The 56,215-nt window shown below is 45.5% G+C and carries 35 protein-coding genes (1 of these 35 running past the window's edge); 23 read left to right on the top strand and 12 right to left on the bottom strand.

Translation table 11 applies throughout. From position 1 onward, the window contains the following. Positions 1-452: 452 nt before the first annotated feature. Complete coding sequence (locus DVG78_RS21775; protein WP_114463146.1) at positions 453-1,298, bottom strand: MBL fold metallo-hydrolase; 846 nt, start codon at positions 1,296-1,298, stop codon at positions 453-455. Positions 1,299-1,571: 273 nt separating this feature from the next. On the opposite strand from DVG78_RS21775, the gene DVG78_RS21770 reads away from it, so the two are divergent. Both DVG78_RS21770 and DVG78_RS21765 read left to right on the top strand, forming a co-directional pair. After that, positions 1,572-1,910 carry a potassium transporter KefB gene (locus tag DVG78_RS21770; RefSeq protein ID WP_114463145.1) on the top strand — a complete coding sequence of 113 codons (339 nt, stop codon included), beginning with the start codon at positions 1,572-1,574 and terminating at the stop codon, positions 1,908-1,910. Positions 1,911-1,968: 58 nt separating this feature from the next. Continuing rightward, entirely contained in the window at positions 1,969-3,213 is a 1,245-nt protein-coding gene (locus tag DVG78_RS21765) for a hypothetical protein (RefSeq protein WP_114463144.1), read from the top strand. A 102-nt stretch (positions 3,214-3,315) separates the two neighbouring features. On the opposite strand, the gene DVG78_RS21760 is transcribed toward DVG78_RS21765, so the two are convergent. From DVG78_RS21760 to DVG78_RS21745, 4 genes are all read right to left on the bottom strand, one after another. Beyond that, on the bottom strand, positions 3,316-5,373 hold the full coding sequence (locus DVG78_RS21760; RefSeq protein ID WP_114463143.1) for a BatA domain-containing protein: 2,058 nt from the start codon (positions 5,371-5,373) through the stop codon (positions 3,316-3,318). Positions 5,374-5,597: 224 nt separating this feature from the next. Further along, the gene (locus DVG78_RS21755; RefSeq protein WP_114463154.1) at positions 5,598-6,533 is read right to left on the bottom strand and encodes a sugar phosphate isomerase/epimerase family protein; all 936 of its coding nucleotides are present in this window, start codon (positions 6,531-6,533) and stop codon (positions 5,598-5,600) included. Positions 6,534-6,766: 233 nt separating this feature from the next. Beyond that, on the bottom strand, positions 6,767-7,273 hold the full coding sequence (locus DVG78_RS21750) for a DUF2911 domain-containing protein (protein WP_114463142.1): 507 nt from the start codon (positions 7,271-7,273) through the stop codon (positions 6,767-6,769). A gap of 99 nt (positions 7,274-7,372) precedes the next feature. Next, entirely contained in the window at positions 7,373-8,104 is a 732-nt protein-coding gene (locus tag DVG78_RS21745; RefSeq protein WP_114463141.1) for a hypothetical protein, read from the bottom strand. A 375-nt stretch (positions 8,105-8,479) separates the two neighbouring features. On the opposite strand from DVG78_RS21745, the gene DVG78_RS21740 reads away from it, so the two are divergent. From DVG78_RS21740 to DVG78_RS21695, 10 genes are all read left to right on the top strand, one after another. After that, positions 8,480-9,088 carry an RNA polymerase sigma factor gene (locus tag DVG78_RS21740; protein WP_114463140.1) on the top strand — a complete coding sequence of 203 codons (609 nt, stop codon included), beginning with the start codon at positions 8,480-8,482 and terminating at the stop codon, positions 9,086-9,088. Positions 9,089-9,277: 189 nt separating this feature from the next. Further along, positions 9,278-10,381 carry a FecR family protein gene (locus DVG78_RS21735; RefSeq protein ID WP_114463139.1) on the top strand — a complete coding sequence of 368 codons (1,104 nt, stop codon included), beginning with the start codon at positions 9,278-9,280 and terminating at the stop codon, positions 10,379-10,381. 245 nt (positions 10,382-10,626) lie between these two features. Further along, positions 10,627-14,175, top strand: a complete 3,549-nt coding sequence (locus tag DVG78_RS21730; RefSeq protein WP_158550072.1) for a TonB-dependent receptor — start codon at positions 10,627-10,629, stop codon at positions 14,173-14,175. A 126-nt stretch (positions 14,176-14,301) separates the two neighbouring features. Beyond that, positions 14,302-15,951, top strand: a complete 1,650-nt coding sequence (locus DVG78_RS21725) for a RagB/SusD family nutrient uptake outer membrane protein (protein WP_229598290.1) — start codon at positions 14,302-14,304, stop codon at positions 15,949-15,951. 76 nt (positions 15,952-16,027) lie between these two features. Beyond that, entirely contained in the window at positions 16,028-17,212 is a 1,185-nt protein-coding gene (locus DVG78_RS21720) for a glycoside hydrolase family 88 protein (RefSeq protein ID WP_114463136.1), read from the top strand. Further along, positions 17,209-18,240 (top strand): LacI family DNA-binding transcriptional regulator, encoded by a 1,032-nt coding sequence (locus DVG78_RS21715; protein ID WP_114463135.1) that lies wholly within the window; start codon positions 17,209-17,211, stop codon positions 18,238-18,240. Before DVG78_RS21720 ends, DVG78_RS21715 begins: the two co-directional genes overlap by 4 nt. A 47-nt stretch (positions 18,241-18,287) precedes the next feature. Next, positions 18,288-20,186: a glycoside hydrolase family 97 protein gene (locus tag DVG78_RS21710; protein WP_114463134.1), complete on the top strand. Its 1,899-nt coding sequence runs from the start codon at positions 18,288-18,290 to the stop codon at positions 20,184-20,186. A gap of 45 nt (positions 20,187-20,231) precedes the next feature. Continuing rightward, positions 20,232-21,104: an ROK family protein gene (locus DVG78_RS21705; RefSeq protein WP_114463133.1), complete on the top strand. Its 873-nt coding sequence runs from the start codon at positions 20,232-20,234 to the stop codon at positions 21,102-21,104. Positions 21,105-21,198: 94 nt separating this feature from the next. After that, a complete protein-coding gene (locus tag DVG78_RS21700; protein WP_114463132.1) occupies positions 21,199-23,538 on the top strand; it encodes a heparinase II/III domain-containing protein in 2,340 nt (779 codons plus the stop codon). A 292-nt stretch (positions 23,539-23,830) separates the two neighbouring features. Next, positions 23,831-25,435: a hypothetical protein gene (locus DVG78_RS21695; protein ID WP_114463131.1), complete on the top strand. Its 1,605-nt coding sequence runs from the start codon at positions 23,831-23,833 to the stop codon at positions 25,433-25,435. A 14-nt stretch (positions 25,436-25,449) separates the two neighbouring features. On the opposite strand, the gene DVG78_RS21690 is transcribed toward DVG78_RS21695, so the two are convergent. Beyond that, positions 25,450-26,964, bottom strand: a complete 1,515-nt coding sequence (locus DVG78_RS21690) for a glycoside hydrolase (protein WP_114463153.1) — start codon at positions 26,962-26,964, stop codon at positions 25,450-25,452. 81 nt (positions 26,965-27,045) lie between these two features. Further along, complete coding sequence (locus DVG78_RS21685) at positions 27,046-29,481, bottom strand: TonB-dependent receptor (protein WP_114463130.1); 2,436 nt, start codon at positions 29,479-29,481, stop codon at positions 27,046-27,048. A 120-nt stretch (positions 29,482-29,601) separates the two neighbouring features. Here DVG78_RS21685 and DVG78_RS21680 point away from each other — a divergent pair, with 120 nt between their 5' ends. The 6 genes from DVG78_RS21680 (at position 29,602) to DVG78_RS21655 (ending at position 41,457) form a co-directional block, all read left to right on the top strand. Then, a complete protein-coding gene (locus tag DVG78_RS21680; protein ID WP_147277141.1) occupies positions 29,602-30,771 on the top strand; it encodes a sensor histidine kinase in 1,170 nt (389 codons plus the stop codon). 135 nt (positions 30,772-30,906) lie between these two features. Further along, a complete protein-coding gene (locus DVG78_RS21675) occupies positions 30,907-31,611 on the top strand; it encodes a LytR/AlgR family response regulator transcription factor (protein ID WP_114463128.1) in 705 nt (234 codons plus the stop codon). A 172-nt stretch (positions 31,612-31,783) separates the two neighbouring features. After that, entirely contained in the window at positions 31,784-35,209 is a 3,426-nt protein-coding gene (locus tag DVG78_RS21670; RefSeq protein ID WP_114463127.1) for a transglutaminase family protein, read from the top strand. Positions 35,210-35,258: 49 nt separating this feature from the next. Next, complete coding sequence (locus DVG78_RS21665; protein WP_114463126.1) at positions 35,259-37,826, top strand: circularly permuted type 2 ATP-grasp protein; 2,568 nt, start codon at positions 35,259-35,261, stop codon at positions 37,824-37,826. Beyond that, positions 37,816-38,694 carry a transglutaminase family protein gene (locus DVG78_RS21660; protein ID WP_114463125.1) on the top strand — a complete coding sequence of 293 codons (879 nt, stop codon included), beginning with the start codon at positions 37,816-37,818 and terminating at the stop codon, positions 38,692-38,694. The genes DVG78_RS21665 and DVG78_RS21660 overlap by 11 nt, the downstream gene beginning before the upstream one ends. A gap of 165 nt (positions 38,695-38,859) precedes the next feature. Beyond that, entirely contained in the window at positions 38,860-41,457 is a 2,598-nt protein-coding gene (locus DVG78_RS21655; protein ID WP_114463124.1) for a penicillin-binding protein 1A, read from the top strand. 38 nt (positions 41,458-41,495) lie between these two features. On the opposite strand, the gene DVG78_RS21650 is transcribed toward DVG78_RS21655, so the two are convergent. Together DVG78_RS21650 and DVG78_RS21645 are read right to left on the bottom strand one after the other, a co-directional pair. Continuing rightward, positions 41,496-42,347 carry a helix-turn-helix domain-containing protein gene (locus DVG78_RS21650; protein WP_114463123.1) on the bottom strand — a complete coding sequence of 284 codons (852 nt, stop codon included), beginning with the start codon at positions 42,345-42,347 and terminating at the stop codon, positions 41,496-41,498. 161 nt (positions 42,348-42,508) lie between these two features. Then, a complete protein-coding gene (locus DVG78_RS21645; protein WP_114463122.1) occupies positions 42,509-42,880 on the bottom strand; it encodes a GxxExxY protein in 372 nt (123 codons plus the stop codon). A gap of 217 nt (positions 42,881-43,097) precedes the next feature. Here DVG78_RS21645 and DVG78_RS21640 point away from each other — a divergent pair, with 217 nt between their 5' ends. After that, positions 43,098-44,078, top strand: a complete 981-nt coding sequence (locus tag DVG78_RS21640) for a phytanoyl-CoA dioxygenase family protein (protein ID WP_114463121.1) — start codon at positions 43,098-43,100, stop codon at positions 44,076-44,078. A gap of 64 nt (positions 44,079-44,142) precedes the next feature. Here the strand turns inward: DVG78_RS21640 and DVG78_RS21635 are convergent, their stop codons facing one another. The 3 genes from DVG78_RS21635 to DVG78_RS21625 all read right to left on the bottom strand — a co-directional run bounded on the left by DVG78_RS21635 (position 44,143) and on the right by DVG78_RS21625 (position 48,756). After that, positions 44,143-46,611: a TonB-dependent receptor plug domain-containing protein gene (locus DVG78_RS21635; protein ID WP_114463120.1), complete on the bottom strand. Its 2,469-nt coding sequence runs from the start codon at positions 46,609-46,611 to the stop codon at positions 44,143-44,145. 63 nt (positions 46,612-46,674) lie between these two features. Beyond that, positions 46,675-47,922, bottom strand: a complete 1,248-nt coding sequence (gene pepT, locus DVG78_RS21630; RefSeq protein WP_114463119.1) for a peptidase T — start codon at positions 47,920-47,922, stop codon at positions 46,675-46,677. A 114-nt stretch (positions 47,923-48,036) separates the two neighbouring features. Beyond that, positions 48,037-48,756: an NUDIX hydrolase gene (locus DVG78_RS21625; protein ID WP_114463118.1), complete on the bottom strand. Its 720-nt coding sequence runs from the start codon at positions 48,754-48,756 to the stop codon at positions 48,037-48,039. A gap of 164 nt (positions 48,757-48,920) precedes the next feature. Between DVG78_RS21625 and DVG78_RS21620 the strand changes: the two genes are divergently transcribed. The 4 genes from DVG78_RS21620 to DVG78_RS21605 form a co-directional block, all read left to right on the top strand. Then, positions 48,921-52,670 carry a ThuA domain-containing protein gene (locus tag DVG78_RS21620; RefSeq protein ID WP_114463117.1) on the top strand — a complete coding sequence of 1,250 codons (3,750 nt, stop codon included), beginning with the start codon at positions 48,921-48,923 and terminating at the stop codon, positions 52,668-52,670. Positions 52,671-52,746: 76 nt separating this feature from the next. After that, positions 52,747-53,742, top strand: a complete 996-nt coding sequence (locus tag DVG78_RS21615) for a sugar phosphate isomerase/epimerase family protein (RefSeq protein ID WP_114463116.1) — start codon at positions 52,747-52,749, stop codon at positions 53,740-53,742. Between the two features lie 42 nt (positions 53,743-53,784). Beyond that, positions 53,785-55,200, top strand: a complete 1,416-nt coding sequence (gene tilS / locus DVG78_RS21610) for a tRNA lysidine(34) synthetase TilS (protein WP_114463115.1) — start codon at positions 53,785-53,787, stop codon at positions 55,198-55,200. A gap of 140 nt (positions 55,201-55,340) precedes the next feature. Next, positions 55,341-56,215 carry the 5' end (the start) of an OmpA family protein gene (locus tag DVG78_RS21605; protein WP_114463114.1) on the top strand. Its footprint extends 1,453 nt past the window's final position, so 875 of the gene's 2,328 nt are visible here — the first part of the coding sequence; its start codon is at positions 55,341-55,343; its stop codon lies beyond the right edge, outside the window.

The following is a 56,215-nucleotide window of genomic DNA, read 5'->3' as shown; positions in this document are numbered from 1 at the left end:
CTGACTATCAATTTGTTAAAAAGGACAAAAGCAAAGAATATGGCTGCTCAGATTGATCAATTCGCCGATAATTTTAACGCGTTAATGCTATTTATGACACAACAAAGAGTTTTATGAGAAAGCCCTGTACCTTTTTTACAAAAAAATCTATGGAGACACAGACCAAGGTTAAGAAAGGTATCCCAAAGGGTGGCTGAAAGGTATATATTCAGAACAAATAAAAGTTTAAATTTTATAAATAAAGGAAAACTTATCGAATGATGTACAATAGAAATTTAAAGAGGGTATTAAATCAACAACCAAATTTGCGATTTTAATTGATATGAAATCTTTTTTTCCTGACAATGTCAAACAATTTCGGTTTCACTCCCGCAGTCGCTCGCGTCCCGCGAGTGACGACTATTTTCAGGCCTCTGACCACATATAAAAAGCCCCCCCTTCGCCAATCCAAACTATTCAACCCTCACCCCTTCCCCAATATTCAAGACTCGATGCGGCGTGCCGTATAATTGTGCTTGTTTTATAAACTCCTGCGGGTCTTCGGTGTTGAACGTAAACAGATCATAATGGTGCGGAATAACGAGTTTTGCGCCAATTTCCACGCCCAAACGCGCGGCTTCTTCGGCCGAAAGATTTCCCGCCACGCGCCGTTCGGGCTTATTACCGTTGATGGGTAAAAAAGCCACATCAACCGCAAAAGGCTTCAATACGTCTACGATGCCATCGTACCAGAGCGTGTCGCCCGAGTGATACACCCGATAACCACCAAACTCGGCCACAAATCCCATGAATTTGCAACGACCTTCGGCGTCGCGCTCCAAGGCGTTGTGTGCTGCTGGAACGCCGTAGATTTTAAATCCACCCACGACGACGCTTTCGCCGTCATTCAATCCAATTGGCCAATCCACCGCGCACTTCAGACGCTCGCCTACAAACGCGCGATTTGCTTCAGGAATCACGAATTGAAGATCAGGATTAGCGGCAAACAGTGGGATGAGCGTCTCGGCATCCAAATGGTCGGTGTGGTTGTGCGAAGAAGTCACTACATCAATCATGGTAAGCAACGCAGGGTCAATGGCCCGTTCACTCATGCGCGTGTGGGGTTTATCGGTTGCGGCGTATTTTACCGACAAGGCATCCGACAAATAAGGGTCAAAAAGCAAGTGTTTGTTTTGCCACTGAATCAGAAATCCGCTTTGGCCCAACCACCAAATTCGGAAGCCTTCGGTATTTTGGCGGTGCTGCTGAATATTGTGAAGAAGAACTTCGTCTTTTTGGAAAGCGGCAATCAGGGACATAGGCTCAACGGAATTTGGTTATTTTTAATAAACGGGTTAGGCAGGCAACTTTACTGTTTTTTGGCTAAAAATATCTCTTTCAACTTAAATTAGGCGAAATCCAGCTCTCGACTAGCCGCCTCAACCTATGTTTAATAGTAGCCTTGCCAATAAAAAAAAACGGTCATTCATTTGGATATTATTTTTATAAATCATTTACTTTGCATTACAAAGTACTTTTATCCATACAGCACTACTTTGCATCCAAAATACACTACCAAAAAACCATTTACCATGACCAAGAGAAACCTCCTAACAACGCCGCCCATCCATCCCGCATCTTTGGTGAAACCCATGTTGCTGGGTGCAGGGATTGCCCTCACCCTAATTACCATCTATCTGCTTGGAGTCAGCGAGCCTAACCCAGCATGGGGAAAGCTATGGATGCTTAGACCACTGATTATCGTTCCGTTGGCGGGTGCCATGGGGGGAGCTTTTTTCTTCTTCATGGATTATCAGCGTCAGCGGGGCAATTGGTCAAAGCTATTGACATACCTATTGAGCCTGATTGGATTCCTCTTTGTGCTGTGGATTGGGGTTGTGTTAGGATTGGACGGCACATTGTGGGATTAGGCCACTTTCACGCATTTGAATGAATGATTTTGACCAAAAATTTTAAAAATATATACTCATGAAAGCCGAAATACTGACCCATTTGAACGACCCTGGGCAACTCGAAAAGTTGTACCGAACCAATAAGGTGAATTTTAAGCGAGCGTTTAGTGCCTTATATCCAGAACTTAAAGGCAACTCACTCGCTGATTTCTGGAATGAAAGACTGAATTACGAAACTGACGAGATTAACTGGGGTACTCGCGGAGAATTACAGTTTGTGATAATTGCGGCGCTGGTTGCAGGTCTTATCGCTAAGCTACCCGCATTTTTATCCATTGACGAAGAGTTTTTCTTTTCCAGAAACGTCGGTTTTGTCATTTTTCCTGCGCTGTCGGCGTACTTTGCTTGGAAGAATAAATTATCAACCCCTAAAATCGCTTTTATCGTTGGCACCACCCTCGTGGGTTTGATTTTTATCAACTCCCTTCCCAATGTTAAGCAAAGCGATACATTGGTGTTATCATGTATTCATTTACTATTATTTCTTTGGTCAATATTAAGTTTTGCTTTTGTGGGTGAGGCACGCAATAACGATGAGAAACGTCTTAGCTATTTAAAATACAACGGCGATTTGGTAGTAATGACCACCCTCATCCTAATCTCAGGCGGCATCATGACCGCTATTACCATTGGCCTTTTCCAGCTGATTGGCATCAATATTGAAAAGTTTTATTTTGAAAATGTTGTTTTCTTCGGGCTACCCACTGCCCCAATTATTGGCACCTACCTTACCCAGACCAATCCCCAATTGGTAGGAAAAGTTTCGCCCGTAATTGCTAAAATTTTCAGTCCCTTGGTCTTGGTGATGCTGGTCATTTATCTGGTTGCAATGGTTTATTCGGGCAAAGACCCTTATAACGACCGGGAGTTTTTATTGATTTTCAATGCGTTATTAATTGGCGTGATGGCCATCATTTTCTTTTCAGTTGCCGAAACCTCGACGGCCACCAAAAGTAAGGCAGAAATTCTGGTGCTTTTTCTGTTATCCGTGGTAACTATCATTGTGAATGGCATTGCACTATCGGCCATCCTGTTCAGGATTTCAGAATGGGGAATCACACCAAATAGGGCTGCAGTTTTGGGTAGTAATGTGCTGATACTCATCAATCTGTTGCTGGTTACTGCGCAGCTCTACAAGGTATTTTCGAAGAAAGCCAACCTCAACGAAGTTGGCAAAACCATGGCGTTTTATCTGCCAATTTATGTCTTATGGACGATTATTGTGACCTTTATCTTTCCGTTAATCTTCGGTTTTAAATAAAGGAATGAGGTGCATATTTGAATTTATTTCTCACCCTTACACTTTGGTTATCAAAGGGTAAGGGTGAAATTTTAATACGTAGATGAAATTAGACTGAAACCTCTACTTTACAAACCGAATCACCAGAATTTCCAGCAATAAGAAGAGCAGCGCGGCCCAAAGGAAATAACTCCAAAGGCTGACACCGAGGTTTTGTTTTTGAAATTCTTTCACAAAATCGCCATCGCCTACATTGTCAAAAACCTGCACATTGGGCTGATTGGCAAACAGTTTGCGTAGTTCGGCGGGGGTATAATAATCCAACTGTGATTCCAAATTATCGTGATTAAAAGCCAACAGTTGAACCGTTTGGCCGTCTTTCTGAAGTTCATAATAGCCCGCATCCAAATCCTGATTGGCATTCAATTGGTTGCTTTTGGGTAACTCCAACGTCAATTGATTACCATTGAGTCGTTGAACGGGAATTAACTCAATTTTGTCCTTTTTGAGTTTAAAAACGGTGTTTTGGGATGATTCAGGCACCGTAAGCAAGACGGTATTTTCGTCGAAAGAATAGGCGGTACGCTGCTCACGTACGCTCTGCGCCGCAATCTTGTACATCACTGGCACAAACAAGGCATTTTGGGCAAAACTCCCAAATGACTCCGACAAAGGGTTGGCCATCACGTAGACTTTACCGCGCTGAATGGCCGACTGGCTCAAAAATACGTCACCACTGCGTAAGGAAAGCAATTTTGCCCCGCCGGGTTGCCACTGCCAAACGGGCTTTGAAACGGGCAATTCGAGATTTTCTTGCCGAACCGATTGTTCAAAAACATCACTAAAAAAAGGGCTTCCCCTTTCAGGATTGGCCAAAGGGATGGCTTCGTCGGAAGGCCGTTCCTGCAATCCACCCACACCCAACGACGACAAAAACCCGCCGTACGAAACTATATCGGGGTTGGAAGGCGGAATCACCAATACGCTTCCGCCGCGCTTGGCAAAATTTTCAATTTCGCTGCGCATCGCACCTTCAACGCGCTCTACACTTTCCAGAATCACCAAATCAGACTGTTTCAAAAGGCCAATATCGGCGTTGTTGGCGCTGACAGTCCGCAGGGTAAACAAACTATCGTTGGCAAATACCTTCTCTACCGAACGGGCGGGATTAGGCTGGCCTGCCACGTGGAGGACCCGAATGAGCGGCGAGGCATTGAGCACAAAAAAGTATTCGTTGTCAAACGTAATCGGCAAATCGTCGAAGGTAACCCGACCACGTTTAAAGCCTTTTCCCCGAACGTTGAAGTTAAAAGCCGTGGTAGCGGCTCCTTTAGGAGCTAAATTGACAGGAGCAGTGGACACCTGAACATCGTCTAAATACAGCTTTACGACCAGATTCTGCACGTCGTCATTGCCTGCATTGCTCACGCGCACATACAGCACATTGTTCTGAAACTCCCGCACAAAAGGCGTATTGAGCCATACCGAATCAACATACACATTTTGGGAGGCAGTCGTTTGTACAGGTATGATATACAGCCGATTAAGCGAGTCTACCTTAAGATTTGACAGGTCGCCAGCGGTGCTTTTTTGAAAATCAGAGAACCAGAACAACTGATTTTTTCCGCTACCCGCGTACCGCCCCAATAAATTGGCCTGACGTTTGTAAATGCTCGCAAAATTGCGCGGAGTATGGGCCAATTTCAGGGTCGTCAAGCGGTCTTTGATGCGGTCGGTGGTCGTCAATTGCTGCTCTTCGGGGCTGAAATCATTGGTAATCAGTTGCAGGCGCGTTGCGTTACGAAAAAGCGTCAGCAATTGGTCTAATTTTCCCGTGGCTATGTCCAGATACCGCTGATTATTGTCCTCATTTTGCATCGAAAACGAATTGTCGATGTAGGCACTAGTTACGCTTTGAGCGTTGGTTCCCGCTTTGTTTTTGCTGGGCAAATAAGGCTGGGCAAACGCAAAAACCAAGGCGGAGATGGCCAAAACCCGGGTGGCCAGTATGAGGTATTGTTTCAGGCGTCGAAACGAACTCGTTTCCATTTCGACGTTTTTCAAAAGCGAGACATTGGAGAAAAAAACGCGCCGAGTGCGGCGGAAGTTGAACAAATGGATGGCAATGGGAATGCCTACCGCCAACAAACTCCATAAAAAGGTCGGAAAAAGAAACTGCATTCGGGTTTTGGGTATTATCGGTGTTATATAGTCACGGCATGACTTAAAATTAGCAGCCGGAGCATACGTTAATTTTAAATATATAACTAACGCAAATATCGTGCAAAACGTTTGTGCTCTAAACGCCAATCCGTATTATCTTCCAAATTACGATTATTTTTGGGATAAAAAAGTATAAACCGTGGCGTCGGCTTTGAGAACCCGACGCCACGGCGCAAAAAATCCTAAATCCCCGCAATGACTTTATTGATTTTATCCAATCCCGTTTTAGCCACGACGAGTGCGTCCTGTGCATAGTATGTTTTGTTGAAAACCTCCAACGAAAGCACAATCGGACGCTCTGGATTTTTGATTGTTTTTAGGATTTGGGCAATGGGCGCCACACCATCGCCCGGATAAATGCGGTCGGCATCGACGATGGTCTCACGGGGCAACGAAGCGGGGTAATCGTTGATGTGGAAAATTTCAACGCCTGGTTTTCCCACCAATTTCAGCGTGTCAAGGCTGGAACCGCCTTTGTATAAATGGTACACATCCAATAACAAACGCGCCGACGGGTGGCCACTTTCGGTCGCTACGTACATCACTTCGCTCAATTTGTTCAGGTTTTTCGAAAAGCCCCACAGTTCCAAGTGCGGAATCACCTTGGTTTGGTCGCTGATTTCGAGAATAGCGCGGTAGCGCTCGGCGGCTTTTTGTAAATCTATTTTGGACGATTGTGGCGTTTGAGCACCTACGGAGGGCGTGGCTACGCGCATACAGCCCACTTCCGCCAACAGTTCCATTTCTGTTTTAAGTTGGGCGAGGCCTTTGGCGCGGGCAGCTTCGTCATCCACAATCCAAGGGGCAAAACCAATGGCATTTTCAATGGTTATGCCCAAATCTCCCGCTATTTTTCGGGCCTGAGCGGGTGTATTTCCTTCTTTTATAAAGTTTTGGAGGGTATCCATCCAGATTTCTACCGAACGGAAACCTGCCTTTGAGGCCGTTTCCAATTCTTTGACAAATCCCAATTTTTGCCCCCGAATTGTACTCATATTGAGGCAAGGAATGAACGCAGGTTTTTTTGCAACGGCGGCGGTGGCAGTCTCAGGCAATAGACCCGCTCCAGCGGTGGAAGCCAGAACGGCAAGGGTTTGACGACGGTTTAGGACAGACATAAGGGTTAACAAAATAAGAGGTTTGGTAGGAAAAGGCTTTTTAAGTCGAAATTTAACAGTCCGTCGGGCGTTTTTGTCGTTGTTTCTCAAAAATCCTTTTCGCTTCAAATCAGAAAGGGGCACCGGCTACATGAATGTTGTCACTCGGTTTGATAAATTATTGTTTATTTTTCCTTCCCATAAAAAAAGCCCGACCCTAGGGTCAGGCTTTACAAAATATTTTTAGCAGGTCACTAAAATTTCAGCGGCACCGAGAAGCTCGACGTATCCCACATGAAAATCAAGGCGTTGTCTTTTACTTCAAAATTCAGTTTTTCCACGGGTTCTTTCAAAGCAATGGTTGGCACGGTGATGCGCAACACATCTTTATCTTGCTTATAGTTATAGGCTCCCCATTGTTTTGGCTCACTGTTGAGGATGACAACCCATTCTTTTTCCCCAGGAATTGAAAACAATCCGTAGTCACCCGCTTTTACGGGTTTGCCACCAAATTGTCCATCTTTTTTAAAGGTAATCACGGTTGCTTCGTTGGCACCGGTACGCCATACTTTGCCGTATTTTTCAAGGCTTTGGCTACCTTCAGCCCCAAAAATAACCCGACCGCGCTTGGAAGGCTGTCCAAAGACCACTTTCACGTCTTTACCATCTACCGTAATGAGCGGGCTTTTAGGGGGATTTTGACTACAGGCAAAATTAAGCGCAATAAGCGAAAGGAATAAGGCAAAAATTGAATTTCTCATGTTTGTTTGTTATTTGTTTAATGAACTTACAATGAAACGTTTTTAGGTTTGAAAAGTTGTAAACTAGCGAAAAAAACACATTTTTTTCAGGATATTTTCTTACAAAGAATCGTAATATCTAAATAAGGAGACCAAGTTAATTTCTTTGGAAAGATTGAGCCCTTCTGTTTTTGCGTAGTTTTTTACGTCATTGGATTTTGAGCCAAACAGTTTAAAAAGTCGATTTTTAGAAGGAATTTCCCGCAGTCTATCCCCTTCTTTCAAGTAATATTTCACCGTTTTCAAAAACTCACCATCGTATTCATCGCCCCCCTCGGCTTCGTAGCCCGTTCGCTGACTTGAGTTACTAAAAATCAACGAACACCCATATTCTTTCCAAATCTGACTCCCTCCTTCGTAAATAACCTCGTAATATTGATTTTTGTACTGTCTAAACGTATGGCCTTCCATCGTAAAAGAGACGGGTTTCATGACAGTGGCTTCCATATTGGGGTTGTTGGATAAATAAATCTCCTCTTTCTGAATATTATAGGCCATCACAAACTCCCATTCCATTCCAGTGCCCGTTTGGACTTTACCACGGTACCAACCATTCTTAAAAAAAGGTGTGCCTTTGTAGGTTTTGATAAAATCCTGATTACTGGTGTTAATCAAATCTTGCCTTTTGTAATGCGCAACAAAAACGGTATCTCCTTTTTTATTGACCTCAATGGTGTTGCCAGAATCGACAATTTTTGACTCTTGCACAAAGTAGTTATACGGTTTGTTTTCCTGTGCTTTCGTCCAAAAACACAGGAAAAACAGCGACGCGACGTAGAGTGTCTTTTCCATTTGTTGAAATAAAAAATGAATTTATTGTACCGAAAACAAGATGTTTTATAACAAAAAATCAATTATCAGTACCAATAATGGGCGGAGAAAGCAAGCGCAATACCCTTAAAGTGCGGAAATAAGATTGAATCTACAAAATTTACCCTCTCCTTAATTCCTTCATCCTCAGCATTTAATTATCAGGCTTTTATTGGCAACAACGGAATAACACAAAGTTATACCAGAAAGTTAAAATTTATCCTTCATGAGTGCAGTAATTTTATCGTTTCTTCAACCTCCTGGGCTTTTTCAAAAACAAAAGATAATTTTCTATTCGAATGTTTCTATTATTTTAATCAGTCTGTTAATATTGTACCACTACTCCCGTTCACATTTATGCCCATCCCGCCCGACGAACCCGTTTTAGCGCAGCTTTGGCGCCGCTTTCAAAGCGGGGATGAGCGGGCATTTGACAAGCTGGCAGAGCTGCGTTATCGGTTACTTTTCAACTACGCCACACGCTTCACCAAAAATAGGGATGTTATTAAAGACTGCATTCAGGATCTTTTTCTTGAATTGTGGGAACGCCGCGAAAAACTCGTAGAAACCCCCTACGTAACCATCTATCTTGTTAAAGCCCTACGTAATAACCTGTTGCGAAAATTACGTCAGGAGAAATCACTGGGAGAAACCGATGAATGGGACAAGGAAGGCTTAACGGATGAGATGACCATTGAGCGAGAACTCATTGCGGCCGAGCTGCTCAACGAACAAGCTCAAAACATTCGTCGAGCCATTGAGCAACTTCCACCGCGCCAACAGGAAGTTGTTTTCTTGAAGTTTTATGAAGGACTTTCCAACGAAGAGATTGCCCAAATTATGGACATCGAACGGCAAACCGTTGCCAATTTTCTGTACCGTGCCCTGTCCCAAATGAAACACTTCCTCCCCTCCTTTATTCTTCTTGTCCTGCTACCAATATTATTTTCTTTGTGTTTTGCCTAAACGTTTAAGTTGAGCAACTACAATCTTTCTCCCTATCAATCAACCAGTTGTCGTTTTTAAAAATCGCCAAAGCGCTATTTTTATGGCGGTCGAAAAAATAATTCAAAAAAAAATCCCCAAAAAAGGGTATTCCTTCTTTGGTAAATACTATTTCCATACAACACACCCAGAAAAGATAAAATTAAATCAATGAAAGATTACACAAACTATACTACCTCTGACTTTATCCTTGACGATTCGTTTCGGCGTTGGGTGTTAAAAAATACCCCAACTGACCACGATTTTTGGGTGGAGTGGATAAAACAAAATCCTGGGCAGGCTGAAAACGTGACCATAGCCCAACAATTTATCCACTCCATGCACCAAGCCCACGAGTTAGTGACCGAAGATGAAATAAAAATCGAATTAAACCGACTTTCTGAAGCCAGAAGCCCCAAAGAAATTACTTTTATCCCGTTGCTTAATCGAATAACCTACTGGAAACAGGCCGTAGCCGCCGTGATTGTCATCGGCTTAGTCGGGTTCCTCTACACTGTATTAAAAACCAATCTGACTTCTCCCGCCGCCTACGAACTTCGTAAAAGTGAGTGGGGAGAACAATTGGTAGAAATTGACAATAAAGGCACCGCGCAAAAAATAATCACCCTCCCCGACGGAAGTCTGGTAACACTGTACCCAAAAAGTCGGCTGAGTTACCCAAAGACCTTCGTCACATCCCAACGCACCGTAAATCTGAGCGGCGCAGCCTTTTTTAACGTAACCAAAAACCCTAAGCGTCCTTTTTTGGTGTACGCCAATGAATTGGTTACCAAAGTACTCGGCACTAGTTTTACCGTTCGGGCATTTGACAAAGACGCGAAAGTGGAAGTAATCGTCAAAACGGGTAAAGTGTCGGTATTCTCGGCAAAAGATGCCAATGCTGAAACCAACACTCCCGCACTCACGGGGCTGATTCTGACGCCCAATCAGCAAGTGGTGTTTGACCGTAAGGCGCTCAACATGACCAAAACACTGGTTGGTTTGCCAGCGCCAGTGATTGCCCCAGAAGAACAGAAATCAACTTTTACCTTTATTAATACCCCCGTTAATGAAGCTTTTGAGAAACTTTCCAACGCTTATGGTGTGACCATCGTGCACGACCCAGCGGTGTTGAAAGGTTGCGAAATAAGCGCAGAATTTACGGATGAATCCTTTTATGAACAGCTTGACCTGATTTGTAAGGCCATCGACGCTCGCTACGAGGTAGCCAACGCTCAGATTGTCATTTACAGCAAGGGGTGTTCCAACAACTGATTATTCAAACCCTAAATTAACAACCTCCAATATGACCTAAAAATTCTTATTTACCACTCCCTGAAAAAATAAAATCGGAAACGCGCCAACGTTCCCGATTTTAGACCCATCCCCCGCAGTTTCTCAGGCTTGCTACCATCCGGCTTTCGTCGGACAGAGGGGACTTTTTTGTAAAAATTGTAACTTTAAATCGTTTCAAATGTATGAAAAATGGTTCTAAAACGCTAAAGGTTTTCCTAAAAATCATGCGTCTCTCATTTTACCAACTCTTACTGTCGGTCTTTGCGTGTACATGGGTACTCGCAACCAACGGTAATGCCCAAGAATTACTGAATCGTCGCATCTCTGTCAGCATTGAAAATCAAAATGTTGAGTCTGCGATTCGTAAAATCAGCAAGGCCGCTTCCGTTCGCTTTGTGTACAGTCCACAGTTGATTCGGGCCGACCGAAAAGTAAACCTCAATATGCAGGACAAATCCCTTTCCGACGTACTGGAATCGCTGCTGAAACCCCTACAAATCTCGTACGAAGTGGCTGGTTCTCAGATTTTATTACGCACTGAGCAAGTTAAGCAAGAAGAAATACCACAGGCAAATTCCCAAAACACCGTCATTGATATAACCGTCGGTGGTACTGTAACCGACGAAAAGAATGAAGGCATACCAGGCGTAAGCGTAGCCCTCAAGAATACTACGCGAGGAACCACCACCGATGCCAATGGAAAATTCAGCTTGTCGGTAGTCGATGAATCGTCTGTTTTGGTCTTTTCATTTTTAGGGTACGAAAAACAGGAAATAGCCATCGGAAGCCGAAAAATCATCAACCTCCAACTCCGACCCGACCCAAAAAGCTTACAGGAAGTAGTGGTAGTGGGCTATGGTGAGCAGCGCAAAGAAACCCTTACCGGCTCCGTAGTCACCATCAATGAGCAAGTCTTCAAAAACCGTGGCCCCGTTTCCAACCCATTGTCAGCTTTACAGGGTCAGGTGCCTGGTGTAGTGGTTACCCGCAATTCGGCCCAACCCGGTCGAGAGCAGTGGAATTTCCAAATGCGCGGAGCTTCTTCGGTCAACAACAGCGACCCGTTGGTCATTATTGATGGTGTACCCGTCCCTGGCACCAGCGCCCTTAATTCACTAAACCCCAACGACATTGACAACATTTCCTTTTTGAAAGACGCGGCTGCTTCCATTTATGGCTCTCGTGCCGCTGGTGGCGTGGTGTTGATTACGACCAAAAGAGCCAAAACCGGCAAGCCTACCGTTGAATACAGCGCGGCATTTTCTCAGAAAAAAATTGGTTTACAACCCGATTTAGTGCGCATCAACGATTGGTGGGGTCTGATTCGCGAAGCCCGTACCAACGACGGCTTTCCCGCCACTGATATATGGAACAACCTCACCACCGTCATGGAAAAAGCCTTGGCGCAGGGAAAACAATGGCTAACTCCCGCAGAATACCAAGCGTTGAGCGTACCGGGAGCGGGTCTTTTTGGAGATGTGAAAGACTTTCCATTCTTTGATCAAACCATGCAGGATGTACTGTGGGGCAATGCCCATTCGCAGGAACATCAGTTGAGTGTGGCCTCGCGCGGTGAAAAGGCTGGCTATCGTGTATCACTTGGCTATTTGAATGACGGCAGTTTATTACAATGGGGGAACAATTCCAACAAACGTTACAACCTCCGCCTCACTCACGATTATTCGTTCTCCAATAAGTTGAAATTAGCCACCAATATCTCGGTAGAGCGTCAGCAAATTGTTCAGCCAACGCAACTGGGTTCCATCATGAACAATGGTATTCAGCAAGGAATGCCGCTTTTCAACCAAAAAGGACAAGCCTACGTGTGGGGCTCCGGCATTGGGAATGCTTCGCAGGTATCCATTGCAACTTTTGGCGGCGACAACAAAGAAGCCAATACCCGCCTCAATACTAATCTTAATTTGACTTATAATGCAACCCCCAATTTAAAATTGGTCGGAACGGCAGGCTATTATTTGCTCACAACCGACTATCGTACTTTTGAAAATAACATTCCCTTTTACGACTACACCGGAGCTAACCTGATTGCCTATCTTCCGTCCCGTAGTTCATACCAACGCGGCAACAAACAAGAAGCCTTCTACAGCGCCAATGCCTACGCTGAGTTTAGCAAACAGGTCGCTAAAATTCATGATTTTAAACTGACGGCGGGGTTGCAATACGAGCGTAATGAATACAACCGATTCATTGCCAAAACCTTGGATGCAATCCCCAACGTACCCAATTCCCTTAATTTAAGCACGGGCGACCCTACCACCAAAACCGTGTCTGAAGCCCAAAATCATTATGCCATTGGTGGTTATTTCAGCCGTTTAAACTACGCCCTCAAAGACAAATACCTACTTGAAGCCAATGCCCGCTACGATGGCTCGTCGAAATTCGACGCGCAAAATCGTTGGAAAGGTTTTTGGGGCGTATCGATCGGCTGGAGAGTAACGCAGGAGAAGTTTATGCAAAACATCCCCTTTTTGGATGATTTAAAAATCAGGGCGTCTTACGGTAGTGTCGGTAACCAAAACGGAATTGGATTGTACGACTATATTCAGTTCATGAATATCAACTTCTCACCGGGAGCCACCAGTGCGGGCTTCCCTATCCTCGGCACCAGCCCAGCGGTGCGAGTAGCACCTTCTGGTTCGTTGGTTGCCCTTGACCGTACGTGGGAAAAAGTAATCAATCAAAACATAGGCGTTGACTTTGCTTTGCTGAAAAACCGCCTCTACGGAACCCTTGAATTCTTCAAAAAGAACAACAATAATATGCTGATTGCTCGCACTTATTCGGCCGTTTTGGGGGCCAATGCCCCCGACGGAAACAACGGTACGCTCGAAACCAAAGGTTGGGAGTTATCGCTGGGTTGGCGCGACAAAATCGGAAATCTTTCTTACCATATTTCGGGCAATCTCTCCGACAATACCAATATGCTTGTGGGGTATGGCGGTCAAAAAATCATTAATTCGGCCAACCGTGGCCTAAACGGAGCCGTTGAAGGCTATCCTTTAAATACTTATTTTGGGTTAGTGTACGACGGTCGTATCCAGAGCCAAGAGCAACTCGAAGCCTATCGTAAATTTATTGCGGGCAACAACATCGGGCTTCCTGCCGGTGCGGCTACGGCACAAGCAAACGCCCGTCTGAGTTTAGGAGATAATATGTTTAAAGACGTAAACGGCGACGGAAAACTCACCTTCCCCGAAGATGCCGTCGCACTCGGACGCGATGATCCCCGTTTTATCTATTCTTTCAACGGTGGATTTGAGTGGAAAGGGTTTGATTTCAACGCCATTTTCCAAGGCGTTGGCAAACGTACCATTATCCGCGATGGCAACTGGCGTATACCCGCCGCCGTGATTTTTCAGGCACAGAATACTGCATTTTTGGGCAAAACATGGTCACCTACCAACACCGATGCTTTTTATCCACGCCTTTCTACCACAGGAACCATCAACAATTACAACTATTATCAGTCGGATTGGATTGTGGAGGATGGTTCGTACATCCGTCTCAAAAATGTGGTATTGGGATATACATTACCCGGCAGCCTAACCCAAAAAGCGAAGATTCAACGCCTTAGAGTGTATTTCTCAGGCAGCGATTTGTGGGAAAAAGCCAATATCCGCGATGGTTGGGACCCCGAAGCAACCCGCAGCGTAGCCAATACTGGCGACGGCGAAAACAACAATGTATCGACCTTCAGCCAACGCTTCCCGTTTTATCGTTACATGACGTTGGGTTTAAACCTTACTTTTTAATCACGGCAAAAAGTAATCGAACCGCAAATTTTAAAATGAATCAAAATGAAAAATCATACCATATATAAAGTCTTGACAATCGCCGGGATCATTTTCTTTTCCTTTGGTTGCAACAAGCTCGTTGAGATGAAGCCCATCAACGAAATCTCCGACGCCAGTTATTGGAAAAATGCCGAGCAGTTTAAATTGGCGGCCAATGAGTACTACACGTATTTAAGAGGTTTTGCGGATATTTTGGACAACAACCCCCACTCCGACCGCAGAAGCGACATTCTATACAGTCGCGACGGTGCCAATACGTTCAGCAACGGCACCAACACCATCCCAATCACCGATGGAAGTTGGAATACCGCCTATTCTCGCATCCGAGCTACAAATTACCTGTTGGACAAAGCCGCGACTTATCCTAGTCCCGCTGAGATTGAAAAATACGTAGCCGAAGCCAAGTTTTTCAGGGCGTATTTGTATTTCGATTTGTTGCAACTATTTGGCGGAGTTCCCATCATCAAAACCCCGCTTTCTCCCGAATCGCCTGAACTGCAAGCACCCCGCAACAACCGCGATGAGGTCGTAGACTTTATCATTGCCGACCTCGAAAGTGCCATTGCCGCATTACCGCTCGAAAGTGCCATTGCTGGGGCAGACAAAGGGCGTGTGAGCAAAGGAACGGCACAAGCGTTTTTGAGTCGCGTAGCTTTGTATGAAGGGACTTGGCAGAAATTCAGAAACAACTCTGCCCGTGCGAATACCCTCTTGGACAAAGCCATCATCAATGCCGACGCGGTGGTTTCAAGCAAACAATATGAACTTTTTGCACCTGCGGTATTGGGCGACTCGGCCCAGAAATACCTGTTTATTCTGGAAAATCAACAGTCAAACCCCGCTAACTTAACCAAAGCAGCCAACAAAGAATATCTTTTGGCCAACCGGTACGATTTTGCTTCGCGCCAAATTCGGATTAATATCACTCATCAAATGCAAGGAAATATCCACTGGGGAGCTAAGAAGTTGATGGATATGTACCTCTGTCAAGATGGCTTGCCCATCGAAAAATCGTCCCTCTTCAAAGGCTACAAAACCACACTTTCTGAGTACGAAAATCGGGACAACCGCGTGTTTTATACCTGGATGCAAGACGGAAAATACTACTGGAACAACGAAAATCCCGGCGCACGTACTACGTGGAAGGGTGACGCCGCCGACATTGCAAGTTCGGGCGGAAGATTCAGCCCCGCAGGCGGCAGTGGGTATGCACCCCAAAAATTTGCCACCGAGCGTCGTTTGCAAGACATGGAAGAGGCATACGACTACCCCGTCATTCGTTATGCTGAAGTCCTCCTCAATTACGCCGAAGCGGTTTTTGAAAAGAATGGAACCATCGGCGATGCTGATTTGGATAAATCGTTGAACTTAGTCCGCAACCGCATCAATAAACAAATGCCCAAACTGAGCAATACGTTGGTACAAACCCATGGCTTGGATATGCGTACCGAAATCCGTCGGGAGCGTACACTGGAATTGTTTTTGGAAGGCTTTAGAGTGGATGATTTGAAGCGTTGGAAAACCGCCGAAACCGAAATGCCCAAACCCATTGAAGGGATTGTATGGACTGGCACCGCCTATGAAACTCGTTGGGCAGGAATTAAAAATCAGGTGGTTAATGGTAATTATCGCTTAGAAGGCAACCGCATATGGGCGGAAAAACATTATTTATTACCAGTTCCGTCGCAGCAAATTCAACTGAATCCCAACCTCACCCAAAATCCCGGTTGGTAAGAAATTAAATAGGTTAAAAGTGAATCAATCGTAGTGGCGCAACTATGCGCCACTACCTTTAACCCACCTCATTTTTATGAAATACACCACCACCCTAATCATCTCTTGTTTAATCATTTACGCCGTTAATGCCCAAGTGTTTGTTAATCAAAGTTTAGATTATTCGGTTAAAAAAACCGAAGAAACGTTACAGCTTATTCCCGACAAATCGAAAAACATACCCCGCAACATCAATACGAATTCGACAAACTGGCGATTTGTCAATTTCAGAGATTGGACCAGCGGTTTTTGGCCCGGTACGCTGTGGTACTTATACGAATACAACAACGACGCAAAGCTCAAAACCAAAGCCGACGAGTTTTCGCGGTTGCTCACGCCGTTATCAGAGGAACCCGCCTCTGACCATGATTTAGGGTTTCAGATTTTTTGCAGCTTTGGCAATGGTTATCGTTTGACCAAAAATCCTGAATACAAGACAATTATCTTGAAATCGGCCGATATTTTGGCAACGCTCTACAACCCCAAAGTAGGAACGATTTTGTCATGGCCGCGCGAAATCAAAAAGTTTGGCGGCCACAATACCATCATCGACAACATGATTAATCTGGAATTGCTCTTCTGGGCGACCAAAAACGGGGGCAGTAAAAAGTTATACGACATTGCCGTTCAACATGCAAAAACCACGATGAAAAATCATTTTCGGCCTGATTTTACATCGTACCACGTCGTGGTGTATGACACCTTGACGGGCAAAAAAATCAAAGGCGTAACGCATCAAGGCTACGCCGACAACAGTATGTGGGCGCGAGGACAGGCATGGGCCATTTATGGCTTCACGATGTGTTATAAAGAAACCAAACAGCCTGAATTTCTGGAGTTTGCGCAAAAAGTGGCGGATGTATATATCAAAAACTTACCCAAAGACCTGATTCCGTACTGGGATTTCAACGACCCCAAGATTCCCAACGCTCCGCGCGATGCCTCAGCGGCGGCGGTCACGGCTTCGGCGTTATTGGATTTGTCAACGTTTGTGAAAGACAAAACCAAACAACAAGATTATTTCACCAAAGCGCAGCAAATACTCGAAGAATTGTCCAGTAATCGCTACCAAAGCGGCGACCGAAACAGTGCCATTTTGCTGCATTCTACGGGGCATCACCCCAACGGAACCGAGATAGATGCCTCCATCAATTACGCCGATTATTATTACGTAGAAGCATTGATGAAGTTAAAATCATTCAAAAAAGCAGGCAATCCATGAAAAAAATGTCCATCAAGTCAATCGCTGACACGTTGCAGATTTCGACCGCTACGGTTTCGTACATCCTAAACGGCAAATCGAAAGAGAAACGAATCAGCGAAGAATTGACCCAAAAAGTGTTGGAGTATGTCGAGAAAAATAACTTTAAGCCAAACCATTTGGCCAAAAGTTTGCGCACCGGCAAAACCAACGTCATTGGCTTGATGGTAGAAGACATTGCCGATACTTTTTTTGCGGGAATTGCGGGAAACATTGAAAATATCGCCTACGAAAACGGCTACAAAATCATTTATAGTAGCACCAAAAACAATCCGCAAAAAGCCAAAGATTTGATAAATACCTTTCGCGAGCGCAACGTAGATGGCTACATCATTACGCCCACGGAGGCCATTGAGGAAGATATTAAGGCCCTGATGAAAGACAATCTACCCGTAGTTTTGTTTGACCGAAATTGCCAAGATGTAGAGTCCAGTTATGTCGGCATGGACAATTTTGATAGTGCTTATCAAGCCGTTAAATACCTCATTGCCCAAGGCTACAAAAATATCGGTTTTGTGACACTCGATTCTACCCAACCCCAGATGATTGACCGCCTGTTGGGCTACGAGCGGGCTATTCATGAGCACCGTATGAAGTCTTTCATGGTAAAATTTGATTACCTGACGGCTAAAACAACCGACATTACGGATGATATTGAACAGTTCATGCAGCAAAGCCAACAGATCGATGCGCTTTTTTTTGCCACCAACTACTTAGCTATCAGCGGCATAGAAGTATTGGGACGTTTAAAAATTAAAATCGGCGAAGAAATAGGGATTGTGGTTTTTGATGACAACGACCTGTTCAGGATTCACCAACCCACGATTTCGGCCATTGCTCAACCCGTCCATGAAATGTCCAAACAACTCATTCTTACACTTTTAGAACACATGAATAATACTGGCATTAAACAAGCTTACAATCCCCAAAAGCACGTCCTTCCTGCGACTTTGATTAAACGGGCTTCCTCCCAAAAAGAGCCTTCCTAATCCTAATTTTCACACTTTTTTTAAATTCTTAAGCATAATAATCCCTTATGCAATTATCTAAATTCACTCTCCTATTGGGCTTGCTAATCAATCAATTTACTGTTGCCCAAAACGGTATTCTTGAACCTACCCGAACCAGCATAACCTCGCCCAACAAAAACTTGGTGTGTCAGGTTTATCAGCGACAGGATTCCGAAGGCAAAAGAGTCATTTATTACACGGTCAACTATAAAAATCAGGCCATTGTCACTGAATCTGCCCTTGATATTCAGTTGGACAACCATCTTTCCGAATTGGCAATGGCGTTGAAGGTGGATAAAACCAAAAAATGGTGTGAAGACATGACGTATCTGACCACCGAAACGACCCAAAAAGATACCACTTGGAAACCCATCTACGGTGAGCGTTCGCTGATATTGGACAATTACGAGGCGGCGACAATTTCTTTCCAAAAAGCGAGCAATGCCGATTACAAAATGCAAATTCAGGTGCGGGCCTACGACGAAGGTATTGCGATTCGTTACTTTTTTCCCGAAAACCCAAAAGGTAGCTATTACCAAATCAAGGCCGAAAACACCGAGTTTGCGATGCCCGAAGGTACCATTGCTTACTACACACAATGGGCTCAGGCCAAGTATTTCCCGATGCCTTTGCAAGATTGGGTGGACGATTGCGAACGACCTTTGACAATGAGATTGAAAAGCGGTTTATACGTCAGTTTGGCTGAAGCTGCCATGGTCGATTATTCTCGAGGCAAATTCAAACTCAGCGCCGAAAAACCCAATACCATCGTCACCTCACTCGATGATAAAGTAGATGCTATCACTTATTTCGGCACGCCGTGGCGGGTAATTATGGTCGCCGAAACGGCTGGAAAGCTCATTGAAAACAATGACATTTTGTTGAATCTGAATGAATCCAACAAAATCAAAGACACCTCATGGATTAAACCGGGCAAAATCATCCGAGAAATGACCCTCACTACCGAAGGGGCCAAAATAGCCATTGATTTTGCCCAAAAGCGCGGCTTGCAGTACATTCTGTTTGACTGGAAATGGTACGGTCCTGCCCTCACGTGGGACTCCGACGCCACGCTGGTAAAAGCACCAATGGACATGCCAGCCATTGTAAAATACGGTCGGGAACGGGGAATCGGCATTTGGCTGTACGTCAACAAGCAGGCGCTCATCAAACAGGCCGACGAAATTTTTCCTTTGTACAAAAAATGGGGAATCAAAGGTGTGAAGTTCGGTTTTGTGCAGGTCGGCAGCCACCGTTGGACGGTTTGGGTGGAAGAAATGATCAAAAAATGCGCCGAAAATCAGCTGATGGTCAACATCCACGACGATTGGCGACCCACGGGAGAAATGCGTACCTATCCAAATCTGATGACCGCCGAAGGAATCCGTGGCAATGAAGAAATGCCCGACGCCACGCACAACGTCACGTTGCCGTTTACGCGATACATTGCGGGGGCGGCCGATTACACTGTGTGTTATTTCGACAAACGCATCAAAACCACGCACGCCCATCAATTGGCGATGGCGGCCGTGTATTACAGTCCGTTACAAACGCTTTATTGGTACGACAAACCCGCTTTGTACGAAGGGGAACCCGAATTGGAGTTCTGGAAACATATCCCCACCTCATGGGACGAAACGCGCGTAGTTCAGGGAGAAATCGGGCAATTTATCACCACCGCCCGCCGAAGCGGCAACGATTGGTTTATCGGAACAATGACCAACAACGACGCCCGAAGCCTCGAAATTAACTTCGACTTTTTGCCCAAAGGCAAAAAATACCAAGCCAAGATTTATTCAGACGACGACACCGCAACCACCAAAACCAAAGTAGGTATTCAAACCCAAGAAGTGGACAGCAACACTGTTCTGAAAGTAAGCCTAAAAGCTTCTGGCGGTCAGGCTATATGGTTGCAAGAAAAGTAGAATTTAAAGGCCACAAGGTGACCCCAATTTTAGGAAAATAATACTATGCAAAAATACATCGGAGCAGACATAGGCGGCACACATATTACCGCTGCACTGGTCGATATTCATTTGGAAAAAGTAGCCGAACATTCGTTACGGCGTTCTCAAGTGAATCCGCACGCCCAAGCCGAAGAAATCTTAGCGATTTGGGCCGATACCATTCATGGAGTGGTCGATTCTGCTGAACTCCAACATTCTCTAATTGGCATTGCAATACCTGGGCCATTCGATTATAAAAACGGCATTTGTTGGATGAAAAATGTCAACAAATACGAGCATTTGTATGGCCTAGATATTAAAAATGAGTTAGCAATTCGTCTGGGATTAGCGCCCCAACAAATCAGTTTTAGAAACGATGCTGAGGCATTTTTGGAAGGTGAAATGCTCTTTGGCGCAGGCAAGACATTTGAAAAAAGTCTGGGTATAACCCTCGGCACGGGCTTAGGTACTTCGTTTTTTGAACATGGAAACGCGGTTGATTTGGCCTTGGGCATCAATCACCCGCTGCATGAGGGCGTTGCAGAAGACTTCATTTCAACCCGGTGGTTTATTGCTCGTTATGAGATGCTTACCCATAAACCTCTGTCAGGCGTAAAAGAATTAGCAGAACGATACGATACTGATTCTTTCGCCAAACAGGTATTTGAAGAATTTGGCCAAAATATCAGCACCGTTATGGACAAGTTTGTGGAGAAATACACACCTGATGTCATTGTTTTTGGTGGTAACATCGCGCAGGCATCGGCCTTGTTTTTCCCCGCTATGGAACAACGTTTGGCTAAGTATTCACCAAAAGTTTCCCTCAAAAAATCAGCCCTTCACGAATATGCCGCGCTCATGGGTGCCGTAGGATTTGGGGTAGCAGAAACTAAATAACCACATGAATGCCTATCCCAGAGAAAGTGAGCACCACAGAGATAAATATCACTCTGTGTTCCTCCCTTTCTCTGTGGTTTAAAAAATCAACCCCATGAAAAAATTTATCATTATTTGTCTAAGTTGCCTACTTTTCAAAGTCACTCTTGGCCAACAAAAAAAGGCACACCCTTATTTATTTTACACCAACGAACGCGTCAAACAAACCCAAGAGCGTATCAAATCCGACACTCTAATGGCAAAAGCGTGGCAAACGATGCTGTTGCAAGCCACCAAATCATTAGAGACCAAGGGCGGCAACCTAGAGGTGATTACCCTTGCCTATCGTATGACGGGTGATAAAAAATACGCCGAAAAAGTCAAAACATTGCTATTGGATTGGGTAAACCGACCGCAATGGGATGGGATGGACGACCGCACTCCCCGCTGGAATTCGGGATTGAATACCGCTCGTGGCTGTTTTCAATCCGCTATTGCCTTTGACGGTATCTATGATATGCTTTCCCCCGCAGAACGGAAAGACATTGCCGCTAAAATTGTAAAACTGGGCATCGAACCTGCCCTCAATGACTGGGTTTCGGAAGATAAACGTCTTCATTCACTCAATTCGATGGGTCACAACTGGTGGTCGGCGGTGGTGTTTGAAGCAGGAATTGCCGCTTTGGCAGTTATGAACGAAGAGCCCAAAGCCAATGAATGGGCCCATGAAGTGATGCGCGCTAGCAAGGAATGGTTTACTTTTGCGGGGAGCATATTGGAAAACAAACCCGCCAATTTTGACCGCGACGGCGGTTTTTACGAGAGCGTCAGCTACGCTAATTTCGGAGTGTCTGAGTATCTTTATTTTCGTCTGGCGTGGACCAATATCTTCGGAAAAATCAACATGCCGTACGATAACACCTTGACCAAAACGGTAGATTGGTTTATCAACGCCTCCTACCCTACGTCCAAAGGCCGCATGATGTCGCTCAATTTTGGTGACTCCAACGACCACGCCAACGGCGAACGTCCGGCCAAATTGCTACTGGCGTTAGGCTTGGGAAAGGAGCATTATCACTGGTATCTCAACGAAATCGGCAACAGCGAGGGCCGCGAAGACCTAAATTTGAATACCCCGTTGGGGCTCTTGTATACTGTTGAAGGTAAGAAGTCAGAGGTAAGAGCTATTGCAAATCCGTTGCCCACCTCCGCCATTTACAAAGACATGGGTTGGGGAATGCTGCGGTCTTCGTGGGCGAAAGATGCAACGCTTTTAGGCGTAAAATCGGGCTTTACGTGGAACCACGCCCACGCCGATGCAGGTTCGTTTGTGCTCTATCATAATGGAAAATATTTGTTGATTGACGGCGGCGATGTCAGTTACGGGTTGCCCGAATACAGCTCCTATTTTGTACGTAGCGAAGCCCACAACGTGATGCTGTTCAACGGCAAAGCCCAAGACCCGCAAGACCAGTACCATGCCGTAAAAACCGTGGGGCAGTTGCATCATCTAGTTGACGGCGGCAGTCTCAAATACATCATGGCTGATGCCACCGCCCCCACATCCCGCTATTTTCTGCGGAATTACCGCCATTTCCTATGGATTGACAACGTGATTCTGGTCTTGGACGACCTAAAAACCTACGAAGTAGGTAAGTTTGAGTTTTTACTGCATTACCAAAACGAAGCCAAAAAGAAAGGGCCAGACCTCGAAATCACCAACGGCAATGCCTCGGTACTTTTCCGTCCGTTGTTTCCCGAAACCCTGCCTTTGGGGTATCCGCACGATTTTCCTGATAAAATGAAATTGGAAGAACGACAGGGCCTCAAAGACCGAGATATAAAAACCAAAATTCCGTATTACGCGCTTTCACCTGCCGAACCTTCTCGCCAAACTAAGTTCCTGAATACCATTCTTTTGGTAAACGAAAACAACAAACCCCTTGAAACCTTTGTAGGCTCGTCAGGCGCAAACGGCGCAGCCGCCCGTACCAACCTTCCAGTTATTGAAAAACTTGAAGGCACCAACATGATTGGCGTCAAAATAACGCAAAACGGCAAGGTCACGATGGTATACCTCAACTTACTCGCTGATGGTCGCCTCATGCACCGCAACGCCAACAATACCATCGAAGGCTGGGAAACAGATGCGTATCTCACCGCCATCACTTACCCCGAAAACGCCGACATTTCCAATCCCGACAACGCAACATCAATTTTTGTCAGCAACGGAAGTTATTTGAAGAAAAATGATAAAGTGTTTTTAAGCTCATTATCAAAAGTTTTCTTGAATGTGGCGTATGAAAAAGACAAAATAGATGTACAATTGGATGGACAGCCGGTAATGCACGTTTCGCTCCGCTCAGTTCAAAAGCCGCAATCGGTTGTAGTGAATGGCAAATCGGCGAAAGTGGAACATTCAAATCAGAAGGTGGTATTGGATATTGAAAAATGAGTTTTCAGGGTAGCCACTGTGGGGCAAAATATCTGGTCAAGACATCTCTTAGCTACAACTAGGCAGTGCCTAACGGCACAGTTCCGTAAATAACTAAACGTCATATATTCCACAATTCACTGGTTTAAAACACATTTAAAATTGAAAACCTCTTTCTACAAAGCGGCATTCCTATGGATATCCGCAGTTGTTTCGACCATCGCCCAGTCTCACTTTGTACGACATTCAACGAGAGCGATATTTAGTGTATTGGGAGGTTAAATAGAAAAGATGCAGTTTCCAATTTCAAAAAATGAATTTCAAAAAACACCTTTTAGCCCTGTTTTTACTCTTTCTTCTGATACAAAGTAGCTATGCCCAAGTCTGGCAGTGGTCGGTATCGGTCGACAGTGTTATTTCTAACGAAAACAATTCGCGTCCTCAGGCATTTCTCTGGATTCCTGAAAACTGCAAACACGTTCGGGGCGTCATTTTGTGCCAGCACAATATGATCGAAGAAGGCATTTTGGAAAACGCTTCTTTTCGTAAAACCATGACTGAACTCGGCTTTGCCGAAGTTTGGATTACACCTGCATTGGATATTACATTTGACTTCACCAAGGGCGTTGACCGACACTTTGAACGCATGATGAAATCATTGGCTGATGTCTCAGGCTATGCCGAACTAGCCACTGCTCCCATTGTTCCGATGGGTCATTCGGCCTTGGCAAGTTATCCCTGGAATTTTGCGGCATGGAACCCCAATCGAACGCTTGCTGTAATTTCCATTCATGGAGATTCCCCATTGACTAAATTGACCGGCAGCGGACGACCCAATCCTGATTGGGGAAATCGGAGTATCGAAGGCCTACCAAGTTTGTTTGTGATGGGAGAATACGAATGGTGGGAAGCACGTATTCAACCGGGCTTTGATTACGTAGAAAAATATCCTAAAACGCCCATTTCATTCTTTGCCGATGCAGGTCACGGGCATTTTGACTATTCCGTCGAATTGATTAATTATCTAGCATTATTCATTAAAAAAGCAGCTCATTACCGTTTGCAAAAAAAAGAAAAGCAGCTCCTGCTACCTATTGACCCGCAAAAAGGTTGGCTGATGGACCGCTGGCATAAAGACAGCTTACCTACCGCGCAAGCCAAACCGTATGCACTTTACCAAGGAAATCGAAAACAGGCATCGTGGTGTTTTGACGAAGAAATGACCATCGCTACGGAGCGTTTTTATGCAAAAGCAAGAGGCAAACAAAATCAACAATTGGGTTTTATCCAACACGGAAATATCATAAAACCCACAGGAGGCCACGCCAATTATAACCTCAAATTTATGCCCTTAGAAGACGGTATCAGTTTTCATTTAAAAGGTTTTTTTGCGGATACTTCTCGCCTGAAACCTACTTTACATCGTCCTAAAAGTCAGGTAAGCATCGACCGAATTTGCGGACCCGTCAGGAAAATCAGCAATACCACCTTCCAGATCAACTTTTACCGAATGGGTTTCAACAATCCTAAACGCTCCAATGACATTTGGCTCTTGGCATCCAACAACGGCGACGAACACTACAAATCCGCCGTACAGCAGCTTAATATGCGTTTTCCATTGGTAAATAAAGAAGGAAAAGCACAGAAAATTACGTTTTCAACCCTTTCAAATCAAAAAGTTGGCAATAGCAAACTTCCACTTACGGCTACTTCCGATGCTGGACTTTCCATTTATTATTACGTCAAAGAAGGTCCAGCCAAAATTCAAGGCACGAACTTAATTTTCACGAAAATCCCTCCAAAATCTAAGTTTCCCGTAAAAGTTACCGTAGTAGCGTGGCAATACGGCATTGCTGGAAAAGTACAGTCGGCCGAGCCGGTGGAGAAATATTTTTATATAATGGGCTCAGCAAAGTAAACGTTGGAACATTTCTAATACGTAATCACCAGCGTCACGACCGATTCGGCGGGCAGTTCGAGAATGTTTTTATTGACTTTTCGGTGCATCAAATTTTCGGTTTGGGAGGTAACAAAGGCATCTGTTTTTTGGTTTTTTTGCTCTATTGGCAATTCAACCCGTTGACTTTCACCATTGTTCACAAACACCACGACAGCTTGATTCTTGGAGGCATATCCCGACACCAGCACGTTTTCAGCAGCCATATCCACTTTGATTCGTTTCATGTTGGGCCTGATAAATCTGCTATAATTCCCCAATGCCCACAACAATTTGGAGTCAAGCACATCGCCATCAAATTTATTTTTGTCGTTTTCTCCTTTTGCACCGTTGTTAAAGACGTAAATCAAACCGTCTTTAAAATCATTGGCACTCACCGAAAGCCACCAATGCCAAGCCGAAGCATTGGCGTGCGTGAGGTCGGCATGAATCACTTTGGCAACATACAAGGCCGTTTTCACGCCTAAATCCACCCCGTTTCCTTTGATTTCGCCCGCATTATCTCCCAAAATACAATATTCTGATTGCCAATATGGGATGTTTTGTTGCTTTATTTTATCCCCTAAGTCCTGCCTTTTACTGATGAGCTCGGCGGTGGGGGAAGTCGTAAAATAACTGTGACCGCACATTAGACTTTCAACCGATTTTAGGTTTCCTACGTAATTTGGGCTTGATTTGTCAAAAAAAGCCTCAATTTGATTATCCTGATGCACCTCCGAACGGTTGGTTTTGGATTTGTACAAATAATCAATTTGGGCCGCTTCGGGCAACACAATACGCGTTTTTAGCTTTTTCTGCCCAAAGGTTTCGTCAATCTTTCGAGTGGCCCAAGCGATGTCTTCGTTGTTGATGGGAGTTCCTTCCTGCGAGCCAAAGCCCGATTTTGATTTCGGGCCCCAATCCCATTGCGGCTCGTTGAACGGACTCAGGTAATCGAAGTTGAATTTGGCTGAAACTTGGGCCAGAAAATCAGCAAAATCATTCATTTTTGATTTGTCAAAATTCCATTCTCCCAGGTTACCACTGCCAATCGACAGCCCGTTTTTGGTCATCGAAACGGGCGCTGAATTGAGAAACCCAAGCGTAAAATCAACCCCGTGGCGTTTGGCTGCCTCCAAAAACCATTGTTGTCCCTGTTGTTTAGTCCAATCATATATTCCGTTTTCCAAAAAACACTCCGCTCGGCGCCATTCGTTGGTGATTTTGCTGCCGGTGCCCTGTTCTGTACTTCCCGCACCGATATTAAAGCGCCACATCGACAGCCCAATTCCTTTGGGATTTCCGGCAGCGTCAAGCTCCTTACTGAAAAGCAGTTCTGCAATCTTGTTGCGTTTTTCAATCGGATAATATCGGCCCACCATCTGCATAGACCAACAATCAGAAGCCCCAAAACTGTGCATGGTTTGGTACGTAACGGAGGGGTCGATGCTGAGTTTTTGGGCTATACTGACTTGAAAACCGAGTATCAGTAGAAAGAACAGCTGCTTCATGGGAGTTTTCATTTTTGCTTGCTTTTGATAAGTAAAGTACCAAAAACCCAACGATTACTCTAACCCAATGACCCAAGTTCCTTAGTTCACCCGTCCTTTCTCTTCATCGGCGGCGTTGTCGTTGTGGCGACGCTTGCGGGCAAAGGTGTCTTTCCCGAATCGATAAGTAAACGCCACGCCAACGCGCTGTGTATCCGATTCGTTGGTTTGAAAAAATTGCGCCTGTTTGATGCTGACCGAACGGTTGTACCGAATCCATGAGTGAAAAATATCCTCTACGGAGATTCGTATGCTTGCTTTATCTTTCAAAATTTTCTTTTGCACGGCCCCGCCCACGCGGTACATCATGCCCGTATAAGCTTGTCCGTTGAGGTCTGAACTGGCATAATATCCTGACAAATCGGCACTCCAGCCTTTGTTCAATCGAAATTGGTTGTACACTTCAAACCGTGCTACATAGGCGCTTGGGTTCAATTTTTCGGTATAACTCATGCCGTTGAGCCCCATGTGTGATAATCTTAAGGTATAAATTAGGTTCCACCATTTGGTCGGCGAACTGGACACCGTCGTGTTGAGTATCAGCATAAAGCCTTTGGCTACGTTGTTGGGACGCGTAATAAAAATGGTATCAATGGCTTCGGTCGTTTGAAAAATCACGTTGGTGAAACGGTTATAACTCAAGCCCATTTGCAACCACTGTTTGTGCTGAAATTTTAATTCGATTCGATTCTGGTATTGAGGAATCAACAAGGGATTACCGGCCGTATAAGAATATTGGTCACGAAAAAAGACAAATGGATTAAGCGCCTGGTAATCAGGCCGATTTATTCTCCGCGTAAAGCTCAAATTCAAAGAATTCTTATTCAAACTGTCCAGCTTATAATTGATAAATACGCTTGGAAAGAGCTTCGTATAATTTTTAGTAAAAGTACTTCCTACTACCGCTTCGTTGCCTAATTGATTGCCTCGGGCTTGGGTAGTTTCGGCACGCAGACCCAACTGCATTCCCACCCGTTTCCATTCTTTTCGGGTGTTGAAATAGGCCGCGTTGATGTTTTCCCGGTACTTAAAATGATTGGACTTCCCGTTATCAATCGTTTGAACATTCCCTTTTACATCAAAATAAGTAGATTTGTTATCGTTATCAATGACACTGGATTTGAGTCCCGCTTCCCAACTTGCCTTGTTTTTTAGAGGGTGAACATAATCTGCCTTGGCCGTATAGATATTAATATTGCCAGGAACCAAGTATAAGAACTCGTCGCCATCAATTAAACTACCTTCGGGCAGGTACCGAAAATTTTGCACCCGCTGATTTCCATCGCCTCGGTAATTGAGATAGTTTAGGTCGGCCATTAACTCCCGTCCTGCTTTGTTGAATTTATGCTGGAGGTTGAGGTTACTACCGAAATTCCTTCTTTTATCATTCACTAGGGTACTTCCATCTCCTCTGGCATCAAGCAAACGGTCGGTATTATAGTTATTACTGTTGTAATCTATCCTTGTGTTTCGGGCGCCCCCATTCATGTTAATCAACAAACCATAAGTTGTTTTTGGGGTAGCGGCGTAATCCACCCCCCAAATGGCATTCAGGCCTTTATTGCGGGAGATATTGTCATTGAGGAGCAATACGTTCGAAATCTGTTGGCCTTCGGTGTTGTAAAAGCGTCGATCAAAAATATCGTTGTTGTAATTTTTTTCTTTGTTTAAGCCTAAGTTGGCAAATACATTGAGTTTTTTATGGTTATAATTCAGGTTCATGGAGCCATTGTGTCTTGCGTAAACGCCTTGGCTAGAACCCATTGACACATTACCCGTAAATCCCCCTACCCTGTTCTTTTTCAGGCGAATATTGATGATGGCATTGCCGCCTGCATCGTATTTTGCAGAGGGATTATCCATCAATTCGATTTTATCCAACAATCCACCCGGCAGAGATTTCAAGTACGCGGCCAAATCGGGGCCCGACATGTACGTGGCGCGGCCGTCAATCAGTACCAAGATGCCGCTTCGGCCGTTGAGACTGATTTCGCCGTTCATCCCTACGGTCACGCCTGGCGTTTTTTCCAATACTTCCAGCGTATTGCTCGTGGCACTACTAATCATGGACTCTACATTTACGATGGTTTTGTCCATATCTTGCTCAATCAGCGGACGTTTGGCTTTGACTACCACTTCCTTTAATTCAATGTTTTTGGCGGGTAAAAGCACAATGACGGGCAAAACAATACTACTTCGTACATCATCAATTGTAAGCACCGCGCTCATGTAGTTTTTTTGGCTCATTGCGGTGATTGCCAACAGATATGTTCCGTTTTGCAGGTTATTAAATTGAAATTTTCCGTTTGCGTTGGTAATTTCTCCCGAAATCATCGTCGAATCCGTGGCTTTAAGTAACTTCACGGTAGCGCCCGGAACGGTTTCATTATGGGTATCTTTGACCGTACCAGAAATTGTTTTTTGGGCGTAAATAGACAATGACAAAAGGGTTAAAAGTAAAATGGCTGCTGTTTTCATGGACGTGTGTGTTAGTGATGAGAATCGGCTTATAAATTGTTAGGACAAAGATGAAAGCCGTTGGTCAGCCCTCGAAAAAATCATGTCGAAGCTTGCCGAGAACCTGACAGAAACGCATTTTTGGATGATAAACCAGTTGGTGCGTTTACGCAAGGTTTCCGTCATGGATTTGGGCGTATTCGTCCTGAAAATGGCCGCACATTTACTAAATTCCTCAACTTTGCCCACCGATTTAATAAAACACAGGTAAACAGTACCCTCATGAGTAGTTCAAACAATCATTGGCTAACCTCTTTTTTCGGGAAGAACCTTTATATTTTCCTATCACTTCTTTTCAGCATTCCGCTCTTTCTTATGATTGAGACGTACGTCAAGGCCATAGGAATCCACGAAGACGAGGCCGTTGCGGCGACCGTTACGTTCTTATTCGTTATTGGGGTATTTGCAGGGAGGTATCTTTCCCAACTTTGGATTTCGTCCACGCAACCAATTTCCAATGAAATCATCATTGGAGTAATCCTTCTAATCATCGGCTGTGTTGTTGGGTTGTTTGCTCTTCCTTTTCAGGGGAATAAGGCAACTCAACTTTTGTTTTGGATTCCGTTCGTTTTCGTTCCTTTGGCCTTGGGGACTTTGATTAAGATGGTTCGCCACAATGTCCAACATCAACTCCGGGAAGCCCAACAGGTTGCCGCGCAAAGCAAAAGCGAACTGCAATTGTTGCAGTCGCAATTGAGTCCGCATTTTTTGTTCAACACGCTCAATAACCTCTATGGGCTGTCGATTACGCAACACGAAAAAATCCCGCCCTTGTTGTTAAAATTGGCTGATTTACTGCGTTATTCGGTCTATGACGCCAAAGAAGTATTTGTGCCGTTACAAGACGAATTGGCCTATATCAACAATTACATCGACTTTGAAAAAATACGTATTGGAGAGCGGTTGCTGCTACGTGCCGCCATTGAATCCCTTCCTAAACCCGACATCAAAATTGCCCCGATGTTGTTGATCGTCTTTATTGAAAATGCTTTTAAACATTCCAAAAACACAGTAGACGAAACCATTTTTGTGGACTTGACGCTTAAAACGTGGTCAGATTCCATCCTGTTTTCCGTAAAAAATTCTTACAACCCAACGAAGCAATCTGAAAGTACCCCTGAAAAACACAGCGGCTTTGGCCTTGTCAGTGTTAGAAAACGGCTCGAATTACTTTATCCTAATCAGTACGATTTGAAGATTGAAGCGAAAGACGGTTTTTATCACGTCATGCTTCAGTTGAAAATGAAGTAAGAGAGAAGAAAGTATGAGTTAGGAGATATGCGTAATTTTCGATTTCCTACCTCTTACCTCCTGTTTCCTACATCCTATTACTTCTTACTTCCTACTTTCTAAATCTTATTTCAGTAACTTTTTGCAAAAACCCCTATGCCCCAAATCAATTGCTTAATCGTTGATGATGAACCCATTGCCCGCGAAATCATCAAAGCCTATTGCGGTCATTTGCCCATGCTTCACATTGCGGCGGCGGTTGGAAATGCGTTGGAGGCTAAAACAATTCTGCAAAGTCAACGAATTGACATTCTTTTTTTGGACATAAACATGCCCGTGCTCAACGGCATTGCATTTCTAAAAACCCTCAGAAATCAACCGCAGGTTATTTTTACCACGGCATATAAAGAATATGCGGTGGATGCCTTCGACCTTGCCGCCATTGATTACCTGCTAAAACCTTTCTCGCTTGAGCGCTTTATTGTGGCCGTGGACAAAGCGTTGGAAAGGTTGATACTTCCGGAACAGGTCGGAATGGAAAACGGAAAAACGGAGAATTATCTGTTTCTGAAATTTGACGGAAAAATCTACAAAATCATGCACGACGAGCTGCTGTTTGCCGAAGCGCAGGGCAATTACATCAAAATTGTCACTATCCAAAATACATTACTTCCAAGCATGACCTTTTCGGGTTTTGAGGAATTATTGCCAAAATCTTTGTTTTTGCGGGTGCATCGTTCATTTATCATCAACAAAGCCAGGATTACGCACATTGAAGGCAATCGTGTTTTTATTCAAAACCACGAAATCCCCATCGGTAGTAGCTACCGCGAAGACTTCTTAAAAAGTTTGGGGATTTAACCTCCCAACACATCTCAATATCAATATATACGTTTACATTTATGGATAAAAAATCAAGAATTTATACACCTTTCAAGAGAATCTATGATTTTTTATTGGTTAATTTACTTTTAACCGCATTTTTGATTTTTTTTACATAAATCGTCCAAAGTTCGTATCAAATTGATTGTATATGTCGATAAAAGTTGCTATTTCCCACAAAACTAAATACATCTTCGACCGAAGTGTCAGCCTTTCACCGCACATTTTTCGGTTGCGCCCTGCCCCTCACTCGCGCACGCCGATTGAAGGGTATTCGTTTAAGATTTCGCCCAAAAACCATTTTATCAACTGGCAGCAGGACCCTTTCGGTAATTATCAGGCACGGGTGGTTTTTCCCGAAAAAACGACCGAACTGAGCATCGAAGTAGAGGTCATTGCCAAAATGCAGGTCATCAATCCGTTTGACTTTTTTGTGGAAGAATACGCCGAAAAATTCCCTTTTCAGTACGACAAACTCCTCAAAAATGAACTTACACCCTATCTGGAAGCCCGCGAAGCAGGGCCGATGTTGATGGATTGGATTGAGAAAAACAAGATTACGACCGACATCAAAACCGTTGATTATCTGGTCTATCTCAACCAAAAACTCTTCAAAGACCTCTTTTATAATGTTCGTATGGAACCCGGCGTTCAGACCTGCGAACAAACCCTCACCAGTTTGAGCGGCTCTTGCCGTGATTCGGCTTGGTTGTTGGTGCAGATTCTTCGGCATCTGGGCATTGCATCCCGCTTCGTGTCGGGCTATTTGGTACAGCTGACCTCCGACGTTAAATCACTCGACGGCCCTTCTGGCCCCGAAGCTGACTTCACGGATTTGCACGCTTGGGCCGAGGCCTACGTGCCCGGCGCAGGCTGGATTGGCCTTGACCCTACCTCGGGGCTTTTTGCGAGCGAGGGACACATTCCGCTGTGCTGCACACCAGACTACGCCAGCGCCGCGCCTGTAACGGGGGCAACCGACGTATGTGAAGTAAGTTTTGAGTTCGACAACCGGGTCTACCGCATCCATGAAGACCCCCGCGTGACCAAGCCCTACACCGAAGAGCAGTGGGTAAACATCATGCAGGTAGGAAATGACGTAGAAAAGGATTTGCAGGAAGGCGACGTACGACTCACGATGGGCGGCGAGCCGACTTTTGTTTCAATTGATGATTTTGAATCGCCCGAATGGAATTCCACCGCCGATGGCCCCTTGAAGCGTAAATTGGCCTATGACTTGGCCCTGCGTCTCAAAAATCGGTTTGCACACGGTGGCCTGCTTCATTTTGGACAAGGGAAATGGTATCCTGGGGAGTTATTTCCGCGTTGGCAATACGCGCTCTACTGGCGCAAGGACGGCCAAACCTTGTGGAAAAACGACGCATTGGTGGCCAAAGAAGATGGTCCGAAATTTACGTTTAGAGATGCTGAATTATTTGCGTCTGAGCTGACCAAATACCTCGGAATCAATCCTAATAACTTAACACCCACCTACGAAGACCCCATTTATTGGGCCTTGGAGGAAGGAAAACTGCCCGTAAATATCGACCCGTTGGCCGTCAATCTGAAAGATTCGGTTGAGCGTCAGACGTTGGCAAAACTATTGGAAAAAGGCTTAAATAACCCAGCAGGCTACGTTTTGCCCATCAAATGGGATTGGCGGACGCAAGCTTGGACAAGCTGCGTGTGGCAGTTTAGACGTAATCATTGCTATTTAATCCCGGGGAATTCTCCCGTTGGATTACGTTTGCCTCTCGAATCACTACCAGAAGTAACCAAAGACAAGCGCGAAGACCCCATCGAGCGGAGTCCGTTTGAAGATTTGCCACCCTTGGGTCAATACGGAGGCGTGGTTGAAAAACGCTACGGCACCATCGCCCCAGATTATAAAGCTCCTGTTTCTCCGATAAAAAAGGCGGAATCAGAAGAAAAAACGGAAGAGAACGCAACTGAAAAAACGGTGGCTTACGAAGTCGACACCTTCAAAACGGCCCTTTCGGTGGAAGAGCGTGATGGCATTGTTTACGTGTTCCTCCCTCCTACCGAATACTTAGAACATTACTTGGATTTGATGGCTTCCATTGAAGCCACGGCCGAAAAACTCCAAATTCCAGTACGAATTGAAGGCTATACGCCACCGTCGGATTACCGTTTACAAAAATTGATTGTCTCTCCCGACCCGGGTGTGATTGAGGTCAACATTCATCCTTCCAAATCGTGGGGAGAACTGGTAGACAACATCAGTGCCCTCTATGAAGAGGCATTTTTTGCCCGTTTGGGCACCGACAAGTTTATGGTGGATGGGCGGCATACCGGCACGGGCGGCGGCAACCACGTCACCATTGGTGGCGCAGTTCCTGCCGACAGTCCCGTACTTCGTCGACCCGATTTGCTGCGCAGTTTGATTACCTATTGGCAGCACCACCCAGCACTAAGTTATTTGTTTGCGGGTTCATTCATTGGCCCAACGAGTCAAGCACCCCGCATCGACGAAGGCCGCGACGAACGCCTATACGAAGCCGAAATTGCCTTTGACCAAATACCCGATGATGGAGAAGTGCCGTTTTGGATGGTCGACCGAATATTCCGCAACCTGTTGGTGGATGTGACGGGAAATACCCACCGCACCGAGTTCTGCATTGACAAACTGTATTCACCTGATTCCTCAACGGGGCGATTGGGAATTCTGGAATTCCGGGCGTTTGACATGCCGCCACATAAACACATGAACTTGGTACAAACCTTGTTAGTGCGGGCATTGATTGCCAAATTCTGGAAACAACCTTACAAGAAAAAACTGATTCGGTGGGGTACTGAATTGCACGACCGCTTTTTGTTGCCACACTTTGCCTATCTCGACATGGTCGACGTGGTCAACGACCTCAAAGACGCGGGTTATGCCTTCGATATTTCGTGGTTTGATCCTTTCTTTGAATTCCGTTTTCCACATTACGGCAACATCACGGTCGACAATATGCAACTCGAAATTCGGCTCGGCATTGAGCCTTGGCACGTACTTGGAGAAGAATTATCTAGCTCAGGAACAGCGCGTTTTGTCGACTCTTCCCTTGAACGTTTACAAGTAAAAGTAAGCGGTTTTGTGCAAGACCGGCACATTTTGGTTTGTAACGGCTGCCGGGTTCCGCTCCGCAGTACCGCCGTCAAAAGTGAATTTGTGGCGGGCATACGCTACAAGGCCTGGAACCCGCCGTCGGCACTTCACCCGACGGTCGGGGTAGATGCACCGCTGGTATTCGACGTGGTAGACACTTGGAACAACCGCGTATTGGGCGGCTGCACCTATTTTGTGTCGCACCCAGGAGGCCGCAGTTTTGACACTTACCCCGTCAATAGTTACGAAGCCGAATCCCGAAAAATTAGTCGTTTTTGGGGCTTTGGACACACGCCATCCAACGAAAATCAGGAAGCATCAGTACCCGTTCAGCAGGCTACTTCCACCATTTCTCGGTTTGTGGCCGAAAGCAAAAAAGACCTAAAAATTGATACGCCGATTGAGTTAATCAATCCTGAATATCCAAATACGCTGGATTTACGAAGATTTTGGCGCGCAAAGTAGTAATTTAGGGCCATAATACCTTTTTGATATTATTCGTAACCTATCCCTAATGCACACAGGCACCGCTCTTGATTTATTCCAATCGTATCGACAGGAAATTAATTCCTACGACGAAACCATCGGCCCCGATGGTCGCGTTAAGCCCCACTGGCAAACGCTTTTTGCGTCGCTCGAACGACTGGGAATCAAAGAGCTAGAAGTGCGTAATCAGGAGATTATCAACAGATTACGAGAGAATGGTGTTACGTACAATATTTATGACAGTTCCGATGGTCTGAATCGCCCTTGGCAACTCGATCCCATTCCTTTTCTCATTGAGCGAAAGGAATGGGATCATATTTCAAAAGGCCTCAAACAACGGGCATTGGTGCTCGACTTGATGCTAAAAGACATCTATGGCCCCCAAAAACTGGTCAAAGATGACATTTTACCGCCCGAATTGGTATTTGACAACACAGGTTTTTGTCGACCTTGTTTTGACATAAAAATCCCTTCCCAAAATCAATTGATTTTGTACGCCGCCGACATGGCGCGGGGCCCCGATGGCCGAATGTGGCTCGTCGATAACCGTACCCAAGTTCCTTCTGGGGCGGGCTATACGCTCGAAAACCGCCGCATCATGAGCAAGTTGCTGCCTGAGCTGACCGAAGGAATGTTTGTAAATCGGCTTTCTCCTTTTTTCAATCATTTTAGTCAAACCGTTGCAGGGTTTGCTAATCGGGGCAAAGAAAATCCAAACATTGTTTATCTTACCCCCGGCTCCAACAACGAAACCTATTTTGAACACGCTTATTTGGCCTCCTATTTGGGCTATACGCTGGCCCAAGGCGACGATTTATTGGTCCGCAACGGCTACGTTTGGTTAAAATCCATCGACGGTTTGGAACGCGTGGATGTCATCGTACGCCGCGTTGACGACGATTGGTGTGACCCGCTCGAACTGCGGGAAGATTCCCGCTTGGGTGTACCCGGGCTGTTGCACGTCATTCGCTCGGGCAATGTCACAGTGCTAAACCCACCCGGGGCAAGTGTGCTCGAAAACAGCGCCTTTTTGGCATTTATGAACATTACGTGCCGCTATTTTTTGGGGGAAGAACTCATTATGCCATCGATTGCGACTTGGTGGTGCGGCCAACCCAAAGAGCGCAATTTCGTGTTGGCCAACCTTCACCGGTTAATCATCAAAAAAGCCAATCGAAAGCAAAAATTCCGGTCCTTGTATGGGCGTCTGTTGACCAACGAACAGCTCAGCGACCTTAGAAACGCCATTCTCCAAAATCCGCATGAATATGTGGCGCAGGAAGAGGTGAGCCTTTCAACCACTCCGTCGCTGATTGATGGAAAAATCGAGCCTCGCTTGGCTTCGCTCCGGGCTTTTTTGGTTTCCGACGGCAATGACTATCAGGTGATGCAGGGCGGCTTGACCCGCAGTTCGGCTGAAAAAGACAGGTACATCATTTCAAATCAATACGGCGGAATTTCCAAAGACACTTGGATTGTTTCGGACACGATGCCCGAGGTCAAGAGCAAAATTATTGTTCCTAAATCCCTGCCCGTCATTCACCATACTTCGCTGCCGAGCCGTACCGCCGAAAACCTGTTTTGGGTAGGCCGCTACAGCGAACGCACCATGGCGCTGACCAAATTTTTGACCATCGTCATCAACGCACTCAACGAAAACGTAGCTTTTCGGGGTTCGTACAAATCAGAGTACATCGACATTTTGTTGCAATCCATTACCCACCTGACCTTTACGTATCCAGGCTTTACGGACGAAAAGAATGAAGAAATTCGCGAAAATCCGTACGTAGAAATCATTGAATTGATACGAAACGCTCAAAAATCAGGCTCGGTGGCCGCGCATTTGGGCTCATTTCTGATGGCGGTCATTAGCGTCAGCGACAAATGGAACAACGATACCCGGCGGATTATTAACTTGATTGAAAACAGTCAAAAAAAGGTCGTCAACGCCGACATCCAGAATCCTAACGGTTTTCAAAAAGTACTGGACAAGCTGCACATTCGCCTGTTTACTTTCTACGGCATTATTTCTGAATCCATGCCGCGCGACAACGGCTACTATCTGTTGGAAGCGGGAAAACTCGTAGAGCGGGTGCTTTCTCGTATCAGTATTATTCGCTCTTTTTTTAGCTTTAAAAATGACGAAAATATTGAAAGTGAGCTCATTGAAGCCCTGTTAACCAATCAACACCTGCTGGTTCATTACCGTCAGATTTACAAAACAAGCTTTAATTTAGAAGCTACCCTCGACATGGTTTTATTGGACAATAAGCTCCCTTATTCGTTGGTGTATCAACTAGATATGTTGTCGGACTGCCTAAGTCAACTTCCCAAAAATGCGCAATTCGACCGTTTAAATCAAGCCGAAAAAGCCGTTTTGGAGGCGTCCGCTAAAATTAAACTAGCCGATATTTCCAAACTAAGCGCCTGTCAGCCCAGCACCTTGTTTCGAGAAAACTTAGATGGTTTGTTATCGGAGGTGACCGATTTGATTTCGTCAGTTACCCTGAGTTTGACCCATTTGTATTTCATGCATACCGTCATTCAAAATGTTTTGCTGGAGGGGACGGATAACAACGACATTCATGAAGTATAAGCTAACGCATCGAACGCACTATAAATACGTGGTACCAGTAAATACCTACCACAGCTTGGTTTGTTTGAAACCCCAAACCATGAAGGGACAACTTTGTCATTCATTTTCGCTCCACATCACGCCCCACCCCGTTGAAGTGGTCCCGAGGACTGATTTTTTTGGCAATACATTGCATTATTTTTCCATAGATGTTTCGCACAAAGAATTGGAGGTTGTGGCCGAAAGTGCCGTGGAAAGTTTCCCCAAAACCATTTTGTCCGAAAGCCTCTCAATGACCTGTAAAGAAGCCCGTCACTACGTTTGGAATACCCATTTATTGAAAGCGGAACTGTTGCAATATATGTTGCCGAGTCCGTTTATTACGTGGGACGATGAAATCAGGGATTTTGCCCGGGATTGTTTTGCCGATACCCTTCCTCTATACGACTGCGTGCGGAGGTTGTGCCATAAAATATTCACTGAATTTGCTTTTGTTTCCGACTTCACCAGCCTTAATACACCCCTCAAAACCGTCTTGAAAGAGCGCAAAGGCGTATGTCAAGATTTTTCCCATTTGGCCATTGCTTGTCTACGAAGTTTGGGATTCCCAGCCCGTTACGTAAGCGGCTATATTGAGACTTTACCCCCACCCGGCAAGAAAAAACTGCAAGGTTCGGATGCTTCCCACGCGTGGTTGTCGGTTTATATTCCTAACATGGGTTGGTGCGAATTTGACCCGACCAACGACATGATTCCGCAGGAAAGGCACATTATCACGGCCTACGGACGAGATTACGGCGACATTGCCCCGCTGAAGGGCATCATTTTCAGTTCTGGCAAACATACCTTATCCGTCGCGGTCAATTTAGTCCCGCTAGAACTTGGGTAGTTGGTCGTGGTTTGGTCATGCGATAGTTATGTGTTGTCATAAAATTGCCATGACAGCAAAAATACCATCTCATGTGCATTTCTTGACCACTCGTAAAATCACTTCGTTTTTTGGTCTCTATCAAAAAAGCTATCTTTGACGCTCAAACCCATTATGCATTGATTTATGCGTGAATTTTTGGAGAAACTGAACGTGATTTGGCAAAAACTCATTGCTCCTGTAAAACGGGCATTCGGTCTGTTGCTGTCATTATTTTACAATTTATTGGGTAAAATAATAGGCAAAGAACGGCTACAAAACTGGACTCATACCCTACAGGCGTACCGTACCTCGTTAAAAAGAAAATTTCATTCTCGTGTTGATGTAAACTCCCCCTATTATCGCCCCATAATCCTGACTTGGAAAGCATTTGTATACGGGACCGCCGCATTTGCTTTTTACATCTTTTGTGTCGAAACCAACTTTTTATGGTTGTGTGGCAGTATGCCCAGTGTCGAAGATTTACAAAACCCAAAAGTGGCCCAAGCCTCAGAAATTTATTCTTCTGACGGGCAATTGATTGGAAAATTTTATACCGAAAATCGTACTCCCATTGACTACGACAGCCTTTCGCCCAACCTCGTAAAAGCCCTCATTGCCACCGAAGACGCGCGTTTCTATGAGCACTCGGGCATTGACTCACGGGCATTGATGGGCGTAGCCGTTGGTATTTTAAAAGGAGGCGAGCGCGGCGGCGGAAGTACCATTACGCAACAATTGGCGAAAAAACTGTTCAAAACCCGTAAACGCTCCGCCAGGGGGTTGCTTGGTTATATTCCGCTTGTGAGGACGGTTGTCTATAAAACCAAAGAATGGCTCACGGCGATTCGGCTGGAACGAAACTTTTCGAAAGAAGAAATTCTGACCATGTACTTCAATACCGTTGACTATTCCAACAATACTTACGGCATCAAGACGGCCGCACGGTATTATTTCAATAAATCGCCTTACGAACTTAACTTACAAGAAGCGGCGGTATTGGTGGGTCTCCAGAAAGCGACCAACACCTACAACCCGACCAAAAACTACGACAAATCACTGGTACGCCGTAATACCGTGTTGTCGCAAATGGTGAAGTACAACTATTTGAAACAAAGTCAGGCCGATTCGCTCAGTAAACTTCCCATCGAACTTCGCCTGACGCCCGAGCGCTTCAACGAAGAAGACGACGAATACGCCATTTATCAGTATTTCAACGGAAGTGTGGAAGATTTTATCCAAAAATGGGGCGAAGAAAACGATTATGACCCGTACACTGATGGCCTAAAAATTCGGACAACGATTGATTCACGGATGCAACGTCATGCAGTAGCCGCCGTCTCCGAACGAATGCGGATGCTTCAGCAAAGCTTCGAAAATCATTGGTTGAATCAAAATCCGTGGCGCGACGAACAAGGCAACGAAATCCCTAACTTTTTGAACGACGTGGCCAAACGCACCGACCGCTACAAGTTATTATCAAAGCAATTTGCAAAACTGGATTCAGCCGCCCGGCAGGATTCCGTTTGGTATTATATGAACAAACGAGATACCATGACCATTTACGACTGGAAAACGGGTCGTGAGAAAAAAGTCATGATGAGCTCGATAGATTCCCTCAATTATTACAAGCGCATTTTGCGCGCGGGCATGATGGCCATGGACCCTTATACGGGGCAGATAAAAGCTTGGGTGGGTGGTTTGAACTATAAATTCTTCAAATACGACGCCGTTCAGCAAGGAAAACGCCAACCCGGCTCCACCTTTAAACCCTTTGTTTATTGCGCCGCTATCGACAGCTCAGCGTTTAACATGAGCCCCTGCGATAAGATGGTCGATGAGCCGTTTCAGATTGAAGTTCGGGAAAAAGTTCGCGGACGCGATACAACCCGAATCTGGCGACCCAAAAACTCAACAGGCGGTTTTACTTATCAAGAACTAACCCTCCGCCGGGCCTTAGCGCGTTCGATCAATTCCGTAACGGCACATTTAACAAACAAAATCGGTGCGCAATCGGTGGTGAATTACGCCCATAAACTTGGCATTACGACCACGCTGAAAGCCGTTCCATCCATCGGATTGGGGCCGTTTGATGTGTCGTTGTTTGATATGGTGGCGGCATATGCGGTATTCCCCAACGGCGGTCGCCATACCGACCCAGTAGTGGTGGCGCGCATCGAGGATGCCAATGGGAGCGTGATTGAGGAATTTGCCCCGCAAAGCAAACAGGTCATCAGCGAAGAATCCGCGTTTTTGATGGTTCACATGCTCAAAGGGGGTATCGAAGAACCCAGCGGGACTTCGCAAAACATCTGGACGTTTGGCAGTTTGTTTAAAAATGGTTTTGAGATTGGCGGAAAAACGGGCACCACTTCCAACAACTCCGACGGCTGGTTCATGGGTGTCACCAAAGACCTCGTGGTAGGCGGCTGGGTGGGCGGCGACGACCGCAGTATCCACTTCCGAAGTACAAATCTGGGCGAGGGAGCCAAAACGGCCTTGCCTCTGGTCGGGCGTTTTCTGGAAAAAGTGTACGATGATGCAAGCATCGGCTACAAGCGCGGGCCTTTCCCCAAACCCACAATCACCATCATCAAGCCTTATAAAGGTTGCGCACCTTCGTCGCCCATCGAGCAAGTACCTGACTCAACCAACGCCATTAAAGACTCACTCTTTATGCTACCCCCGTCGATTGACCCCGACATTGAGATTCCGGATGTGCCAGTGGATACGATAAATTCGTAGGAGTATTCTATGGTCTTTTCGGTTTAGTTTTTACGAATTCATCCCCTATTCAAATATCGTTTTTTAAAAGTCAACGGGTTTTCGCCCGTTACTTTTTTGAACGTGCGGTTAAAGTAAGACAAACTTTCAAAGCCGCATTCAAAGCAGCTTTCGGTCACGTTTTTGTCCATCAACAGCAGCTTCTTAGCTTGGTTGATGCGGTAATGATTGAGAAATTCGGTAAACGTCAGCCGCGTCATTTTCTTAAAATAACGACAAAAAGCGGCATTGCTCAGATGGCTCAGCTCGGCTACTTCGTCGATTTCGATTTTGCGCTGGTAGTTTTCATCCATAAACCGATACAGGCGTTTGAGGCGCTCTTGGTCTTTTTTAGTGTACTGATTTTCAACGGGTTTGGTATGGAGCAATTCAATATCCTTTGCAGAGGCCAAGAGTTGAAAAATGCTTAACACTTCCAAAAACTGTTCGAAATGAGGCAGGTAGTAGATTTTTTTTAGGCGCTCGCTTATTTTTCCAGTCGTTTCTTTTCCAAATCCTATTCCCAATTGGGCTTTCTCAAAAAGTTGAAACACGCTTGCCAACTCAGGTATAGCGCCAAATGATTCCCCCAAAAAATCGGGCCGAAGGTGAATGACTATTTTTTCGTATTCTTCCTTCACACCATAATCAAAATTCAAATGGGGAATATTGGAGCCAATAAATACCAAATCGCTGCCTTGGTAGCGTGAAATGTGCTCTCCAACGTGCCGATTCCCGTTTACGCCTTCGATATAGACCAGCTCAAATTCGGGGTGGAAGTGCCAAAAAAAGAAGTCGTTCATCCTCGGGTTGAGCATGACCTTAAACGAGCTGTCGGAGGCTATATTTAATTCTTCAAATTGTATTTTCATCGTTCGTTGAGTTTTTTATCTCTGTGTCTCTCTTTCCCTCTGTGGTTGTTATTTTTTTTAACCACGGAGAAACGGAGATTCACGGAGTTCCTTTTCTCTGTGTTCCTCCTTCCCTCTGTGGTTATTATTTTTAACCACGGAGAAACGGAAGGACACAGAGGTTAAATAATCCACCTCACAATCCCGTCTTTGAGCCTCACCACATTAAAGTTAATCAGTAATCCCACCTTGCATTTGGCCAACTTCATATACGTCATGAGTTGCGCTTTGTGAACATCATTGATGGCCTCAACGGCTTTAAGTTCAACGATTACTTTGCGCTCAATAAACAAATCAAGTCTATATCCACAATCCAAATGAACTCCTTTAAATAGCAGTGGCATTGCCTTTTGGCGCTCTGTGTAGATTTGATTTTGGTTCAGCACATAAAACAGACACTCTTCATACGCCGACTCCAACAATCCAGGTCCAAGCTCTCGGTGCACTTCAATGGCACACCCAATAATTTTTTGGGTAATTTCATTTTCAATCATAGGGTATCCTATTTTCTCCGTGTCCCTCCTTCCCTCTGTGGTTGTTATTTTTTAACCACGGAGAGAAGGAGGTAAATTAGTTTATTTTTACAAAAATCCCATAAATTATCAATTAAAAAATCAATATTGTTCAAATTTTAGCAACAATCGGGGTAGAAATCAGCCATCGCAAGCCATTATCTTTGTATCATTATTTCAATTCAAAATAAGACATAACATGGACGCGCAAACAATGGCCCCTACGATGGCCACCCCCAACCAAAACCATAAAGACATTCCCGGCAATCCCTCAACGGCTACCAGCAGTCATATCAAGTTGAGCGACCGTTCCAACGGCCAACCCCTTCGGGTATTGAGCGAAGAAGATTGGGCATTTTGGATTCACAACGGCTACATTGTCATTAAAAATGCCGTTCCGAAAGAACAAGCCGAGCGCACTGCACAGTTTTTATGGGAATTTGAAGAAAAAGACCCTACTGACCCCGAAACATGGTACGCCCCTCCCCGCGCCGAAATGAAAATGAAAGAATTGACGGGAACAGGAATGGTGGAAGTATATAACAACCAACACCTCTGGAATAACCGCCAGATGCAAAGGGTTTATGATGCGTTTGTGGATATTTGGGGCACCGAAAAACTGTGGGTAACCATCGACCGCGCCAATCTCAACTTCCCGATTCGGCCTGGATTTGAATACAAAGGTTTTATTCACTGGGACTATGACCCCGAAACCAAACCCCAAAATGTGCAGGGCGTATTGGCTTTGGCGGACCAAACCGACGAAAACATGGGCGGATTCCAATGCATTCCTGAGCTTTTCCGGACGTACGATACATGGAAACTGACCCAACCCGAAGACCGTAACCACTTTAAACCCGACATTACGGGACTTGAACAATACTTAGTCAAAGTCAAACTGGAAGCGGGCGATTTGTTGATTTTCAACAGCTCGCAGCCGCATGGCATTCGGCCAAATTTATCGGGTAACAAAGTGCGCATTGCGCAGTACATCTCGATGATGCCCGCTGAAGAAGAAAACGAGTCCATGCGAGAGTGGCGGATTAATTCGTGGAAAAACCGTATCTCTCCCGAAGGATACGCCTTTCCCGGCGACCCGCGCAACTGGGAACAAACCAAGTATGACGTCGCTGAATTGAATGAATTAGGTAAGAAATTGCTTGGATTAGAAAACTGGTAGGCAATAAAGCAAGAACCGTTCTCAGCTTTATATATGCTGAAAACGGTTCTTGTTATAATTGCATTTATTGCGCTTTCAACTGGGTCGTCGCGGCCCCAAACTGCCCCTGGGGGGTCATCCCTTCTACCCGAAGATTGAGTTGTGTTTGGGCATCCGACGTAAAAAATGTCATCTTGGCTTTACCTTCTTTATCGGTCTGAATCATGGGTGCCCAAAATACCGTTGGACGAAAATCGGGACGTACGTGCTCAGGAGCCGCTTTATCATAGCGCGGTGCGTAGAATTCACGGACGGGACTGTAGCCCAGCAATTTGGTTACTAGCGTACCCGGCACCAGCTCTTTGTCTTTGGACCAATCATAATTTTCACCGCCTCTTTTGGTCAAAATCGCAATAACACCGCCCCCGCCTCGACTTCCATAAATGGCCGCCGACGCTCCTTTTAGAATATCAACGGCTTCTACATCAACGGGTGGAATATTCATAATAGAGGCTTTATCGACTGGCATTCCATCGAGTACAAACAGCGGTTCTACCACTCCGCTGAAGTTTGCCGAGCCTCGAATCTGTACCGTGCGGTTAAACCCGCTACCCGTCACGGTTACGCCCGCTACGCGCCCTTGAATAACGTCGAAGATGGTCATTGCTCCCGAGGCATTAATCTGGTCAAATTTGATCGAAGCGTCGGGGGTTCCGTAAATAGCCCGGCGGCTATCTTTCTTAACTTGGTCGCTTTTTCGGGCTTTTATGACTACTTCCTGCAACATTTTTTCGCGGCTTTCACGGATTTTGCGCTCTATTTGCAAATATTCATCAGCCCGCTTCAAATACTCAGCCAACTCATTGGCATCAAACTGAATGCTGTTAAAAGGTATCTTAGTGACGGTCACGGTAGCGGGCTGGAAAGCATCCAGTAAGATGTCAAAATTACGGTTTCCGCGCTCAGACACGGCTTGAATCAACAGATTGGTGGTGTCGCGCACGTCTAAATTTAGGGCGGCAAATTCGCCTGTTTCTGCCGTTTCACCCATAAAAACGGCACGCGTACTGTCCTTGCCGTTGGATTGCAACATAAAAGTCAACTTCACTTTTCCGGGCTGTTTTTTATTGCCACGCACTACCTTTCCCATCAACGAAATCCCTTCTTCCACAAAGTATTTGTTGGCCACAAGCGAATCTTCCAAGGCGTTTTTCCAAGAAAATCTCCGCCACCCCTGTGTCATCATCAACACTTCTAGGTCACGAACATTGTTAGGGTTTTTAGCATCAAAATAATAAGAAGGTTGCTCAACCGCACCCTTTAAGTCGGAGGTTAACAACGTGTACGAACGAATATTCACCCCATATGTCTCTTTTTCAAGCACTTGCCCCGCATCGGTCACGACTAAGGAAAAACTTCCGCTAACGGGATTACCCGCCGCGTCTTTTGCCGTCAGTTCCAACTCTACCTTTTCACGGCTTTTATAAAACGCTTTGTCAGACTTCAATTCTAACGATAAAGGCTGATTTTTGTTGACAAAAACCAGACGTTCACAAACGGGTAAACCCTTTTCGTCAAAAACCGTCAATTGTGTAATTCCCTCGGGAAGACTGGCCCTTGGAATGCTGAAAAGCGACATCTTTTTGGACATCGACGTTTTGGCAGCGTACATTATTTCTCCCCTCGTTTGGGCTATCAGTGCGAGTTCGCTCGTTGCCGAAACGGCCTTATTGTGTTTAAGAATAACCCTCACGTTTTCTTTGTTGGAAACATTGTCCACCATCATTAGGATTCCTTCTTTTTGTGGTTCAGGAAAAGGGTATTTCGCATATTTACCGTCGGGTTTACGCACCTCAAGGCGGTATTTCTCTCCCGGCTCGGGCGTGATGGTAAAATACCCCATGCCAAATTTCAGCGTTGAAAATCCCACCAGCGTATCATTCGCCTGATTGAGCACCGCCCCCGTAATGTCGGCTCCTTTCCCCAAAATATTGGTTGCTTTAAAAGCTACTCTTCCCTCCAATCCCGTCACCAATTGCCCGCCTTCGGGCATAAACTGCACGTCAATGTCGTCGGCATTGGAAGGATAAACAGTCGGCGACGCCTCCGCCCGAAAAATGGGCAAGTCACGATGAAAAAAGAAATCTTCCGAAAAATTACGCATCCAGTTTGTGTAGGCCCTGACCATATAATCGCCCGCTTTGAGCGAATCTTTCAGAACCAAATCGCCTTCTCCCAATCCGCCAATCATTTCAATTTTCTTCAATAAAACCACTTTCCCCGTCGTTTTATCGACCAAATCCACGTACAAAACTTGGCTGACCGAGTCGGCGGTGTGACTGCCGCTGTTGATTAAGTAGGCCTTAAACCAAATCGTTTCACCCGCCGAATAATACGGACGATCCAAGTGCAGATAGGCTTTTTCCTGAGGAGAATTTCGTTGGTAGGCTTCAAATTTTGCCACAATTTTGTCTAACCAATTATCGTCGAAACGAAAGGCGCTCAACGCAATGCAAGACGCCGCAAAAAGTGTGAACAGGCTGTTACGGAACATTGGTATTTTAACGGTTTAGTTTGTAAAATGGCAGTTAATAATGTATCAATTGTAGCGCAAATGTTACGCTTTTTCTTCCCAAATCTGACAAAGATTCACAATCACTTCGACGGCCTTTTTCATATCTTGCACCGATATCCACTCCAATTTTGAGTGAAACGCGTGTTCGCCCGCAAAAATGTTTGGACACGGCAATCCCATAAACGAAAGCCGCGACCCGTCGGTCCCCCCACGAATACTACTCCGCTTGGCAGTAAGGCCACTGCGCCGAATCGCTTCCAGCGCATAGTCACTCACCTGTGGATGTTGGTCCAGCACTTCCTTCATGTTTCGGTATTGCTCTATCACCTCAAAATGAGCGGTGGAATGGGGATAATTCGCCAAAACATCATCCAAAATACCCTTCAAGTACGTTTCTTTTTCGTGCAATCCTGCCACTGTAAAATCACGAATGATAAATCCGAGGGTTACTTTTTCCAGAATTCCTTCGATATTGGTCGGGTGAATAAAGCCCTCCATGTCTTCGGTCGTTTCGGGCGACAAAGTATCTTTCGGCAAGGCGGCCAGCACATCCGCCGCAATTTTAAGTGCATTTTCGAGTTTCCCTTTCGCAAAACCTGGGTGCGTACTTACGCCTGAAATCGTAATTTTGACCGCATCCGCGCTAAAAGTTTCGTCTTCCAACGTCCCAACACTCTCGCCATCAATGGTATACCCGAAAGCTGCCCCTAATTTTCCTAAATCTACCTTGGCAGTACCACGCCCAATTTCTTCATCGGGGGTGAAAAGAATTTTGACGGTTCCGTGTTTGATGTCAGGATTGTTAATCAAAAAATAAACTGCATCCATAATTTCGGCCACGCCCGCCTTGTTGTCGGCCCCGAGCAGCGTCGTACCGCTTGCGGTTACAATGTCATTGCCAATTTGGGCGGTCAAATCAGGATGTTCTGATTGACGTAGCACCTGCGATGAATCATCGGGAAGTACAATGTCAGAGCCGTCCCATTTCGTATGTACAATTGGCTTTACCCCCGCCCCAGAGCAATCAGGCGAAGTATCAACGTGCGAACAAAAACAAATCAGTGGCACGTTGTATTTGGTCGTGTTGGCGGGGAGCGTGGCGTACACATAGCCATGCTCATCGAGGTGCGCGTCTAAAACCCCCATTTCAAAAAGTTCCGTGACCAACAATCGACTCAAATCCTTTTGCTTTTCGGTCGAAGGCTGCGCGGTAGAATTAGGGTCGGATTGCGTATCAATTTGAACATATCGCAGAAAGCGGTCAAGCACAGTGGAGGGAGTTGATGACATGAGTTGGTGGGCTTAGTGAATAAAAAAAACCGATTAGCAAGATGCTAAACGGTTTTCAATTTACCAAACCTTTGGATATTGACGGCCAATGAACGTCAATAAAGAAAAAATTGACTACGATTTTTTAAATCGATACAGATACGGCGCTTTGTTGGCCGCTCCCGTGTACAGTTTTTCGATTCGTTCCAAAATATCCAAACTCAGCATTTTTCGTTGAAAATTATTCCGACGAAGGGGCATCTCCAAAATAGTCTCGTACAGGCTTTGCAGTTCCATCATCGTAAATGTTTCGGGCAGAAGATTGGAGCCTACCAACTTGGAATCCAGCGTTATACGCAGGGTTTCCAACGCTTTTTGAATGATTTCGCGGTGATCGAAGGCCAATTTGGGCAATTGCTTCATCTCAAACCACTCACAGTATTCTGACAAAAAATCTGGCGTGGGGTTCACTTTTGAAAAGTCTACCAAAGCATAATAACCGATGGAAACATAGCGCTGCAACACCCAAGGGTCGTTCATCGATTCTGGGTGGTGTACTTCCATGATTTTTTGGATAAATTCCTTGGTGGAGCGGTCTGCCGAACCAAATACCCGAAACTGTTCCAAATAAATATCTCTCAGGCCCGTCCGCTCTTCCAAAATACGCTGAGCAGCATCGTCAATGCCTTCACTCTGCTCAACATAGCCACCAGGCAACGCCCATAAATCTAAGTTTTTTAATTTCAGTAACAATACTTTGAGTTGTTGATTATGAAAACCAAAAATCACGCAATCGACTGAAAGTTGGGGGATAAAACGGTCTTTTAACGCTAAAAAATCTTCAAGTTCATTCATAATGGGGATATATGCAGCATAAGGGTTTAGGCAAAAATACGTAAAAATTTGAGTAATATAATAAAATCAGTTATTATTGTCCCATAATGAGATAATAACAAAATTATCTCTACTAAAATTAAAACATTACCAAGTTAACCTATCAGTTTCAACTCGTTTTATTCATGAAAAAAGCAAACTTAAACACCCGAAAATCAGTCCGTTTCCTGCTACTCAGTTGGGGATTGCTGATATGTGGCGCAGCAATGGTTTTTGGGCAGTCGCCCGAACGCCGCGTATTGGTTTTCAGCAAAACCGCTGCCTTCCGGCACGCTTCGATTGAGGCAGGAAAAGCTGCATTTCAAAAAATGGCTCAAGAAAAAGGGTTCACCGTTGATTTGACGGAAGATGCCACTCAATTCAACCCAGAAAACCTTAAACGGTATCGTTCGGTAGTATTTCTAAATACGACTGGCGACGTACTCAACACCAACCAACAAACTGATTTTGAACACTATATCCAAGCAGGTGGCGGGTATTTAGGCATCCATGCCGCCACCGATACCGAATACGACTGGCCATGGTACGGACGCTTGGCAGGGGCCTATTTTTTAGACCACCCTTCTGTTCCAAGCAACGTTCAAAAAGGAAAATTTATCGTTGCCATGAAAAACCATTGGGCCACCAAGGGAATGCCTGATGAGTTTGAGCGCACCGATGAATTTTACGCCTTTAAAAACATCAGCCCAAGCATTAATGTACTCCTAAAAATTGATGAAAAAACCTATCAGGGAGGCAAAAACGGGGATAATCACCCCATGAGCTGGTATCAAGAATTTGATGGAGGAAGGGCTTTTTATACCGCCATGGGGCATACTGATGAGACCTTCTCAGAGCCTCTTTTTCTTAATCACATCTGGGCTGGATTGAACTACGTGATGGGAGGCGATGCGCCCAAAGCCTTGGATTATACCAAAGCACGTCCCGACGAAAACCGTTTTACAAAAGTGGTTTTGGAAGAAAAACTGGACGAACCCATGGAACTTTCTGTGTTGGGCGACGGGCGCATTTTATTCATCCAACGCAAAGGAGAAATACGGCTTTATAACACCAAAACCAAGCAACTCAAAACCATTGCCAAGCTCGATGTAAACACCAAGTATACCAGCAAAGAAGGCAAAGTTTCGGAAGGCGAAGATGGCGTTTTGGGATTGAATAAAGACCCTAATTTCGCCCAAAACCACTGGATTTACCTGTACTATTCTCCCGCGGGTGGTGAGCCAAAAAACATCTTAACCCGTTACGAATTACGCGGTGACGAATTGGTTATGAGTTCAAAAAAAGTAATCTTGGAAGTAGCTACCCAACGCGAAGAATGTTGCCACACGGGCGGCTCCATCGCTTGGGATAAGGCAGGGAATCTATACCTATCAACCGGCGACAACACCAACCCGCACGGCTCCAATGGTTTCAGTCCCAGCGACGAGCGTCCGGGCCGCGAATCTTGGGATGCCCAAAAATCATCGGCCAATACCAACGATTTACGCGGAAAAATCATTCGCATTAAACCACAACCTGACGGTAGCTACACTATTCCCGAAGGAAATTTATTTCCCAAAGGTACACCACAAACCCGCCCCGAAATCTATACCATGGGCCACCGTAACCCATTCCGCATCTCAGTTGACCAGAAAACAGGCTTTGTGTATTGGGGCGAAGTAGGTCCTGACGCCAACAAACCCGCCGACGACCGAGGCCCTGCAGGGCACGACGAAGTAGGACAAGCCCGCAAAGCAGGTAACTTTGGATGGCCACACTTCGTTGGCGACAACAAAGCCTACAACAAATTTGACTTTGTAAACAACAAATCGGGCGAAAGATGGGACGCGACCAAGCCCCTCAATACCTCTCCCAACAACACCGGCTTAAAAGAATTGCCTCCTGCCCAAAAAGCCTTCATTTGGTATCCTTACGGCGAATCTCCCGAGTTTCCGATGGTGGGAAGTGGCGGTCGCAATGCCATGGCAGGCCCCGTATTTTACAGCGAAGAGTTCAAAAATGCCGCTCGTTCTTTCCCTAAGTATTATGATGGCAAAATCCTGACCTACGACTGGATGCGCGGCTGGATTATGGCCGTTACGATGGATAAAGACGGCAACTATGTTTCGATGGACCGCTTTATGCCAAGCTATAAGTTCAGCAATCCGATGGACATGGAGTTTGATGCCAACGGCGATTTGTACATGCTCGAATACGGCTCGGGCTGGTTTACGGCCAACGATGACGCGCGTTTGATACGGATTGAATACAACGGCGGAAACAGAAAACCTATGGTACAGGTAGCCGCCGACAAATTGGGAGGCTCGGTTCCTTTCAAAGTAAACCTCTCGTCAAAAGGAACAACCGATGCTGACGGTGATGCGCTGAAGTATTCTTGGAAAATTACCTCCAAAGACGGTTTTAACAAAGTTGTAAACGAAGCAAATCCAACGTTGGCGCTGGCCAAAGCGGGGGTGTATAAAGCCACCTTAACCGTGACCGACGCACAAGGCGCTTCTAATGCTCAATCGTTGGAATTGACCGCTGGCAACGAGCCGCCAGTATTGACCTTTGACTTACCCAAAAGCAACAAAACTTTCTTTTTCGCCAACAAATCGTTTGATTATGAGGTAAAAGTAAGTGACAAAGAAGACGGAAGCCTCGCCAACGGAAAAATCAAACCCGAACAGGTAGCCGTAAGCATTGACTATCTGGCCGAAGGATATGACAAAATAGCCATTGCGCAAGGGCACCGCTCAGCAGATGCGAGTGCGGGTTTTGCCACTGGCAAAAAACTCATTGCCGCCAGCGACTGCCAGGCGTGTCACAGCATTGACAAAAAATCCATCGGGCCCATGTACAGCGCCATTGCCCAAAAATACAAGGGCGATGCCAGTGCCATCGAAAAACTCGCCAAAAAAGTGATTTCAGGCGGCAGTGGTGTATGGGGCGAAACTCCCATGGCAGGCCACCCACAACTTTCAGCGGCTGATGCAGGCGACATGGTAAAATACATTTTGAGTCTTTCTAACGAAAAAGCCAACCCGAAATCGTTGCCAGTGGCAGGTTCATACACGACCAAAATACCTGCTGGAGATAAAGGACAAGGCGTGTTCATTCTCAGGGCTTCTTACGAAGACCAAGGAAACAAAGGACTGCCATCACTTGCCTCAGAGCAAACCTACACCCTTCGGAATGCTAAAATAAGCCCGCACGGTTTTGACAAATATGAGTCGGTTAACAAAATGTCGTTTGGCGGAAACGACCTCGTGATTCCCAGCAAATCGGGCGCTTACGTCGGACTCAATCAGGCTGATTTAACCGGCATTCAACGAATAGAATTAATCGTTGCTACCCCCAAAGCCCAATTAAATGCACAAGGCGGAAATATTGAGCTTCGTTTAGGCTCACCTACGGGTAAACTCATCGGCGAATCTGGATTTATTGAAGCCACTGACAAAGGAGGTTTTGGAGGAAATGCCGCAAAAATCAACCTTACCCCCACCGAAGGGATTCATGATGTTTATCTGGTTTTCCAAAATCCAAAAGCGGAAGGCTCGCTCATGGTCGTGATGGGAATCGAATTCAAAACCGATACTCCTGCCTTAGGCAATGTGCCCGCAGTCGATGCTGCCCCCAAAAATGACATTAGCGCCTACGCTGGTAAATACAAAATGACAGGATTACCTTTTGAATATATCGAGGTGAAGGTGAAAGATGGCAAGGTAATCATGGATGCTGGCGGCCAAGGCGGTGAAATCAGTTCCACGGGCACTCCCGATAAATTTGACGCCGATGGCAAAGGCACCGTTTATTTCGTCCGTGACGAAAGCGCTAATGTTTCCAAAATCAAGCTGGAAGCCATGGGAATGGTGTTTGAAGGAAAAAAGGAATAAAACGCATTAACGTCGGCAAGGTTTAGAACCCACAGTGGAACTGCTTGCCGACGTTAAACTGTAACCATTTACAAAAATGACATTTCAAGACAATCACCTCAATCGTCGCCAATTCCTGAATCAATTAGGAATGGTTACTGCCGCTGGTTTTGTGGCCGAATCTGCCTTTGCAGCGGCCAAGCCTTGGTTTACCATTTCGTTGGCCGAGTTTTCGTTGGCAGGTTCGTTGTTTAGTGGCAAACTCAAAAACATGGACTTTCCCGCCAAAGCCAAGAACGAATTCGGCATCAGCGCTGTAGAATACGTTTCTATGTTTTGGCAAGACAAAGCCAAAGACCAGGCCTACCTTAGCGAACTCAAACAGCGAACCGCTGATTTGGGGGTTACCAACGTGCTTATCATGGTAGATAACGAAGGAGATTTGGGCGCAAACGACGCAGCTAAACGCCAGCAGGCCGTTGAAAATCACTACAAATGGATTGAAGCCGCCAAATTTTTGGGGTGTCATTCCATCAGAGTAAACATGACGGGCGACGGTACTCCCGAGGAATTAATGAAAGCGGGTGTTGAAGGGTACGGAAAATTGGTGGAATTCGGAGAAAAAGCGGGCATCGGCGTCATCATCGAAAATCACATCAACGTCTCTACCAACCCTGATTGGCTGGTTAGCCTTCTCAAACAGGTCAAAAACCCTTATGCAGGCTCACTGCCCGATTTTGGCAATTTTACCGAGCGCGAAAAACCCAAAGTCATGACGATGGAAGGCTTTATGAATGCCAAAATACTCAATGACTTTGACAAGTACGAAGGCGTTAAAAAGTTGATGCCTTTTGCCAAAGGCGTCAGCGCCAAAACGCACAAATTCGACGCAAATGGCAATTGTACGGACGTAGATTTTGCAAAAATGATGCCGATTGTCAAAGCCAATCTTCCTAAAAGCTTCAAAGGCTACATCGGGATTGAGTACGAAGGCGGAGCGATGAAAATGATGGGCTCCAAAGAAAATTATTTAGACGAAGATGCCGGTATAAAGGCCACCAAGGTGCTGTTGGAAAAAGCCTTATTAAGTTAATCATTCAAGTTCTTAACATCGGTAAGCGTCTAGCCTTTACCAATGCATTTTCTTATCAACGTCGTCAAGGAGTCTTCCTCGGCGACGTTCTTTTTTTATACGTATCTTTGCCAAGCCAATAACCGACCCATGCTGCAAGCTTTCTTACGTTTTATTACCGAAAACCAACTCTTTACACCGACCGACCGATTGCTACTGACGGTGAGCGGGGGCATTGATTCGGTCGTTCTGACGCAACTTTGCCATGAAGCTGGTTTTTCCTTCGGCATTGCGCATTGCAACTTCCAATTAAGGGGCGAAGATTCGGAAGGCGACCAATTATTTGTACAACAACTGGCTCAAAAATACGGGGTTGCCTGTCATGTTCAGCGGTTTGAGACCAAGGCATTTGCCAAAAAACGGGGCATTTCTACCCAAATGGCCGCCCGCGAATTGCGCTACCCTTGGTTTGAAGAGATTCGTCACCAATTTCACTATGACTATATTCTTACCGCTCACCACCAAGATGACCTACTCGAAACCGTCCTGCTAAACCTGACGCGGGGTACGGGCTTGGCGGGTTTGCACGGCATTCTGCCCAAAAAAGACCGATTGGTTCGTCCGCTACTCTTTGCCTCTCGAAACGACATACAGGCTTTTCTTACACAAAATCAATTGCCTTGGCGGGAAGACAGTTCCAACGCTTCCGTTGATTATGCGCGCAATCGACTACGCCACCACGTCGTTCCTATTTTAAGGGAACTCAATCCGAATGTTGCAGCCTCTGTTGCTACGTTGGCCGAGCGCGTCAAAGCCACAGAAAACCTGCTGGCAGCGAGCCGAAAATCCATTGAGGCCGAAATCATTAGGGCCGAAGGTAGCACAATATGGATTGCTATTGCGCCATTAGAACAGCAAGTTGCCCCCGTAGAGTTGTTGGCTCAGTGGCTCACGGGCTTTGGTTTTACGTACCAACAATCAAAACTCATTTGGCTCAACCGAAAAGGACAAACAGGTAAAAGGTATTTTTCACCAACGCATACATTGATTATGAACCGGGGTAAGTGGCTCGTCACTCCTTCCCAAATACCCAGCTCAACATACTACGAATTGCATGAACCTTGCGGTGAAATTAACTATGCTGGCGGGCATTTGACGTGGACAATGGGTAAAACCACCGTTGCAGAAAATAAAAAAGAAGTCGCATACATGGATGCGAATACGCTAACATTTCCGCTCAAACTGCGTCTTTGGCAGCCTGGCGATTGGTTCTGTCCGTTGGGCATGAAGGGAAAAAAGAAGAAAATCAGTGACTTTTTGGTCGATGCAAAAGTCTCTAGAAATCGAAAAGACCAAGTCTACGTACTCGAATCAGGCGGCGAAATAGCTTGGTTGGTAGGCTTCCGATTGGATGAACGATTTAAAATTAGCGAAACAACTGTGAAAATTTTAAAATTTTCACAAGACACATCTAATTGATAAACAGATAGTTATTTTACACAAACAACTTCAACCCAATAGTTTTTTCACAAAAAAAACTTACTTTTATTTTTTGGCACAGTAATTGAGACTTGACAGATAGAATCCTATTTTCCTGCTACTGTAACACTTTTGCAATTATGAAAACCGTAGGTAAAATCGCGTTGGGATTTGTTCTGGCCCTGATGACACTCAACGCATTCGCCCAAAACGCCAGACTCCGGTCGGCCAATCGGGCTTTTGACGAATACAGCTATGCCGATGCTGTGCGGGGCTACGAAGAATTCCTTCGCGTTGACAAAAAGTCTGACCCAGTCGAACGCAAAGAGGCGTTAGAAAAATTGGCTTACAGCTACCGACGTCTCCAAGACACCCGCAATGCGGAAAGAGTTTACGGACAATTGGTAGAAAATTTTGCCGATTCCGACAGCCGCAACTATCTCTATTACGCCCAAGCGCTGGCAAGCAACGGCAAACACCGAGAGTCGCAAAAAATGTACGGAAAGTACGCCGACTTACAATCCTCCGATTTGCGCGGTCGAAAGTTTGCGGTTACGTACATGGACATGAATCGTTTTTACAAAGATTCGGCCATGTATCGCGTAGAGTATTTGCCAGTCAACTCCAAACAGGCCGATTTTAGCCCTATGTATTTTAAAGGGGGATTGGTTTTTGTTTCCTCACGGGCCGAATCAGGAATCATCAAACGGGTTTTTAACTGGAACCAAACGCCGTTCCTTGATCTCTATTTCACCCCCGATACCTCGGCACTCAAAGGCGTACGCGACACTTACGTCAACTCAGCAGGAACCTTGGGCGGCGCCTCTGCCACCAATGGCAACACAGGCACACTCGCGGAGGCTACACCCACCCCCGACTTGCCAATGCCCGTCACCAAAGCCGAGAAATTTAGCCGAACGCTCAACACAAAGTACCATGAAGGCCCCGCTACTTTCTTCAAAGATTACACAAAAGTGGTCTTTACCCGCAACAACTACAACGGTGGTAAAAGCAA

The sequence above is a fragment of the Runella aurantiaca genome, from assembly GCF_003339505.1.
Classification (GTDB): Bacteria; Bacteroidota; Bacteroidia; order Cytophagales; family Spirosomataceae; genus Runella; species Runella aurantiaca.
The sequence above is the reverse complement of the archived record's forward strand: the minus strand, read 5'-3'. Positions and strand labels throughout refer to the sequence as shown.

Bases quoted from the DNA above. Each gene is read 5' to 3' on its own strand.
- DVG78_RS21775 (WP_114463146.1), bottom strand. From the start codon at position 1,298: ATGTCCCTGATTGCCGCTTTCCAAAAAGACGAAGTTCTTCTTCACAAT.
- DVG78_RS21770 (WP_114463145.1), top strand. From the start codon at position 1,572: ATGACCAAGAGAAACCTCCTAACAACGCCGCCCATCCATCCCGCATCT.
- DVG78_RS21765 (WP_114463144.1), top strand. From the start codon at position 1,969: ATGAAAGCCGAAATACTGACCCATTTGAACGACCCTGGGCAACTCGAA.
- DVG78_RS21760 (WP_114463143.1), bottom strand. From the start codon at position 5,373: ATGCAGTTTCTTTTTCCGACCTTTTTATGGAGTTTGTTGGCGGTAGGC.
- DVG78_RS21755 (WP_114463154.1), bottom strand. From the start codon at position 6,533: ATGTCTGTCCTAAACCGTCGTCAAACCCTTGCCGTTCTGGCTTCCACC.
- DVG78_RS21750 (WP_114463142.1), bottom strand. From the start codon at position 7,273: ATGAGAAATTCAATTTTTGCCTTATTCCTTTCGCTTATTGCGCTTAAT.
- DVG78_RS21745 (WP_114463141.1), bottom strand. From the start codon at position 8,104: ATGGAAAAGACACTCTACGTCGCGTCGCTGTTTTTCCTGTGTTTTTGG.
- DVG78_RS21740 (WP_114463140.1), top strand. From the start codon at position 8,480: ATGCCCATCCCGCCCGACGAACCCGTTTTAGCGCAGCTTTGGCGCCGC.
- DVG78_RS21735 (WP_114463139.1), top strand. From the start codon at position 9,278: ATGAAAGATTACACAAACTATACTACCTCTGACTTTATCCTTGACGAT.
- DVG78_RS21730 (WP_158550072.1), top strand. From the start codon at position 10,627: ATGCGTCTCTCATTTTACCAACTCTTACTGTCGGTCTTTGCGTGTACA.
- DVG78_RS21725 (WP_229598290.1), top strand. From the start codon at position 14,302: ATGAAGCCCATCAACGAAATCTCCGACGCCAGTTATTGGAAAAATGCC.
- DVG78_RS21720 (WP_114463136.1), top strand. From the start codon at position 16,028: ATGAAATACACCACCACCCTAATCATCTCTTGTTTAATCATTTACGCC.
- DVG78_RS21715 (WP_114463135.1), top strand. From the start codon at position 17,209: ATGAAAAAAATGTCCATCAAGTCAATCGCTGACACGTTGCAGATTTCG.
- DVG78_RS21710 (WP_114463134.1), top strand. From the start codon at position 18,288: ATGCAATTATCTAAATTCACTCTCCTATTGGGCTTGCTAATCAATCAA.
- DVG78_RS21705 (WP_114463133.1), top strand. From the start codon at position 20,232: ATGCAAAAATACATCGGAGCAGACATAGGCGGCACACATATTACCGCT.
- DVG78_RS21700 (WP_114463132.1), top strand. From the start codon at position 21,199: ATGAAAAAATTTATCATTATTTGTCTAAGTTGCCTACTTTTCAAAGTC.
- DVG78_RS21695 (WP_114463131.1), top strand. From the start codon at position 23,831: ATGAATTTCAAAAAACACCTTTTAGCCCTGTTTTTACTCTTTCTTCTG.
- DVG78_RS21690 (WP_114463153.1), bottom strand. From the start codon at position 26,964: ATGAAGCAGCTGTTCTTTCTACTGATACTCGGTTTTCAAGTCAGTATA.
- DVG78_RS21685 (WP_114463130.1), bottom strand. From the start codon at position 29,481: ATGAAAACAGCAGCCATTTTACTTTTAACCCTTTTGTCATTGTCTATT.
- DVG78_RS21675 (WP_114463128.1), top strand. From the start codon at position 30,907: ATGCCCCAAATCAATTGCTTAATCGTTGATGATGAACCCATTGCCCGC.
- DVG78_RS21670 (WP_114463127.1), top strand. From the start codon at position 31,784: ATGTCGATAAAAGTTGCTATTTCCCACAAAACTAAATACATCTTCGAC.
- DVG78_RS21665 (WP_114463126.1), top strand. From the start codon at position 35,259: ATGCACACAGGCACCGCTCTTGATTTATTCCAATCGTATCGACAGGAA.
- DVG78_RS21660 (WP_114463125.1), top strand. From the start codon at position 37,816: ATGAAGTATAAGCTAACGCATCGAACGCACTATAAATACGTGGTACCA.
- DVG78_RS21655 (WP_114463124.1), top strand. From the start codon at position 38,860: ATGCGTGAATTTTTGGAGAAACTGAACGTGATTTGGCAAAAACTCATT.
- DVG78_RS21650 (WP_114463123.1), bottom strand. From the start codon at position 42,347: ATGAAAATACAATTTGAAGAATTAAATATAGCCTCCGACAGCTCGTTT.
- DVG78_RS21645 (WP_114463122.1), bottom strand. From the start codon at position 42,880: ATGATTGAAAATGAAATTACCCAAAAAATTATTGGGTGTGCCATTGAA.
- DVG78_RS21640 (WP_114463121.1), top strand. From the start codon at position 43,098: ATGGACGCGCAAACAATGGCCCCTACGATGGCCACCCCCAACCAAAAC.
- DVG78_RS21635 (WP_114463120.1), bottom strand. From the start codon at position 46,611: ATGTTCCGTAACAGCCTGTTCACACTTTTTGCGGCGTCTTGCATTGCG.
- pepT (WP_114463119.1), bottom strand. From the start codon at position 47,922: ATGTCATCAACTCCCTCCACTGTGCTTGACCGCTTTCTGCGATATGTT.
- DVG78_RS21625 (WP_114463118.1), bottom strand. From the start codon at position 48,756: ATGAATGAACTTGAAGATTTTTTAGCGTTAAAAGACCGTTTTATCCCC.
- DVG78_RS21620 (WP_114463117.1), top strand. From the start codon at position 48,921: ATGAAAAAAGCAAACTTAAACACCCGAAAATCAGTCCGTTTCCTGCTA.
- DVG78_RS21615 (WP_114463116.1), top strand. From the start codon at position 52,747: ATGACATTTCAAGACAATCACCTCAATCGTCGCCAATTCCTGAATCAA.
- tilS (WP_114463115.1), top strand. From the start codon at position 53,785: ATGCATTTTCTTATCAACGTCGTCAAGGAGTCTTCCTCGGCGACGTTC.